56 protein-coding genes (1 of these 56 cut by a window edge) are annotated in these 54,475 nt (G+C 70.1%); 31 read left to right on the forward strand and 25 right to left on the reverse strand.

The features are described 5' to 3' along the window. Nucleotides 1-257 precede the first annotated feature (257 nt). Together ACQ3HE_RS18615 and ACQ3HE_RS18620 are read right to left on the reverse strand one after the other, a co-directional pair. Nucleotides 258-1,436: a Gfo/Idh/MocA family protein gene (locus tag ACQ3HE_RS18615; RefSeq protein WP_430893812.1), complete on the reverse strand. Its 1,179-nt coding sequence runs from the start codon at nt 1,434-1,436 to the stop codon at nt 258-260. After that, nucleotides 1,433-2,275 carry a class I fructose-bisphosphate aldolase gene (locus tag ACQ3HE_RS18620; RefSeq protein ID WP_430893814.1) on the reverse strand — a complete coding sequence of 281 codons (843 nt, stop codon included), beginning with the start codon at nt 2,273-2,275 and terminating at the stop codon, nt 1,433-1,435. The genes ACQ3HE_RS18615 and ACQ3HE_RS18620 overlap by 4 nt, the downstream gene beginning before the upstream one ends. 125 nt (nt 2,276-2,400) lie before the next feature. Here ACQ3HE_RS18620 and ACQ3HE_RS18625 point away from each other — a divergent pair, with 125 nt between their 5' ends. Together ACQ3HE_RS18625 and ACQ3HE_RS18630 are read left to right on the forward strand one after the other, a co-directional pair. Next, a complete protein-coding gene (locus tag ACQ3HE_RS18625; protein WP_430893816.1) occupies nt 2,401-3,477 on the forward strand; it encodes a carbohydrate kinase family protein in 1,077 nt (358 codons plus the stop codon). Nucleotides 3,478-3,502: 25 nt separating this feature from the next. Beyond that, nucleotides 3,503-4,525 carry a LacI family DNA-binding transcriptional regulator gene (locus ACQ3HE_RS18630; protein ID WP_430893818.1) on the forward strand — a complete coding sequence of 341 codons (1,023 nt, stop codon included), beginning with the start codon at nt 3,503-3,505 and terminating at the stop codon, nt 4,523-4,525. A gap of 288 nt (nt 4,526-4,813) precedes the next feature. Here the strand turns inward: ACQ3HE_RS18630 and ACQ3HE_RS18635 are convergent, their stop codons facing one another. The 3 genes from ACQ3HE_RS18635 to ACQ3HE_RS18645 form a co-directional block, all read right to left on the reverse strand. Beyond that, nucleotides 4,814-6,586 carry a glycoside hydrolase family 3 protein gene (locus tag ACQ3HE_RS18635; RefSeq protein WP_430893820.1) on the reverse strand — a complete coding sequence of 591 codons (1,773 nt, stop codon included), beginning with the start codon at nt 6,584-6,586 and terminating at the stop codon, nt 4,814-4,816. A gap of 136 nt (nt 6,587-6,722) precedes the next feature. After that, nucleotides 6,723-7,676 carry an alpha/beta hydrolase fold domain-containing protein gene (locus ACQ3HE_RS18640; protein WP_159879515.1) on the reverse strand — a complete coding sequence of 318 codons (954 nt, stop codon included), beginning with the start codon at nt 7,674-7,676 and terminating at the stop codon, nt 6,723-6,725. Between the two features lie 40 nt (nt 7,677-7,716). Next, nucleotides 7,717-8,082 (reverse strand): MerR family transcriptional regulator, encoded by a 366-nt coding sequence (locus tag ACQ3HE_RS18645; protein ID WP_430893822.1) that lies wholly within the window; start codon nt 8,080-8,082, stop codon nt 7,717-7,719. 121 nt (nt 8,083-8,203) lie between these two features. On the opposite strand from ACQ3HE_RS18645, the gene ACQ3HE_RS18650 reads away from it, so the two are divergent. Genes ACQ3HE_RS18650 through ACQ3HE_RS18670 form a run of 5 tightly spaced genes read left to right on the forward strand, consistent with a single transcriptional unit; the run spans nt 8,204 to nt 13,371 of the window. Continuing rightward, nucleotides 8,204-9,400 carry an MFS transporter gene (locus tag ACQ3HE_RS18650; protein ID WP_430893824.1) on the forward strand — a complete coding sequence of 399 codons (1,197 nt, stop codon included), beginning with the start codon at nt 8,204-8,206 and terminating at the stop codon, nt 9,398-9,400. A 50-nt stretch (nt 9,401-9,450) separates the two neighbouring features. Next, nucleotides 9,451-10,302 (forward strand): siderophore-interacting protein, encoded by an 852-nt coding sequence (locus ACQ3HE_RS18655; protein WP_159879518.1) that lies wholly within the window; start codon nt 9,451-9,453, stop codon nt 10,300-10,302. A 56-nt stretch (nt 10,303-10,358) separates the two neighbouring features. Next, complete coding sequence (locus tag ACQ3HE_RS18660) at nt 10,359-11,294, forward strand: ABC transporter substrate-binding protein (RefSeq protein ID WP_430893826.1); 936 nt, start codon at nt 10,359-10,361, stop codon at nt 11,292-11,294. Further along, entirely contained in the window at nt 11,291-12,346 is a 1,056-nt protein-coding gene (locus ACQ3HE_RS18665) for a FecCD family ABC transporter permease (protein ID WP_430893828.1), read from the forward strand. Before ACQ3HE_RS18660 ends, ACQ3HE_RS18665 begins: the two co-directional genes overlap by 4 nt. After that, complete coding sequence (locus ACQ3HE_RS18670) at nt 12,343-13,371, forward strand: FecCD family ABC transporter permease (protein WP_430893830.1); 1,029 nt, start codon at nt 12,343-12,345, stop codon at nt 13,369-13,371. Before ACQ3HE_RS18665 ends, ACQ3HE_RS18670 begins: the two co-directional genes overlap by 4 nt. Before the next feature lie 18 nt (nt 13,372-13,389). On the opposite strand, the gene ACQ3HE_RS18675 is transcribed toward ACQ3HE_RS18670, so the two are convergent. From ACQ3HE_RS18675 to ACQ3HE_RS18690, 4 genes are all read right to left on the reverse strand, one after another. Then, entirely contained in the window at nt 13,390-13,629 is a 240-nt protein-coding gene (locus ACQ3HE_RS18675; protein ID WP_079706965.1) for a helix-turn-helix domain-containing protein, read from the reverse strand. Further along, complete coding sequence (locus ACQ3HE_RS18680; protein ID WP_430893832.1) at nt 13,629-14,279, reverse strand: DUF2975 domain-containing protein; 651 nt, start codon at nt 14,277-14,279, stop codon at nt 13,629-13,631. Before ACQ3HE_RS18680 ends, ACQ3HE_RS18675 begins: the two co-directional genes overlap by 1 nt. A gap of 100 nt (nt 14,280-14,379) precedes the next feature. After that, nucleotides 14,380-14,712: a biopolymer transporter Tol gene (locus ACQ3HE_RS18685; RefSeq protein WP_430893834.1), complete on the reverse strand. Its 333-nt coding sequence runs from the start codon at nt 14,710-14,712 to the stop codon at nt 14,380-14,382. A gap of 81 nt (nt 14,713-14,793) precedes the next feature. Next, a complete protein-coding gene (locus tag ACQ3HE_RS18690; RefSeq protein WP_079706962.1) occupies nt 14,794-15,102 on the reverse strand; it encodes a hypothetical protein in 309 nt (102 codons plus the stop codon). A 283-nt stretch (nt 15,103-15,385) separates the two neighbouring features. Here ACQ3HE_RS18690 and ACQ3HE_RS18695 point away from each other — a divergent pair, with 283 nt between their 5' ends. Then, on the forward strand, nt 15,386-15,871 hold the full coding sequence (locus ACQ3HE_RS18695; protein WP_064294726.1) for a pyridoxamine 5'-phosphate oxidase family protein: 486 nt from the start codon (nt 15,386-15,388) through the stop codon (nt 15,869-15,871). Between the two features lie 21 nt (nt 15,872-15,892). Here the strand turns inward: ACQ3HE_RS18695 and ACQ3HE_RS18700 are convergent, their stop codons facing one another. Continuing rightward, nucleotides 15,893-17,305 (reverse strand): aminotransferase-like domain-containing protein, encoded by a 1,413-nt coding sequence (locus tag ACQ3HE_RS18700; RefSeq protein ID WP_430893836.1) that lies wholly within the window; start codon nt 17,303-17,305, stop codon nt 15,893-15,895. Between ACQ3HE_RS18700 and ACQ3HE_RS18705 the strand changes: the two genes are divergently transcribed. Both ACQ3HE_RS18705 and ACQ3HE_RS18710 read left to right on the forward strand, forming a co-directional pair. After that, complete coding sequence (locus tag ACQ3HE_RS18705; protein ID WP_430893838.1) at nt 17,304-18,218, forward strand: DMT family transporter; 915 nt, start codon at nt 17,304-17,306, stop codon at nt 18,216-18,218. The genes ACQ3HE_RS18700 and ACQ3HE_RS18705 overlap by 2 nt on opposite strands. Before the next feature lie 7 nt (nt 18,219-18,225). After that, a complete protein-coding gene (locus tag ACQ3HE_RS18710) occupies nt 18,226-18,843 on the forward strand; it encodes an FMN-binding negative transcriptional regulator (protein ID WP_430893840.1) in 618 nt (205 codons plus the stop codon). On the opposite strand, the gene ACQ3HE_RS18715 is transcribed toward ACQ3HE_RS18710, so the two are convergent. Then, nucleotides 18,761-19,786: a DMT family transporter gene (locus ACQ3HE_RS18715; RefSeq protein WP_430893842.1), complete on the reverse strand. Its 1,026-nt coding sequence runs from the start codon at nt 19,784-19,786 to the stop codon at nt 18,761-18,763. The two genes, ACQ3HE_RS18710 and ACQ3HE_RS18715, sit on opposite strands and share 83 nt — an antisense overlap. 32 nt (nt 19,787-19,818) lie before the next feature. Here ACQ3HE_RS18715 and ACQ3HE_RS18720 point away from each other — a divergent pair, with 32 nt between their 5' ends. Both ACQ3HE_RS18720 and ACQ3HE_RS18725 read left to right on the forward strand, forming a co-directional pair. Continuing rightward, the gene (locus tag ACQ3HE_RS18720) at nt 19,819-20,406 is read left to right on the forward strand and encodes a TetR/AcrR family transcriptional regulator (RefSeq protein ID WP_430893844.1); all 588 of its coding nucleotides are present in this window, start codon (nt 19,819-19,821) and stop codon (nt 20,404-20,406) included. A 54-nt stretch (nt 20,407-20,460) separates the two neighbouring features. After that, nucleotides 20,461-21,270 carry an SDR family oxidoreductase gene (locus tag ACQ3HE_RS18725; protein ID WP_430893846.1) on the forward strand — a complete coding sequence of 270 codons (810 nt, stop codon included), beginning with the start codon at nt 20,461-20,463 and terminating at the stop codon, nt 21,268-21,270. Here the strand turns inward: ACQ3HE_RS18725 and mmuM are convergent. Beyond that, complete coding sequence (gene mmuM, locus ACQ3HE_RS18730) at nt 21,267-22,166, reverse strand: homocysteine S-methyltransferase (RefSeq protein WP_430893848.1); 900 nt, start codon at nt 22,164-22,166, stop codon at nt 21,267-21,269. The genes ACQ3HE_RS18725 and mmuM overlap by 4 nt on opposite strands. A 237-nt stretch (nt 22,167-22,403) precedes the next feature. Here mmuM and ACQ3HE_RS18735 point away from each other — a divergent pair, with 237 nt between their 5' ends. Continuing rightward, nucleotides 22,404-23,990: an MFS transporter gene (locus tag ACQ3HE_RS18735; protein WP_430893850.1), complete on the forward strand. Its 1,587-nt coding sequence runs from the start codon at nt 22,404-22,406 to the stop codon at nt 23,988-23,990. On the opposite strand, the gene ACQ3HE_RS18740 is transcribed toward ACQ3HE_RS18735, so the two are convergent. The 4 genes from ACQ3HE_RS18740 to ACQ3HE_RS18755 all read right to left on the reverse strand — a co-directional run bounded on the left by ACQ3HE_RS18740 (nt 23,971) and on the right by ACQ3HE_RS18755 (nt 26,114). Beyond that, nucleotides 23,971-24,456, reverse strand: coding sequence for a twin-arginine translocase TatA/TatE family subunit (locus ACQ3HE_RS18740; RefSeq protein WP_430893852.1), 486 nt, complete (start codon nt 24,454-24,456; stop codon nt 23,971-23,973). The genes ACQ3HE_RS18735 and ACQ3HE_RS18740 overlap by 20 nt on opposite strands. Nucleotides 24,457-24,471: 15 nt before the next feature. Further along, nucleotides 24,472-24,663: a twin-arginine translocase TatA/TatE family subunit gene (locus tag ACQ3HE_RS18745; protein ID WP_430893854.1), complete on the reverse strand. Its 192-nt coding sequence runs from the start codon at nt 24,661-24,663 to the stop codon at nt 24,472-24,474. Nucleotides 24,664-24,719: 56 nt separating this feature from the next. Next, nucleotides 24,720-25,703, reverse strand: coding sequence for an intradiol ring-cleavage dioxygenase (locus ACQ3HE_RS18750; RefSeq protein ID WP_430893856.1), 984 nt, complete (start codon nt 25,701-25,703; stop codon nt 24,720-24,722). Nucleotides 25,704-25,838: 135 nt separating this feature from the next. Then, nucleotides 25,839-26,114: a hypothetical protein gene (locus ACQ3HE_RS18755; RefSeq protein WP_079706952.1), complete on the reverse strand. Its 276-nt coding sequence runs from the start codon at nt 26,112-26,114 to the stop codon at nt 25,839-25,841. A 139-nt stretch (nt 26,115-26,253) separates the two neighbouring features. On the opposite strand from ACQ3HE_RS18755, the gene ACQ3HE_RS18760 reads away from it, so the two are divergent. From ACQ3HE_RS18760 to ACQ3HE_RS18795, 8 genes are all read left to right on the forward strand, one after another. Beyond that, nucleotides 26,254-27,744: a glycoside hydrolase gene (locus ACQ3HE_RS18760; protein WP_430893858.1), complete on the forward strand. Its 1,491-nt coding sequence runs from the start codon at nt 26,254-26,256 to the stop codon at nt 27,742-27,744. A gap of 81 nt (nt 27,745-27,825) precedes the next feature. Further along, on the forward strand, nt 27,826-29,187 hold the full coding sequence (locus ACQ3HE_RS18765; RefSeq protein ID WP_430893860.1) for an ABC transporter substrate-binding protein: 1,362 nt from the start codon (nt 27,826-27,828) through the stop codon (nt 29,185-29,187). A 70-nt stretch (nt 29,188-29,257) separates the two neighbouring features. Next, nucleotides 29,258-30,139: a carbohydrate ABC transporter permease gene (locus ACQ3HE_RS18770; RefSeq protein ID WP_056013507.1), complete on the forward strand. Its 882-nt coding sequence runs from the start codon at nt 29,258-29,260 to the stop codon at nt 30,137-30,139. Continuing rightward, complete coding sequence (locus tag ACQ3HE_RS18775) at nt 30,136-31,050, forward strand: carbohydrate ABC transporter permease (protein ID WP_430893862.1); 915 nt, start codon at nt 30,136-30,138, stop codon at nt 31,048-31,050. Before ACQ3HE_RS18770 ends, ACQ3HE_RS18775 begins: the two co-directional genes overlap by 4 nt. Beyond that, complete coding sequence (locus ACQ3HE_RS18780; RefSeq protein WP_430893864.1) at nt 31,047-32,087, forward strand: LacI family DNA-binding transcriptional regulator; 1,041 nt, start codon at nt 31,047-31,049, stop codon at nt 32,085-32,087. The genes ACQ3HE_RS18775 and ACQ3HE_RS18780 overlap by 4 nt, the downstream gene beginning before the upstream one ends. Before the next feature lie 10 nt (nt 32,088-32,097). Next, nucleotides 32,098-33,540 carry a glycoside hydrolase family 32 protein gene (locus ACQ3HE_RS18785; RefSeq protein ID WP_430893866.1) on the forward strand — a complete coding sequence of 481 codons (1,443 nt, stop codon included), beginning with the start codon at nt 32,098-32,100 and terminating at the stop codon, nt 33,538-33,540. 81 nt (nt 33,541-33,621) lie between these two features. Next, nucleotides 33,622-35,199 carry a glycoside hydrolase family 32 protein gene (locus ACQ3HE_RS18790; RefSeq protein WP_430893868.1) on the forward strand — a complete coding sequence of 526 codons (1,578 nt, stop codon included), beginning with the start codon at nt 33,622-33,624 and terminating at the stop codon, nt 35,197-35,199. A gap of 35 nt (nt 35,200-35,234) precedes the next feature. Next, nucleotides 35,235-35,822 carry a DUF1349 domain-containing protein gene (locus tag ACQ3HE_RS18795; RefSeq protein ID WP_430893870.1) on the forward strand — a complete coding sequence of 196 codons (588 nt, stop codon included), beginning with the start codon at nt 35,235-35,237 and terminating at the stop codon, nt 35,820-35,822. On the opposite strand, the gene ACQ3HE_RS18800 is transcribed toward ACQ3HE_RS18795, so the two are convergent. Next, nucleotides 35,776-36,783, reverse strand: coding sequence for a helix-turn-helix transcriptional regulator (locus ACQ3HE_RS18800; protein ID WP_430893872.1), 1,008 nt, complete (start codon nt 36,781-36,783; stop codon nt 35,776-35,778). The two genes, ACQ3HE_RS18795 and ACQ3HE_RS18800, sit on opposite strands and share 47 nt — an antisense overlap. A gap of 98 nt (nt 36,784-36,881) precedes the next feature. On the opposite strand from ACQ3HE_RS18800, the gene ACQ3HE_RS18805 reads away from it, so the two are divergent. Continuing rightward, the gene (locus ACQ3HE_RS18805; RefSeq protein WP_430893874.1) at nt 36,882-37,340 is read left to right on the forward strand and encodes a VOC family protein; all 459 of its coding nucleotides are present in this window, start codon (nt 36,882-36,884) and stop codon (nt 37,338-37,340) included. Nucleotides 37,341-37,429: 89 nt separating this feature from the next. Here the strand turns inward: ACQ3HE_RS18805 and ACQ3HE_RS18810 are convergent, their stop codons facing one another. Then, nucleotides 37,430-38,020: a DUF805 domain-containing protein gene (locus ACQ3HE_RS18810; protein WP_137243498.1), complete on the reverse strand. Its 591-nt coding sequence runs from the start codon at nt 38,018-38,020 to the stop codon at nt 37,430-37,432. A 398-nt stretch (nt 38,021-38,418) separates the two neighbouring features. Between ACQ3HE_RS18810 and ACQ3HE_RS18815 the strand changes: the two genes are divergently transcribed. Then, a complete protein-coding gene (locus ACQ3HE_RS18815) occupies nt 38,419-39,690 on the forward strand; it encodes an HNH endonuclease signature motif containing protein (RefSeq protein ID WP_430893876.1) in 1,272 nt (423 codons plus the stop codon). Between the two features lie 574 nt (nt 39,691-40,264). Then, nucleotides 40,265-41,608, forward strand: a complete 1,344-nt coding sequence (locus tag ACQ3HE_RS18820; RefSeq protein ID WP_430893878.1) for a BNR-4 repeat-containing protein — start codon at nt 40,265-40,267, stop codon at nt 41,606-41,608. Between the two features lie 98 nt (nt 41,609-41,706). Here ACQ3HE_RS18820 and ACQ3HE_RS18825 read toward each other — a convergent pair whose 3' ends face one another. Continuing rightward, complete coding sequence (locus ACQ3HE_RS18825; RefSeq protein ID WP_430893880.1) at nt 41,707-42,018, reverse strand: GNAT family N-acetyltransferase; 312 nt, start codon at nt 42,016-42,018, stop codon at nt 41,707-41,709. A gap of 178 nt (nt 42,019-42,196) precedes the next feature. On the opposite strand from ACQ3HE_RS18825, the gene ACQ3HE_RS18830 reads away from it, so the two are divergent. Further along, nucleotides 42,197-43,465, forward strand: coding sequence for an ammonium transporter (locus tag ACQ3HE_RS18830; RefSeq protein WP_137243501.1), 1,269 nt, complete (start codon nt 42,197-42,199; stop codon nt 43,463-43,465). Nucleotides 43,466-43,511: 46 nt separating this feature from the next. Then, nucleotides 43,512-44,135 (forward strand): hypothetical protein, encoded by a 624-nt coding sequence (locus ACQ3HE_RS18835; RefSeq protein WP_430893882.1) that lies wholly within the window; start codon nt 43,512-43,514, stop codon nt 44,133-44,135. Here the strand turns inward: ACQ3HE_RS18835 and ACQ3HE_RS18840 are convergent. Both ACQ3HE_RS18840 and ACQ3HE_RS18845 read right to left on the reverse strand, forming a co-directional pair. Beyond that, complete coding sequence (locus tag ACQ3HE_RS18840; RefSeq protein ID WP_430893884.1) at nt 44,126-44,644, reverse strand: DUF3592 domain-containing protein; 519 nt, start codon at nt 44,642-44,644, stop codon at nt 44,126-44,128. The genes ACQ3HE_RS18835 and ACQ3HE_RS18840 overlap by 10 nt on opposite strands. Before the next feature lie 24 nt (nt 44,645-44,668). After that, nucleotides 44,669-45,169 (reverse strand): DUF4188 domain-containing protein, encoded by a 501-nt coding sequence (locus tag ACQ3HE_RS18845; protein WP_079002952.1) that lies wholly within the window; start codon nt 45,167-45,169, stop codon nt 44,669-44,671. A 68-nt stretch (nt 45,170-45,237) separates the two neighbouring features. On the opposite strand from ACQ3HE_RS18845, the gene ACQ3HE_RS18850 reads away from it, so the two are divergent. After that, complete coding sequence (locus ACQ3HE_RS18850; protein WP_430893886.1) at nt 45,238-45,870, forward strand: MerR family transcriptional regulator; 633 nt, start codon at nt 45,238-45,240, stop codon at nt 45,868-45,870. 19 nt (nt 45,871-45,889) lie between these two features. On the opposite strand, the gene ACQ3HE_RS18855 is transcribed toward ACQ3HE_RS18850, so the two are convergent. Both ACQ3HE_RS18855 and ACQ3HE_RS18860 read right to left on the reverse strand, forming a co-directional pair. Continuing rightward, nucleotides 45,890-46,807 carry a carbohydrate kinase family protein gene (locus ACQ3HE_RS18855; protein WP_430893888.1) on the reverse strand — a complete coding sequence of 306 codons (918 nt, stop codon included), beginning with the start codon at nt 46,805-46,807 and terminating at the stop codon, nt 45,890-45,892. Nucleotides 46,808-46,844: 37 nt separating this feature from the next. Then, a complete protein-coding gene (locus tag ACQ3HE_RS18860; protein WP_430893890.1) occupies nt 46,845-47,885 on the reverse strand; it encodes a LacI family DNA-binding transcriptional regulator in 1,041 nt (346 codons plus the stop codon). A 150-nt stretch (nt 47,886-48,035) separates the two neighbouring features. On the opposite strand from ACQ3HE_RS18860, the gene ACQ3HE_RS18865 reads away from it, so the two are divergent. Genes ACQ3HE_RS18865 through ACQ3HE_RS18880 form a run of 4 tightly spaced genes read left to right on the forward strand, consistent with a single transcriptional unit; the run spans nt 48,036 to nt 52,601 of the window. After that, nucleotides 48,036-49,418: an extracellular solute-binding protein gene (locus ACQ3HE_RS18865; protein ID WP_085512355.1), complete on the forward strand. Its 1,383-nt coding sequence runs from the start codon at nt 48,036-48,038 to the stop codon at nt 49,416-49,418. Continuing rightward, complete coding sequence (locus ACQ3HE_RS18870; protein ID WP_430893892.1) at nt 49,418-50,368, forward strand: carbohydrate ABC transporter permease; 951 nt, start codon at nt 49,418-49,420, stop codon at nt 50,366-50,368. Before ACQ3HE_RS18865 ends, ACQ3HE_RS18870 begins: the two co-directional genes overlap by 1 nt. 8 nt (nt 50,369-50,376) lie before the next feature. Then, complete coding sequence (locus ACQ3HE_RS18875; protein WP_064294695.1) at nt 50,377-51,210, forward strand: carbohydrate ABC transporter permease; 834 nt, start codon at nt 50,377-50,379, stop codon at nt 51,208-51,210. Between the two features lie 53 nt (nt 51,211-51,263). Next, entirely contained in the window at nt 51,264-52,601 is a 1,338-nt protein-coding gene (locus tag ACQ3HE_RS18880) for a glycoside hydrolase family 32 protein (RefSeq protein WP_430893894.1), read from the forward strand. A 63-nt stretch (nt 52,602-52,664) separates the two neighbouring features. On the opposite strand, the gene ACQ3HE_RS18885 is transcribed toward ACQ3HE_RS18880, so the two are convergent. Together ACQ3HE_RS18885 and ACQ3HE_RS18890 are read right to left on the reverse strand one after the other, a co-directional pair. Next, the gene (locus ACQ3HE_RS18885) at nt 52,665-53,501 is read right to left on the reverse strand and encodes an alpha/beta fold hydrolase (RefSeq protein ID WP_191941568.1); all 837 of its coding nucleotides are present in this window, start codon (nt 53,499-53,501) and stop codon (nt 52,665-52,667) included. Between the two features lie 138 nt (nt 53,502-53,639). Then, nucleotides 53,640-54,475, reverse strand: the 3' portion of a protein-coding gene (locus ACQ3HE_RS18890; protein ID WP_124769800.1) for a helix-turn-helix transcriptional regulator. The gene runs 796 nt beyond the window's last position; 836 of the gene's 1,632 nt are visible here — the last part of the coding sequence; its start codon lies off the right edge, out of view; the stop codon is at nt 53,640-53,642.

A 54,475-nucleotide genomic window follows, 5' to 3' on the forward strand; every position in this document is an offset into this window, starting at 1 on the left:
AGTGAGCGGACAGGGACCGACCGTTCAGACACGACCGACTCCGACCCCGGTCCCTGAGCCTGTCGAAGGGCACACGGACAGAGCCCACCCTTCGACAAGCTCAGGGACCGATCGGTTGGGCTGGCAGGGACCGATTCGTTGCGCTGGCAGGGACAGGACAGGTGAGCGGACAGGGAGCGCCCTTCGACAAGCTCAGGGGCCGGCCAGGGCGCTCCCGGCTGGGAGACGGTCGGGTGGCCTCCCAGCCGATGCGCACGTCACAGCGCGATCGCGCGACCCTCCTCGTGGGAGCGGATCGCCGCACGGTAGATGTCGTGGGTGAGCGCCGCCTCCTCGGGGCGCGCCGCCCCGAACCGGTCGCCGAGGGAGCCGTGCCGCTCGGCGAGGAACACGGCCCACATCTGGAGGATCGTGTCGGAGAACCCGGACTCGAAGTTCGGGCCGGTCACCGTCGGCCAGACCGACTGGCTGCCTGCGTCGAGCTGCTGCCACACCTGCTCCCGACCGCCACCCGGGATGTCCCGCACCGCGAACACCTCGACGAGCTTCGGGTTCTTCGTGCTGAACCGGACCCCGCCGTCGAGACCGATCGCCTCGAACTCCCACGTGTTCTTCTGCCCGGGATCGATGCGCTTCGTCTCGGTCGTGAGCGGGAAGCGGACACCGTCATGGGTCGCCCAGCTGTGCAGCACCGCGTTGTCCCAGGTGTCGCACGGCACGAGCGAACCGTCGGGACCGGGACGCTCGGTGACGATGTTCTGCAGCACCCCGTACACGCTCTCGGGTTCCCAGCCGAGCCGCAGCGGCACGTGCCAGGTGTGCATCCCGAGGTCGTTCATCACGCCGGCCTCACCGCAGAACTGCGTCTGGCGCTTCCAGTTGATCTGCTTGCCCCGATCGATGTCGCTCGAGTGCAGGAAACTGTTGCGCGCCTCGACGATCGTGCCGAGCGCCCCGGACCGCACGTAGTCGATCGCCAGCTGCGCACCCGGGAAGAACGGCATCTCACTCGAACACCGGACGAAGCTCTCCGGGTGCTCGGCCATCGCCGCGAGGACCGACTGCGCGGCCGCCGCGTCGATCCCGAAGGGCTTCTCCGCCAGCAGGCCCTTCCCGGCTCGGATGACGTCGGTGTAGATCTGCTCGTGGAGGTCGTGACGCACGGCCACGTAGACGACGTCCACCGACGGGTCGGCGAGCAGCTCGTGGTAGTCCGTGGCCTTCGTGACGACCGTGTCGATCTCGTCGAACCAGTCGAGCGCCGCCGGGTTGATGTCGCAGACGGCCGTCAGTCGCGGTCGCACCGGGTGGTCGATGAGTGCCGGCCAGCGCTGGATGGCCGCGGCGATCTCGCGCCCCATGAGTCCACCGCCGATGATCGCGACGTTGACGCGCTCCGCCGTCGCCCGGTCGGCCGTCACCTGGTCGGCGCTCATGCGCGAGCCGCCTCGAGGATCGCGAGGCCGGCATCGGCGTCGGCCCCGTCGTGCAGCACCGCCATGAGTGCCGCGGTGATGGCGGCCGGGTGCTCGTGCTGGATGATGTTGCGGCCGTAGACGATGCCGCTGACCCCGGCATCGAGGACGGCGACCGTGCGCTCCAACAGCGTCCGGTCGTCGACGCGACCGCCGCCACGGACGAGGACGGGGATGTCTCCGGCGACCTGCACGACCCGCGCGTACTCGGTGATGTCGCTACTCGGGTCGGCCTTGATGAGGTCGGCGCCGAGTTCGACCGCCTGGCGCACGAGGGTGACGATCTTCTCGATGTCGCCGTCGACCTGGTACCCGCCGGCCGTCGTGTTGTCCTGCATGACGAGCGGCTCGATCATGAGCGGCATCCCGTACCGGGTCGCTTCGCGACGCAGGGCCATGATCGAGCGGATGTTCGCCTCGCGGACCTCGGGGTGGTCGGGGATCAGCATGAGGTTGACGCACACGGCTACGGCGTCGAGCCGGACGGCCTCCTCGATCGCGTGCGGCACGTGGTGGCTGTAGAGGATCGAGTCGAGCGGGTTGCCGTAGACGTTCGCGACGTCGGTCCGCAAGACGAGCGCCGGCTTGTCCTTGCCGGGGACCTGCTGCAGGAGACGGGCCTGACCGAGGGTCAGCTGGACGGCATCCGGGCCCGCGGCGACGAGCGTGCGGACGACCTCGCCCATGTCCTCGATGCCGGTGATGAACGAACGCTCGCCGAAGAACCCGTGGTCGACGGCGACGTCGAGCGCGCGACCGGATCGGGCGTTGAAGAGACGATTGAGGCGGTACAGCGACATTGCGGCGGCTCCTGATCGTGACGGGGAGGGTTTCCGAATCGTCCCTCGGTGTGTCACAGTAGTGGCCTGAGACAACGTTGTCTAGCTTGCACCGGGTCACTCCCGGCGCGAAGAACGGAGGGTCCATGGGCGAGATCGTCGTCGCCGGTCACATCTGCGTCGACCTGTCGCCAGGGCTGAGCGCGAGCGCACGCATCGATCCGGGCGCCCTCATCGACACCGGCCCGCTCCGCATCTCCCTCGGCGGCTGCGTCGCGAACACCGGCCTCGCCCTCGCCGATCTCGGGAGCACGGTCCGCCTGCACGCGACCGTCGGCGACGACGAGCTCGGCGCGATCGTCGCCTCACGCATCGCCGCGCACGACCGACTGGACCCGGCGCTCGAGGTCACCGACCTGGCCGCGACCTCCTACAGCGTCGTCGTCGAGCCCGCAGGCCTCGACCGGACCTTCTGGCACCACACGGGCGCGAACGAGGTGTTCACCGGCGAGCACCTGGCCGTCGGCGACGCGGACCTCGTCCACCTCGGCTATCCCCCGCTGCTCCCCGGGATCGTCGCCGACGATGCGGCGCCCCTCGCGAAGCTGCTCGAACGGATCCACCGACACGGCGCGACCACCTCGATGGACCTCGCCGTCGTCGACCCCACGAGCGCCGTCGGCCATCTGGACTGGGAGGCGATCCTCCGGCGCACCCTGCCGCTGACCGACATCGTGAGTCCGAGCGTCGACGACCTGCGTTCGGCCCTCGGCACGCTCCGCCTCCCGGCCGGGACCAGCGCATCGCCCCTGGCCCAAGCGGCGGCGTTCGCGGACCTCCTGCTCGCCTGGGGTGCCGGCGTCGTGGCGATCTCGGCCGGCGAGGACGGGCTACTCCTCCGGGCCGCCGGTGTCGACCGCCTGCGCCTGGGCGGACGGATGCTCGCACCGCTCGCCGAGGCCTGGGCCGACGTCGACCTCGTCGCGCCGCCCGTCCCCGCACCCGCGTTCGTGTCGACCAACGGCGCCGGGGACGCGTCGACCGCCGGCCTGCTCGTCGCGATGTCACGCGGTGCCGCACCGGCGGAAGCCGCCGAAGTCGGGGGCGCGAGTGCCGCTGCGACGATCGCGGGACGCCGTCCGACGGCGGCCGAGATCACCCGACTGCGACCCGGGCTCAGCAGGCTCTTCGCGGTCGCGGGGGCGGACGAGCCGATCGCGTGATCTCGCATACGCCAGGATGGTGAGCATGCGCAGCTCCCGACCCCCGACCATGAACGACGTCGCCGCGGCGGCCGGGGTGGGGCTGAAGACGGTGTCGCGGTACGTGAACGGCGCGACGAACATCAACCAGGAACTGTCGGAACGGATCGGCGCGGCGATCGAGGCCCTTGGCTACCGGCACAACCTGGCGGCCGCGAGCATCCGCCCCGGGCGGTCCAGCAAGGTCATCGGGCTGATCATCAGCGACCTGGCGAACCCCTACTACTCCGTGTTGGCACGCTCGGTGGAGCGCGTGTGCACGGAACACGGCTACCTGCTGATGTCCGCGAGCTCCGAGGAGGACGCCGACCGGCACCGACTCCTCGTCGACCGGCTCGTCGCGCAGCGCGTGGACGGCCTCGTCGTCGTGCCACCACGGCAGGCGACCGCGGCCTGGGCGACGAGCACGGTCGTGCACGTCCCGATGGTGCTCGTCGACCGCCCGACCGGGCCGCTCGAGTCGGTCGAGGTGCACACGGTGCTCGCCGACAACGAGGGCGGGGCGACCCGCGCGACCGCGGCCATGCTCGCCGCGGGCGCACGACGGGTCGCGTTCCTCGGCGACTCACTCGAGCTGTACACGATGCGCGAGCGACTGGCCGGCTACCACCGGGCGCTGGCTGAGGCCGATCTCGGCGGCGCGACGGGGACGGGGCCGATCGAGCCGATCGTCTCCGACGGCGCACACTCCGTCGAGGACGCTGCGGCGGTCGTGGCGGGGTTCCTGGTGTCGGGCGAGGTCGACGCCGTGTTCGCCGCGAACAACCGGGCCGCGATCGGGGCCATGCAGGCGTTCGCGACGGCCGGACGACGGCTGCCACTTGTGGGGTTCGACGACTTCGAGGCGGCACCGCTCGTGTCGCCGGCGGTGTCGGTGGTGGCGCAGGACGTGGCGCTCATGGGCCGGGTCGCGGCGGAGACCCTCCTGGCACTCATCGCCGGCGAGGCGGGCCCGCCCATGACCCACACCTTGGACGTGCGTCTGGAGCTGCGCGGCTCCGAGCGCTGACGCCCTTCGACAAGCTCAGGGACCGGAAGAAGCGCACCTGGACCGGAGGGGCATTCACGGACCGGGGGAAGCGACCCCCGAGTACGAAGCAACCGCGCACGGAGAACCGCTCCCTGAGCCTGTCGAAGGGCACACGAGAAGACGCCGCCCTTCGACAAGCTCAGGGACCGGAAGAAGCGCACCCGGACCGCCCTTCGACAAGCTCAGGGACCGGAAGAGGCGCTCAGGGGACCGGGGACGGGTGCTCCGGGACCGCCCTTCGACAAGCTCAGGGACCGGAAGAGGTGCTCAGGGACCGGCAGGGTACGTGAGGCCGTGGCCGAAACGGAAGAGCGGGTCCTCGGTGTCGTAGGGGACGTCGGACCGACTCGCCTCGACGGCCGCCATCGAGCGCGGCAGGTCGAACGGCAGCCGGCCCTCCGGCAGCGCCCGACCGAAGACGACGTCGAGGAACGCCGCGTCACTGCCGCCGAAGCTCGCGACGAGCGCCGCGACCGCATCCGCCACCCCGGTGAGGATCGCCGGTCGGTCGAGGTGCATGTCGAGCACGGTCGGCACCGTCAGCGCGAGCGCCCGCAGCCGCTCGACCTCGTCGGCCGGGATGTCGAGCGATCCGGCGTGGAACATGGCCTCGAAGCCGCCGGGCCGCGGTTCGTACGGCGTCTGCATGCGCACGAGAGCGACGTCCGCCGAAGCCGGATCCGCGACGACCTCGCCGTACGCGCCCGCGAGCTCGGGATCGACGCCCTCGAGGTACAACCGCGGACGCGGCGAGCGCACCGGCAGCGTCTCCGCCACGTTCGTCAGGACGGTGAACGCGCGGCGCTGTGCGGCCTCGCCGGCGGCGACGAAGTCCGCGCGGCCGACGATCCCACTCGCGGCGCCCGCGTCGACGTACGGCTGCTCGAAGAGCCCGAGGACGAACTTCTCCCGCAGCAGTCGGCGCACCGAGGCGTCGATGCGGTCCTCGATGATGCGCCCCTGCTCGACGAGCTCGACGACGAGCTCGGGTCGGGCCTCGCCACCGAACTGGTCGCAACCGGCCTGCAGGATGCGTTCGACCCGCGACAGCTCGTCGAGGTGCTCCAGGCCCCAGGCGCGCGCGGGCATGTCCTGCCCCATGATCGACGTGTCGGTGACGAGTCCCCAGTCGGTGCAGACGACGCCTGCGAAGCCGAGTTCCTCGCGGAGGAGCCCGGTGATGATCCCGTGGTTGAAGGCGAACGCGACCTCCTCGTGTTCGGTCCCGACGGGCATGCCGTAGTACGGCATCATCTGCGCGGCTCCGGCGGCGATCGCGGCGCGGAACGGGATGAGGTGGTAGTCGAAGTTGTCGCCGGGGTACACCTGTTCGCGTCCGTAGGCGAAGTGCGGGTCCTCCCCGTCGAGCTGGGGCCCACCGCCAGGGAAGTGCTTCGTCATCGTGGAGACCGACTGCGGCCCGAGTTCGGCACCCTGGAACCCTCGGATGTAGCCGGCGACGAGTTCGGCACTGAGCTCGGCGTCCTCACCGAACGTGCCACCGATGCGCGACCAGCGCGGTTCAGTCGCGAGGTCGACCTGCGGGTGGAGCGCCAGCCGGATCCCGACGGCGAGGTACTCCTGCCGCGCGGTGTCGGCGAACGCCTCGACGAGGTCGGCCGATCCGATCGCCGCGAGGCCGAGCGTCTCGGGCCACTGCGAGAAGGCGCCCGCGCGGGCCGCCGTCCCCACGTTGTCGGTGAAGTGGTTGCGCGGGTCGGTCGACAGCGTGACCGGGATGCCGAGTCGCGTGCGCGACGCGCGCTCCTGCAGGGCGTTGGTCCACTCGGCGAGCGCCGTCGTGTCGGGCGCGGTGCCGAGGACGTTGAAGTGGGACATGAGCTGCTCGCCGATCATGTGCTCGCCACTCGCGAGTCCCATGTGCGGGTTCGCCTCGTCGATGGGCCCCGGGGCGATCATCGTCTGGAAGAGCATGCCGGCCTTCTCGGCGACGGTCATCCGTCCGAGGAGGTCCTCCACCCGGTCCTCCACCGGCAGGCTCGCGTCGCGGTAGGGCAGCGCCGGTTCATGCTCGCTCATGGGTGGTCCGTTTCTCGTCAGTGAGTGGGGCGGCGTCGGGATCACCCGGGCTCGGGCGAGCCGGAAGCGAAAACCGAACTCCATTCGGGAACGGAGCGTGACTCCAGTATGCCCGCTGACGAGGATCACGCAAGACTCAGTCGGCGTGATTCCCCATGGCGCGCAGCCCGTCGGCCAGCCAGTCCAGCGACGGGGAGACGCCTGGCGCGACCGGATGGCGATTGAGGTGGCCATGGAGGACGCCTGGCTCGAGCCGACTGCGGACGGGAGCACCGGCGGCCTCCGACGCCGCGATGAGCAGCTCCCCCGACGGCCGGAGGTCGTCGAACTCCGAGAGCAGGACCGACAGCGGCGGGCGGTCCGGGGTCACGGGGACGATTCCCGGCAGCGCGAGCTCGGGCACGTCCTCCAGCCGACCGACGTAGTTCCCGACCATCCAGTCGATCGACTCGGTCGGGAACCGCATGAAGTCCGGGAGGACCGCCATCTCGGCCAGGACGTCCGCGGGCAGGGCTGGCACGACGGCGTGCAGGAACGGGTAGGCCAGCAGCACGGCGTCCGCACGTCGATCGCTGCGGAGTGACGCGGCGAGCGCGAGGGCCGCTCCGGCACTGGCCCCACCGATGGCCGTCCGCGCACCGGGAACGGCCGACCGCTCGTCGTCGAGCTGCTCCCAGACCGCGAGCACGTCGTCGAGCGGCACCGGGTATCGCGTCGTGCCGTCCGCCAGTCGGTAGTCGACGGAGACAACCTCGGCACCCGCTCGCGCCGCCAGTTCGGCGCTCACGACGTGCGCCTCCGGCCAGTCGAGCGTCCCCGCCGCGAAGCCGCCGCCGTGCACCCAGAGGAGGGCGACACCACTGGGGTCGGCCGGGACGTAGCGTCGGATCGGGACCGTGCCGTGCGGACCGTCGACGACCTCGTCGGTGATCACCACGTCGCTCGGTGGGCTCCACGGCCCGTCGTCACCGTATGCGATGAGTCGTTCCTGGAACTCCTCGTCGAGGGTCCCACCGGCGGCAGCGCGATCGGCGTTCGAGAACCCGTCGAAGAGGCTCAGGCGGTCGCGGTAGTACGGATCGAGTGACATGCGCCGAGCCTACCCAGCCGACTCGGTCGACTCAGCCGACTCAGACCACGATGCCGCCGACGCGGTGGAGGTAGACGTCGATGGCGTCCCGGCTCTCCTGGATGCAGCCGAGCTTCGCATCCAGTCGCTCGCGATGCTCGAGCAACCGCTCCAGCACCTCCGCCGAGGGCGTCACCTGGTAGATCGTTTCGTCGTCCTCGAAGCAGGGCAGGACCTGGAGGATGAGCGCGGTCGGCATGCCGACGGCGATCAGCTCGCGGATGCGCTGCACCTTCGCGACGAGGTGGTCCCCGTACTCGCGGTACCCGTTCGGGCAGCGGGTCGGGCGCAGCAACCCCTGTTCCTCGTAGTACCGGAGCAGCCGCGGCGTGCTCCCGGTGGCCGCCGCCAGTTCGCCGATGCGCATGCAAGACCCCTTCGACCGAGTTGTGTCCTCTTGGAGCAGCCGTCGGTGCCGGGCGGATATTCCCGGCGCACCCTCGTCGACTTGACCCTGCCACCAGTGGCAGGCCGGGAGACTCACCGACATGACCACCGACAGTTTGCGCACGGCACGATCCACGCCCCCTCCTGCCACCCGAACCCGCTCTCCCCTCCCGACCGCGCTGCTCCTCGCCGCCGTCGGATTCGTGACACTCCTCACCGAGGTGCTCCCGGCCGGGGTCCTCCCCGCGATGGCCGCCGATCTGGGCGTCTCGGAGTCGATCGCGGGCCAGAGCGTCGCCGTCTTCGCACTCGGTTGCATCGTCGCGGCGATCCCGATCAGCCGTGCGCTCGCGAAGCTCGACCGCCGGACGGTCGTACTGCTCGCCCTGATCGTCTCGGCGCTCGCGAACGCCGGCACGGCCGTCGCGCCCGAGCTGCTCACGCATCTCGCGACCCGGTTCGTCGCGGGGCTCGTGGCCGGCGTCGTCTGGGCGATGCTCCCGGGGTACACGCGCGGGTTCACCACCCCTGAGCGATTCGGCTCCACGCTCGGCGTCGTGCTGTCCGGTGCCACGCTCGGCTTCGCGCTCGGCGTCCCGGCCGGCGCGGTCCTCGGTGAGGAGTTCGGTTGGCGCACGGTGTTCGGGATCGTCGCCGCCACCACCGCGCTCCTCGGCGTGCTCGCGGTCGTCGTCGCTCCTCGCGTGGCAGGCAGCGCCCCCGGGCGTTCGACGCGCATGGGTGCGGCGCTCCGCATCCCCGCGGTCGTGACGATCCTCGTCGCCCTCGCCGTCTGCATCATCGGCCAGAACATCGCGTACACCTACCTCGCACCGGTCCTGTCCTCCCGCGGGACGCCCGTGCCGCTCGGGGTGCTCCTCGCAACCTTCGGTGTGGCGTCGGTCGTCGGCACGCTCGGCGCTGGACGGCTGGCGAACCTGCGCCTCGGGATGACCATCCTCACGGCCGCTCTCCTCGGGACCGTCGGCCTCGCCGTCGTGGCCTGGGATCCGCCGGTCGTCGTCCTCCTCACCGCCGCGGCAGGCTGGGGGCTCGCTTTCGGCGCCTACTCCGTGCTCTTCCAGGTGGCGATCGCCCGGGTCGCCGGGAACGCTGCTGACGCGGCCCAGTCGGCGCTCGTCACGGTGTGGAACTGCTCGATCGCCACCGGCGGGGCGGTCGGCGGGATCATCCTCGGCACCTGGGGCCCGGCCCTGCTCCTCCCGGCCGCCGCCGCGCTGACCGTCGTCGCCATCCCCCTCTGCGCCGTGATCGCACGCGCCGTCCGCCGCGGGTGAACGACGGAGGACCCGGCACGCCAGCGCCTGGTCCTCCTAGACTCGATGCGATGCCCGTCCCGTTCCTCCACTCGCCGAACATCCTGTTCGACACGGTCGTGGACCGCACGGAACGGCTGTCCCCCGGCTTCCTCCGCCTCACCCTCACCGGTGCCTCGCTCGCCGACTTCGCCCCGTACGAGCGGGACCAGCGGATCAAGATCCTGCTGCCGGGAGACGACGGCGCGTACCCGGAAGGACTCCACGACGGCCTGCCGGAGTACGCGTGGCGGAGGGCCTGGCGCGCACTCCCACCGGCGGACCGTCCGGTGATGCGCAGCTACACGGCCCATCGCGTCAGGCCGGCGCAGCAGGAGGTCGACCTCGACGTGTTCATCCACGAGCCGGCCGGCCCGGCCAGTCGATGGGCGCTCGGCGCGCGGGTGGGCGACCGGCTGCTCGTCTCGGGTCCGGACGTCCGTCGCGGAGACCCGACACACGGCGTCCAGTGGGCGCCCGGCACTGCGACGACCGTGCTCATCGCCGCCGACGAGACGGCCTTCCCCGCCGTCCACGGGATCCTGCGCTCTCTCGACGACCACGTCCGCGCCCACGTCCTCCTCGAGCTCGGCGACCCCGCCGACACCGCCCTGCTCGGGCCGCTGCTCGAGCGCCACACGGTCGACGTCCATGAACGGGCCGGGCAGGCGGGCGGTGAGGCGCTCGTCGCCGGCGTCGAACAGTGGCTCCGGACACACGGGTCGTCGGCGGCGACTCTGGGCACCGGCTTCGCCGCCTGGCTGGTGACCGAGAGCACCCGGATCCCCCTCCTGCGCGCTGCGACGACCGACCACGGGATCGACCCGGAGCGCGTCCACGGGCAGGGCTACTGGAACGCCCGCCCCAGAGCCACACCCGAATGAAGGTTATGCTTGCCTTACTCGGTCGCATCCGCCGCGACCCGTTCGAAAGGTGATCCGTGCCCCTCCTCCTCGCCGATCGTCGACGTCTCGTCGCCGTCGCCGCCCTCTCCATCGCCGCCCTCGGCCTCTCAGCCTGCAGCAGCTCGAGCGCCTCGACCCCCTCGGACACCGCGACGAGCGCGACGCACGTCATGGAGCACGCCCACGGCGAGACCAGCATCCCCGACGCACCCAAGCGGGTCGTCGTCCTCGAACCGGTGCAGCTCGACACGACCGTCGCGCTCGGCATCACCCCGGTGGGCGCAGCGGTGCTGAACGAGACCGCCGGCGTCCCCGCCTACCTCGGTGAGCAGGCCGCCGACATCCCCACCGTCGGGACCGTGGCGGAGCCGAACGTGCAGCTGATCGCCGCCGCGAAGCCCGACCTCATCATCGGCACCGAATCACGGCACTCCGCCCTGTACGACCAGTTGTCCGAGATCGCGCCGACCGTGTTCATGGCGACGCAGACCGATCCCTGGCGCGACAACGTGCAGTTCGTCGCCGAAGCACTCGGTGACCCGGACGGCGCGGACGAACTCCTCGACGCCTACGACGCACGCTGCGCGGAGATCGCCAAGGAGCACGACACCGCCGGGAAGACGGCACAGCTGATCCGCCCCCGCGACGGTGTCCTGACCCTCTACGGCCCGACCTCCTTCGCCGGCAGCACCCTCGAGTGCGCCGGGTTCACGACGCCCGAACACGCCTGGGAGGACATCTCCCTCGACCTCTCCCCCGAGCGCGTGCTCGAGGCGAAGGCCGACCAGGTCTTCGTGACGAGCGTCGATCCCGACGACACCTCGACGCTGCCCGCCTCGCTCACCGCGAACACGGACGCCTTCCCCGAGCTGCACCTCGTCGACCAGTCCTTCTGGATCACCGGCGTCGGCCCCCTCGGCGGCATGGCCGTCCTCGACGACCTCGACCGGCTGCTCTCCGACGGGTCGTGACGAAGCCGACCGCGATCCTGAACGTCAGCGACACCTCTGTGGGACGGCGGGCGCCGCGGCGACACCGCCTGCTCATCCCACTGCTCGCGGGCGTCGCGGCGCTCGCGGTCGCCGTCCTCCTGTCGCTGTTCGTCGGCGCGAACCCGATCGCTCCGGATGACGTCCGTGCGGCGCTCCTCGGCACGGGCTCGGACGAGGCGAACTTCGTCGTGTGGGATCAGCGGGTGCCGCGCACGGTCGCGGCGCTGGCCGTCGGTGCGGCCCTGGGCGTCGCTGGCGCGCTCATGCAGGCGTTCACCCGGAATCCGCTCGCCGACCCCGGCATCCTCGGCGTCAACGCCGGGGCAGGCTTCGCGGTCGCCGTCGGCCTGGCGTTCCTCGGTGTCCGAGCGCCGGGCGACATCGCCTGGCTCGCCTGCGGTGGGGCGCTCGTCGTCACCCTCGTCGTGTACGCGATCGGTTCCGGCGGGCGTGAGCAGTCCTCCACCGCCCGCCTCACCGTCACGGGTGTCGCGTTCGGTGCCGTACTCGCCGGGCTGACGACGGGGATCGCCATCACCCACCCCGACGCGTTCGACCGGATGCGCGGCTGGAACGCCGGCAGCCTGCTCGAACGCGACCTCGGTGTCGTCGTGCCGGTCCTCCCCTTCCTCGCCGTGGGGCTCGTCCTGGCCGCGGCGAGCGCGCGGAGCCTGAACGCGATCGCCCTCGGCCCGGACGTCGCCAGAGCACAGGGCGTCAGCGTCACGCGCAGTCGCATCCTGGTGCTCGCCGCGGTGACCCTGCTCGCCGGTGGCGCCACCGCGATCGCCGGGCCGATCGCCTTCGTCGGCCTCGTCGTGCCCCACCTCGTGCGCTGGTCGGTCGGCAGTGATCAGCGCCGCATCCTCGGGGGTTCGGTCCTCGTCGGCTGCGTCCTCGTGCTGGGCTCCGACGTCGTCGGACGGATCGCGGTGCTCCCGGGCGAGATGCCCGTCGGGCTCGTGACCGCGTTCGTCGGGGCGCCCGTCCTCATCGCGCTCGCCCGACGCAGAACGGCCTCGGGACTGTGAGCACGACACGGGAACAGGAGACCGCCGGTCCGATCACCGGGCGCCGACCGGCACGACGAGCCCGTTTCGTCTGCGCCGCCGCACTCCTGGCGATCGTCGTCGCGGCGATCGCCGGTCTCGCGCTCGGCGACTACCCGCTGACCACCGACGAGGTGATCGGCGTCCTCACCGGACGCGTCGACGGCCTGGCGCGCACCGTCGTGCTGGACTGGCGACTGCCCCGCGTGCTCGCGGCGATCGGCTTCGGCGCAGCGCTCGGTGTCTCGGGAGCGATCTTCCAGACGCTCACCCGGAATCCGCTCGCGAGCCCCGACATCATCGGCCTCGCGAACGGTTCGTTCACCGGGATGCTCGTCGCGCTCCTCCTCCTCGGCGGCAGCTGGCCGGCGTTGATGGCCGGGTCGCTGCTCGGCGGTCTGGCTGCCGCGGTCGCGATCTTCATCCTGGCCCTCCGCCAGGGCTTGTCGGGCTTCCGGTTCATCGTCGTGGGCATCGGCGTCTCGGCCATGCTCGCCGCGTTCAACAGTTGGCTGTTGCTCCGGGCCGACCTCGACGTCGCGCTCTTCGCGGCGGCCTGGGGCGCGGGGACGCTCAACACCGCGACCGCGACCGTCGTCTGGCCGGCACTCGCGTGCCTCGTGGTGCTCTTCGCGGTCCTGCCGTTCGCCGCCCGTCCGCTCCGCCAGCTCGAACTCGGCGACGACGTGGCTGCCGCGACCGGAGTGCGCCTCACCCGCGAACGCGCCATCCTCATCGGCCTCGCGGTCGCGCTGGTGAGCGCGGTGACCGCGGTCGCCGGCCCGATCGCGTTCATCGCCCTGGCCGCGCCGCAGATCGCACGCCGACTGACCCGCTCGCCAGGCATCCCGCTGGTCGCGACGGGGCTCGTCGGCGGCGTCCTGCTCCTCGCATCCGACCTCGTGGCCCAGCATCTGATCCCGCTGACGGTGCCGGTCGGCGTCGTCACGGTGGTCGTCGGCGGGCTGTACCTCACGCAGTTGCTGCTCCGGGAACGCCGGCGCTGACGGTCGGTACCGGACCACTCAGCGGGCGTCGTCGAGCTCCAGCAGTTCGCCGACCGTGCAGTCGAGCACCCGGCAGATCGCCGTCAGCGTCGAGAACCGGATCGCCTTCGCGCGGTCGTTCTTCAGCACCGACAGGTTCACCACGCTCACCCCGACGAGCTCGCTGAGCCGGGCGAGGGTGAGACCACGGTCGGCGAGCAACCGGTCGAGGTTGCAGTGCACGCCGGTCGCGACGTCCTCCTCGGGCGCCGGCACCATCAGACGAGCCCCTCGGTGTCGGCGCGCAGGCGCTCACCGGCACGGAACGCGATCGCGAGGCCGCCGACCGCCATGGCGACGAAGAACGGGATCCAGGTGAGCGGGTAGGGGGTTCCTTCGACGGCGCCGTCGGTCGCGGCCGCGAGCGCGCCGTTGGACGCCATCGTGCCGAACCAGGTGTCCGCGATCCACCCGCAGAGGATGGCGATGGAGGCGATCGAGAGCAGCCGTGCGTTCCCGGGCGCGAAGGCATCGCCACGCAGCAGGCGGCGGAAGAAGCGGAACGCGCAGACGATGACCACGAGGTTCGCGATCGCCGGCAGGATCGCGGCGAGCAGCACGCACACGACGGTCACCACGGGGAGGTCGGCCACGACGACCGAACCCTGGTCGATCGTGAAGGCGCCGGCTCCTGCCGCACCCGGCAGGACTGCGTCGACGGCGTCGAAGAACACGGGCACCCGGGTCCCGTCGATGCCGAAGACGTCGAGCAGCCGGAGGACGAGCGTGACGACGACAGCCCCTGCCGCGACGACGGCGGCACCGAGCACGGACACGAGGTCGTTGCGGTTGGAGCGCTCGGTCTTCGCAGCCTGCCAGGCCGCGTGGTCGAAGGCGGACGGCGTCGGGCGATCGGTGGACTCGGTCATGATCATCACATCCATATCGATTGTCGTTGGTATCGATAAACGATATGCCGAGACCGATCAGAACGCAAGAGGGGGCGGAGAGCACGTCCACCCGACCGGATCACCCGGGCGGTGACTCGTCGAGCGCCTCGAGCTCACGCAGCGCCGCCTCGGCGCGCTCGAGTCGATCAGCCGCCGGCTCCTCCCACCACTTCGGGCCGCGTTCACCGAGCCCGTGCTTGGCGAGGCCGACGCGACGGCGGGCAGCAGCGACCGCTTTGTCGTCACCCGCCCGCTTCGCGACGCCGACGCCGGAGCGCCCGCGGCCGAGATGGGACTGCAGGGACGCGACGAGCTCCGACGGCAGACTCGGATCCGTCCGGCGCCAGCGCCGGCCGTTCACGACGAACCAGTGCTCGTCCTCCACCGGCCCGTCGTCCGATCGCGGCGTCACGGGTGCCTCCCGGAGACGACGCAGGGCCCAGCCCACCGCGAATGCGGACGAGACCGGACCCTGGAGGTCATGACGACGCGATCAGCCGTTCTTGACGGCGTCGAGCACGCCCGCCCAGCCGAAGGCGGAGATGGCGTCGGCGAAGGTCGAGTCGCCGCGCCCCTCGCCGATCTGCTTGCCCGAGGCGTCGCGGACGACGACCGTGTGGTCCTTCTCGGCCTCGGTGCCGTTGCCCTCCTCGATGAAGTCGATGTGGATCTCGCTGTCGCCGAGGGTGCCGGTGACCGTGGTCGTGGCGTCCTTCTCGGTGGTCTTCGTCGTGAGGAACGGACCGCCGCCAAGTGCCGCGAGCGCCTCGTTGATCTGGTTCGTGAGCGATGAGGTGTTCATGTGTCTCTCCCTACGGTGGTGAAGAGTCCAGGGTAGTGAGCGGACCCGGGAACGGCGGGAGCATGGCGCTCACGCACGAGATGTGCGATGGGGCGACTGGAGACGTCGACTGGAGTCGGCGACCGGACACGACGACCGGAGTCGCCGCAGGAGCAGAAGATCCGCCTCGCGTCAACGGTCGGCACCATCCAGGTGCGGTCGGAGCCGCGAGTCGTAGGCTGCGAGCCACGCAGACCGGCACCCCGACACCGACGGGCCGGTCGACGAGACGAAGGAGACCCCCATGGCCGGAGACACCGACCCCTACACGACCCTCAACAAGCTGCTCGCGGACTTCCGCTTCGCGATGCTCACCACGGTGGACCTCGACGGCAAGCTCGTCGCCCACCCGCTCACCGTCCAGGAGCGCGAGTTCGACGGCGACCTGTGGTTCATCGTCGGCAAGGACGCCTCCGCCGTCCAGCAGCTCGACGTCAACCCGAACGCCGGCGTCACGCTGAGCTCGGACAGCTCATGGGTGTCGCTCGCCGGCACCGCCGAGCTCGTCGAGGACCACGCCAAGCTGGAAGAGCTCTGGAACAGCGTCGTCGAGGCCTGGTTCCCGGACGGCCCCTCCGACCCGCGCGTCGGTCTGCTGAAGTTCTCGGCCGACAGCGCCGAGTACTGGGACAGCCCCGGCGGCAAGATCGCGACCGCCGTCGCGTTCGTGAAGTCGAAGGTCACCGGCGAGACCTACGACGGCGGCGACAACGCGAAGCTCGACCTGTAACGAACGGTCGCCTGGACACCGTCAGGCGCGTTCGTCCGCCAGGACACCGCCGAGGATGCGGGCCGCCTCATCGAAGCGACCCGCGTCCTCGCCGGAGTAGTTGACCCGGAGGTAGGACCCCGCGGGCTCCGCCGGGAACCACTCGGTGCCGTCGGAGACGATGAGCCCACGGCTCTCGCAGGTGCGGACCACGCGCGGCACATCGGTGCCTTCCGGGAGCCGCAGCCACAGGTTCAGTCCACCGAGCGGCAGCCGCTCGAGGTGCGCCGTCGGGGCGTGCTCGCGCAGGCTCGCGACGAGCAGGTCCCGCCGGGCCCGGAGGAGCGGTCGCAGACCACGGAGGTGCGACCGCCACCCGGGCTGGGTGACCACGTCGAGGGCTGCGGCCTGCAGGACCCCGCTGATGTACATCGACTCGGCGGCCAGGTCGGCCAGGATCCGGTCGTGGGCGGGCCCCCGCGCGATGACGGCGGCGACCCGCAGCGCCGGCGAGACGCTCTTGGTCAGCGACCGCAGGTAGATGACGTGTCCGTCGTCGTCGAGCGCGGCGAGCGGCCGGGCATCGACGTCGATCGCGAGGTCGTGCGCCCAGTCGTCCTCGACGAGGAACGCGCCGTGCCGCCGGACGGTCTCGAGGATCGCGACCCCCGTCTCCGGCGACCAGCGGCCGCCGGTCGGATTCGCGAAGGTCGGCTGTGCGTAGAACGCCCGCGCACCGGTGTCCTGGAACGCGCGCTCCACGACGTCCGGGTCCGGTCCGTCCGGGCCGGTCGGCACGGGGACCAGCGTCACACCCGCCTGCTCGGCCGCGAGGATCGCACCCCAGTAGCTCGGCGACTCGATGAGCATCGGCTGCCCCGGGCCGACGAGTGCCCGGAAGATCGAGCTGAGTCCGCTCTGGCTGCCGGAGATCACGATGACGTCCCGCGCGGTCGGCGGCGTGACCCCGGGCGGTGCGGCTGCCGCGAGGTCGGCTGCGAACCACGCCTGGAGTTCCGGCGACCCGGCCGCCGGCGATCGGGTCATCGCCACGTCGGTGCGGGCGGCACGCGCGAGCGCGGCGCGGACCAGCCGTTCAGGCAACAGTTCTCGGGCGGGGTATCCGGAGTGCATCGCGATCGCGGCGGGTGCGACCGACCGTTGCGCCGAGGACAGCGCGCCGGAGCGCCACGGCAGCGCGCCGAGCGCAGCGGTCTGCCAGCCGTAGTCCACCGACCGCGCCGGACGAGCCGCACGCACGAAGGTGCCGACGCCCGGCCGACTCTCGATGAGCCCTCGCCCGGCGAGCTGGCGCATCGCGTTCTGGACGGTGACGGGGCTCGCTGCGAACTCGGCGGTCAACGCCCGATTGGAGGGCACGCGTGCACCCGGAGGTGCCGCTGCGATCCAAGCGGTCATGGCGGCGACGATCCGCCCGGTGCTATCGTTGTCCATGAGCCCACAGAGTAGCGTTATCGTGACGCCGGCGCGAGTGTTATCTCGCAGCGGGCTCGGCTGGGGCTTCCTCGGCGTACTGGCGTTCTCCTTCACGGTCCCCGTCACCAAGGTCGCACTCGTCGGACTCTCGCCGCTCTTCATCGGTTCCGGGCGCGCGGTCGTCGCAGCCCTGCTCGCCGCGATCACCCTCGCCACCCTGCGAGCGCGGCGACCGACCGGCGTGCAGTGGGCTCGCGTCACGATCGTCGCCGGCGGCGTCGTCGTCGGATTCCCACTCCTGACCTCCTTCGCGCTGACCACCGCTCCCGCCGGTCACAGCGCCGTGGTGATCGGCCTCCTCCCGGCGGCGACGGCGGTCGCCGCCGTCCTCCGGGGCGGCGAGCGCCCGACGCGTCGCTTCTGGATCTTCGCGGGGTCTGGCGCGGTCGCGGCGATGCTGTTCGCCTCGGTGCAGCACGGCGGCCTCGCGCCGCTGGCCTGGTCGGACCTCCTCCTCCTCGGCGCCGTCGTCGCGGCCGCCGTCGGCTACGCGGAGGGCGGACTGCTCGCCCGGGAGCTGGGCTCCTGGCAGACGATCTCCTGGGCGCTCGTCGTGGCAGCACCGCTCATGGTCGCCCTCACAGCGCTGTCGGTCGTCCAGCAGCCGCCGACCGCAGCCATCGGCAGCTGGCTGGCGTTCGGCTACCTCGGCGTCGTGAGCATGTTCCTCGGCTTCTTCGCCTGGTATCGCGGACTCGCGATCGGCCCGATCGCCCGGGTCAGCCAGATCCAACTCCTCCAGCCGGTGCTGAGCATCGTCTGGGCGGCCCTCATCCTCCGCGAGCGACTCGACTGGGCCACCGTGCTCGGCGGGCTCGCGGTCATCCTGTGCGCCGGCCTCGCCGTCCGCACCCGTCTCGACCGGAAGTGACCCCACCATGCGCCACACCCCCACGTACCTGATGACCGACGTCGACGAGGTCAAGCGCCTCATCCGCAACCACCCGTGGGCGACGTTCGTCTCGCCCGCGAGCACCGGTCTCGTCGCCTCCCACTACCCGGCGATCCTCGAGGAGGACCGGGACGAGCTGTCGATCGTCAGCCACTTCGGCCGACCGGACGAGCACTCGCACGAGCTCGGCGAGCACGAGATCCTCGTCATCATCCAGGGACCGCACGACTACGTCTCGCCGAGCTGGTACCCGGAGGGCCAGCTGATCCCGACGTGGAACCACGTCACCGCGCACCTGTACGGCACGCCGGAGGTCCTCAGCGAGGACGAGAACTACGAGATGCTCTCGCGACTCACCGACCACTTCGAGGACCACCGACAGGACGGCCGCCACCTGTCCCAGGACGAGGCCGGCACCCGGCGCGCAGCGAAGGGGACGGTCGGCCTCCGGATGCGCGTGACCCGCTTCGACGCCCGTGCGAAGCTCAGTCAGAATAAGACGCCCGAGGTGGTCGACGACATCACCGCGCACCTTGCTGAGCGGAATCCGGCACTGGCCGAGGAGATGCGCCGTCAGCAGGATCGGCAGCCGGAGGGGCACTGACCGGACGGGCCCTGACCCGACGGGCATCGACGCGACCGCGGGCGTCGCTCACGAGCACGAGGGCGACGCCCGCCGCACTGAGCAGGAACCCGCCGGCCGTCAGGAGCGTGAACGGCTCCCGGAACAGGAGCGCACCCGCGACGGCGGTCGTCGGCGCGACGAGGAACAGGAGCGCGTTGAGGACCGTGACCCCGATGCGACGCAGCAGCCACCAGTAGAGCCCGTAGGCCGACAGCGTCGGGACGAGCGCGAGGAAGAGCGTCGTGAGCCAGAAGGTCGCGTCGCCCGGCGGTACCGCCTCACCGGTCGCGAGGGCGAGCACGGCGAGGAGCACCATGGTCGCCGTCGCGTGGACGGTGAGCGTGAGGAGGACCGGGGCTCGGTGCGGCGAGCGCCGTTCCAGGATCGTCGCGGTGATGAGGCTGACCATGGCCAGTGCGGGCAGGGCGTAGGCGATCGGCGGTGCGTCCGAGGCGCCGAACTGGGACTGCACGATGAGGAACACCCCGACTGCGCCGATCCCGAGCCCCAACCATTGAGCGCCCGGGACCCGCACTTGCAGCAGCGGTCCGGCGAGCGCCGCGATGACGAGCGGCTGAACGGCGTCGATGAGCGCGGTCGTCCCGGTCGAGATGCCCACGGCGACCGAGGCGTAGACGAACACGACGTAGCCGAACTGCGCGAACAGGCCGATGACGAGCTGCGAGCGCACCTGAGCCCGGGTGGCGTTCCGCCACTGCCCGCTGAGCAGTAGCACGATCGCGAGCCCCACGGCGAGCGGGACGAACCGCCAGAGGAGCACGGTGAGCACCGGCACGTCCTCGGTTCCGATCTTCGCGACGATGAACCCGGAGCTCCACGCGAGGACGAACCCGATCGCCGCGAGGGGGACGATGACCGCGCGGATCGCACGAACCACAGGTATACCGATCTGTTTACTCATCCCGGCAGTATACAGACTGGTATAGTTTTCGCATGACGGTCGACACTCCAGAGCTCGCACCCCTCACGCCGGGTGCCCGACGCGTGCTCGACGCCGCCTCCGTGCTCTTCTACGAGAACGGCATCCACGCGGTCGGCGTCGACACCATCGCGGAGGCGGCCGGGGTCACGAAGAAGACGCTCTACGACCGCTTCGGCAGCAAGGAGGCCCTCGTGCTCTCCTACCTGCAGCATCGCGACGCCCGCTGGCGCGTCTGGGTCGACGAGTTCCTCGCCCGGCACCCGGAACCCGGGATCGACCGGATCCTCGCGATCTTCGACGCGGCGATCGGCTGGTCGGACGACAACAGCCCCAAGGGCTGCAGTGCCGTCAACGCCCGCGCGGAGATCCCCGACCACGCGACGAGCGGCCTCGTCCTCCCCGAGGTCACCCGACAGAAGCAGTGGCTCCTCGACCGCTTCGCCGATCTCATCACCGAAGCCGGCCTGTCGGACCCCGGGGCGCGCGCCCGCGAACTCATGCTGCTGTACGAGGGCGCTATCGTGACGGTCGGGATGCGCACCTTCCGCGAACCGTTCGAGACCGCGCGTGCGATCGCGCGTCGACTCCTGGCCGCCTGACCGGAGCCGGCGCCGGTCTGTCGCCGACAACCCGACATCGCGTAGGGTCTCGGGATGGACTTCACCGACGACGCCATCGCCGCCGACCACGAGAACAGCACCGACCGCATCGCCATCGTCACCGGGGTCGGGCGCCGCCGCTCGATCGGCGCGGGACTCGCCACCGGTCTCGCCGCGGACGGTTGGAACCTCGTCCTCAACGCCTGGCGACCCTACGACGACCGCGTCGGCTACGAGCGGACCCCCGACGACCCCGAGTCGATCGCCGACGAGTGCCGTGCGCTCGGCGTGACCGTCGAGCTCGTGCTCGGCGACCTCGCCGACCCGGCGTTACCGGCCGAGCTCGTCGGGCGGGCGGCGCAGCTGGGTCCCGTGTCGGGGCTCGTCATGTCGCACTGCGAGTCGGTGGACAGCTCGATCCTCACGACGGACCTCGACAGCTGGGACCGTCACTTCGCCGTGAACGCGCGCGCGACGTGGCTGCTCATCAAGGCCTTCGCCGAACAGCTCCCCGTGCAGGAGGCACCGCCCCGGGTGGCCGGTCGCATCGTCGCCCTCACGAGCGATCACACCGTGCACAACCTCCCCTACGGGGCGAGTAAGGGCGCGCTCGACCGCATCGTCACCGCAGCGGCAGTGGAGCTGGGCGACCGCGGGGTGCGGGCGAACGTCATCAACCCGGGTCCGATCGACACGGGTTGGATGACCGACGACATCCGCCACTGGGGAGCCGAGGCGACGCCCGCCGGCAGGCTCGGAACGCCGTCCGACACCGCCGACCTCGTCCGCTTCCTGTTCTCAGCCCCGGGCTCCTGGATCAACGGCCAGGTCCTCTCGAGCAACGGCGGGTTCAACGTCGGCTAGGGGCGTCGCTCCCGGCCGACCCGCGCACGGATGTCGGCGATGTCGGCCGGCATGATCCGGCAGCAGCCGCCGACGATCGTCGCCCCGGCCTCCAGCCAGGCCTCCACCTCGCCGACCCCGGCGGCGCCGCGCCAGCAGCGGGCTTCGGCGTCCCAGCGCTCGCCCGAGTTCGGGTAGACCACCACCGCCTTGTCCGTCACGGACCGCGCAGCGGCGATGGCCGGGAGGACCTCCTCCGGGTGCGAGCAGTTGACGCCGACAGCCTGGAACTCGTCGATCCCCTCGACCAGTCGGAAGCCCTCCGCCATCGGCTCGCCCGAGCGGAGACGACCGCCCTCCACCGTGAACGACAACCATGCCGGCACGCCCGAACCACGCACCAGATCGGCGAGCGCCGTCGCCTCGTCGAGCGTCGGGATGGTCTCCAGGGCGAGGAGGTCGGGGGCCGCGTCGACCAGCACTGCCAGACGCCGCTCGTGCCACTGCCGCAGCTCGGTCCGGCTGAGACCGGAGGCACCCTCGTACTCCGAGCCGTCGCCGAGCGTCGCACCGTACGGACCGACCGACGCGGCGACGAGGAGCGGGCCGTCGGGGTCCGATTCCGACCGCGTGTCGCGCGCCGCACGCGCCACGTCGACGCTCGATCGCAGGAGCCGTTCGGTCTCGGGAGGCGCGATGCCGATGCGCTCGAACGCGTCGAACCCGACCTGGTACGACGAGGTGATCGCGATCTGCGCACCGGCGGCGAAGAACTCCCGATGAGCGTCCAGAATTGCCTGTGGCTCCTCGAGGAGCAGACGAGCGCTCCACAGCGCGTCGGAGAGGTCGTGCCCGCGTGCCTCGAGCAGCGTTCCGAGACCGCCGTCGAGGGTCCAGACTCCGCTCCGAACATCCATGCCGTCCATTGTGCCCGCACCGCCGCGGGGAGGGGCGCCACTGGACACCTGGTATTGTCTATACCCGTCCAGAGCCGAGAGGACGCGTTCTCCCCGAGAACGACCCGCCACCCGACGTGCAGCTCCCCCGAGCTCCGTGCCAGTGCAGCATGGCGATCCTCCGGCATTTCTCGGGCACTGAGCGATTACGCGAGTGCCGAATGATTCAACACGACTGTCAGGAAACGAGTACTGCTTGTGAACTCCAGCGACAACGCGGCATCATCGTCCCCCGCATCCCCCTCCCCCAAGACCGGCCGGAAGCCGGCCCGTAAGACCAGACGCCTCCGCGTCGACGACGTCCTCGTCGTGAAGCGGTCGCGCATCCGCACCGCCATCTCGGGCACCGTCGTCGGCAACTTCATGGAGTGGTTCGACTTCGGCATCTACGGCTACCTCGCGGTCACGATGACCGTCGTCTTCACCGAGGGACTCCCTCCTGAGGCCGGCATCCTGGTCACCCTGTTCGGCTTCGCCGTGTCGTTCCTCGTGCGTCCGCTCGGCGGGCTCGTGCTCGGACCACTCGGCGACAAGATCGGCCGGAAGAAGATCCTCTTCCTCACGATGTCGATGATGGCCGCGGCCACCGCGCTCATCGGCGTGCTGCCGACCGCCGCCCAGATCGGGCTGTGGGCCATCGCCCCGCTGTACCTCCTCAAGATGATCCAGGGATTCTCGACCGGTGGTGAGTACGCCGGCGCTTCCACCTACGTCGCCGAGTTCTCACCGGACCGTCGCCGCGGGTTCTGGGCCTCCTGGCTCGACGTCGGGTCCTACGTCGGCTTCGCGGCCGGTGCCGGGACTGTCGCCCTCACCACGCTGATCGCGGAGGGCCTCGCCGGCCCCGACGCGATGACCGAGTTCGGTTGGCGCATCCCGTTCCTCATCGCCCTACCGCTCGGTGCGGTGGCGGTGTGGTTCCGCCTCAAGATCCCCGAGACCCCGGCCTACGAGGTCGCCGAGACCGCTGGCGGCATCGAGGCGGAGCACGAGGACCCCATGGCCCGCCAGGGCGTCTTCGGGATCTTCCGTCACTTCTGGCGCCAGATCCTCATCGCGATGGCGATCGTCGCCGCGACGAACACCGCCGGCTACGCGCTCACGAGCTACATGCCGACCTACCTCGAGAAGGACGTCGGCGTCTCCAACCTGACGGCGGCGGTCGCGACCATCCCGGTCCTGCTCATCATGTCCGCCTGCCTGCCGCTCGTCGGCCGGATGTCCGACAAGCTCGGCCGCAAGCCCGTCTACCTCATGGCCGTCGGTGCGACCCTCGCCCTCATGGTGCCGGCGTTCGCGGTCATGCAGATCGGTGAGATCTGGGCCATCTTCATCGCCCTCTTCATGGTGGCCGCCCCGGTCGCGCTGTGGGCGGGACCGTCCGCGGCCTCGCTGCCGGCGTTCTTCCCGACGGCGTCCCGCTTCGGCGCGATGGCGATCGCCTACAACCTGTCGGTCTCGCTCTTCGGCGGCACGACGCCGCTGTTCAGCGAGTTCCTCATCCAGCTCACCGGCAACACCTTCATGCCCGCGTTCTACATCATGTTCTTCGCGGCGGTGGCGGGCGTCGGCGTGCTCACGATGCGGGAGACGGCTCGTCGCCCGCTCATCGGCTCGGTGCCGACGGTCGAGACGAAGGCCGAGGCGGTGGAACTCGTCAAGGGGCAGGACGACAACCCGCTCATCGACACCCACACGATGCCGCTCGACATCCTGCCGCTCGCGTCGACCACCGGTGCCGCGGCGGACGGCCAGGACGGACGCGTCACGACGCCCGCCGGCTAGCGGGTTCGTCGACGCGTCCGTCGAGGACGACGCGTTCGGTGATCACGATCGGGGCGGGTGCGCGGTGCGCATCCGCCCCGTCGCGTCCGACCCGCTCGAGGAGCGCGGCCTGCCAGCCGCCGCTCGCGACCGGCTTCGCCGGGGCAGACGGCACGGTCGGCTCCACCTGCACCTCCGACGTCGTCGACGGCTCGAGCTGCGCGACCGGCCCACGCTCCTCGACGAGCGCCTCCTGGATGATCCGTCGGGGATCGAACTGTCGAGGGTCGAGACGTTTCCACTCGGTCGGGTCGAATTCCGGTCCGAGTTCCTCGGCGGCTCGCGCCTTGGTCGTCGCGACGAGGTCGCGGACGGTGCGGACGAGCACCCCGAGTCGCTCGGCGTACACCGGCAACTGTTTCGGGCCGATGAGCACGGCCGCGAGGATGCCGATGACGATCAGCTTGTCCATGGTGAGTCCGAACACGATGCGCTCCGATGATCAGGCGGCAGGGGTGTCGGCGCGAGTGCCGGCGCGCGCTTCTGCGTCGGCCGACACCTCGTCCTTCAGGATGCGCGCCGACTGCCCGACGCTGCGGGCGAGGCTCGGGAGCTTCGCGGCGCCGAAGAACAGCAGGATGACGGCGAGGACGATGAGGGCGTGCCAGCCGGTGAGGTTCTGGAGGAATCCCATGACGGGTCCTTTCGGGTCGATGCGGGTCGGGACGGGAGTGCGTGGAGGTGCCGCGGTCAGCGTCCGCTCGGCGGCGTTCCTCCGCCGCCGCCAGCCCCGCCACCACCGGACGGAGCGGCACCGGCGGTCGGCGTCGTCGTGGTGTCCACCCGGACGGTGAGCGCCACCTGGTACCCGGAGGTCGCGTCGCCCGTCACCGTCGCGAGCTGCAGGGCACCGCCGTCGTCACCGAAGACGTTGTCGTCGTCAAGACTCACCTGGGCGAGGTTCCCGCTCGAACCGTCGTAGCCGGACAGCGCGTAGACGGTGTCGCACGCCGACTGCGGCAGGGCGACCTGCGAGGTCGCGATGGCGTTCGCGGAGTCGGAGATGTCCGCGACCGTGGGGTACACCTCGAAGTGGATGTGCGGCCACCGGCCCGAGTAGCAGGCCGGGAAGATCGAGGTGTACGAGACGGTCCCCGAGCTGTCGGCGACCTGGACGCCGCGGAGGTAGGTCTCGTCCTCGATCCCGTCGGAGTACATCGAGTAGCCGCCCGAGGCGTCGCAGTGCCAGACATACACGGCGACGTCGGCGAACGGGGCGTCACCGTTCGCCATGTCGAGGATGGTGAGCGAGAGGGCCATGGGGACCCCGCTCGCGGTGGTCCCGGACCCGATGCTCGACCGGATGTCGCTGCGGACGATGCCGGACTCCTCGAGCACGTCGGCTCCGTTCGAGCCGTCGCCCGGGTAGGGGCCAGCGGTCTCGTCGGGGATCTCGCCCGATGGGAGGTCGCCGGTCGCCGTCGCGGTGCTCGTGCCGGAACTCGCGGCACCCGTGCTCGTGCTGCTGCTGCCGGACGCCCCGGTGGAGCAGGCGGCGAGCGCGACGGCCCCGACCCCGGCGCCCACGAGGCTCAGCACCGTGCGTCGGCTGACGAGGGTTCCGAGGTCGAACGCGACGCCCTGGTCGACGACCTCCTCGTCGGCCCGATCGAGCAGGCGGCCCTCGTAGGCCGGGCCGTCCGGGGTGGTCTCGGGTGTCGGGATCCTGCTCATGGTGCGCCTCGCCTTCGTCTGCGATCGGTGGTCTCGATCGGTGGTGAGACGAGCATCGGCGTGCCGGCTATGGGCTCCCTATGAGCCGTCCATACGTCGTCGATGGGTCTGCTGGGCGGTTGCCGAGCCCGCGGATCAGCGCGGGGTGGCCTTGAGCCCGTTGGGTGGTCCGTCGCGGTCGGAGGTAGTGCGCGGTACGTCGTACCGCACGAGGGCGTCGGCGCGTTCCAGGCTCGGTTGCACACTCATCAACACCCGCTTGAGCGGATCGATGTCCCAGGCGATGACGAAGTACGCGTCGGCACCACCCCGATCGCGGCGCCGTTCGATGACCGCCTTCGGGATCACCGGGTCGTTCCGCATCACGAGCCACGTGTCGTGGTCGAGGCGGATCGGACGCGGGCGGGTCATGTGTCGAACATACGTTCGAATTTCACATGAGGCAAGTTGACGATCGAGCTGCTTAACTTTGCTTAACCGCTTGACCACCTTCTCGGCGTCCCGCTACGGTAACTGCGTAACCGATTAACCACTCACTGCAGAGGACGTCATGAACCAACGAGGGTTCCACCAGCCGAACGGCGCATGGGTCGGAGACATCATCCCCTGGCAGGAGGACGGCGTCTTCCACCTGCTCTACCTGCATGAGTCACGCCGCATGCCGAAGATCGGTATGCCATGGCATCGCGTGACCACCCGGAACCTCGTCGACGTCGACGACCTCGGTGAGGCGCTGGCGTCGGGCGGACCGTCCGCACCGGACTTCAACGTCTACACCGGCAGCATCGTCCGGGGCCCCGAGGGCGCCCACCACGTCTTCTACACGGGTCAGAACCCCGACCGCCGCGGTGCCGACGGTCTGGCGTTGCAAGTGGTGATGCACGCCATCAGCACCGACGGCATGCGCACCTGGGAGCGCCGGGAGGCCGACACCTTCGGCGCCACCGCAGGATATGAGACCGCCGACTGGCGGGATCCCTTCGTCTTCTGGGACGAGGACGCGGCCGTCTGGCGGATGCTCATCACCGCCCGACACGCACACGGCCCGGAACGGCGTCGCGGCGTCATCGCCCAGTGCACCTCCACGGACCTCTCGACCTGGGAACCCGTCGAGCCGTTCTGGAACCCGCGCCGCTACATCGCCCACGAGTGCCCCGAGGTCTTCCAATGGGGCGACTGGTGGTACCTCGTGTACTCCGAGTTCAGTGAGTCGTTCACGACGCGCTACCGGATGTCGCGCACCCTGCACGGCCCCTGGCTCGTCCCCGAGCACGACACGCTCGACGGACGCGCCTACTACGCGGCGAAGTCCGCCGCCCGCGACGGACGCCGGTTCTTCTTCGGCTGGATCGCCTCGCGTGAGGGAGCCCACGACGCGGGTGCCTGGCAGTGGGCCGGCACCATGTCGGTCCTCGAAGCGGAGCAGCGTGCCGACGGCACCCTCGCCTTCCATCCGCCGGTCGAACTCCGCGAGACGTTCGGACCCGCCGAGGAGCGGACGGACGCCGTCATCACCTCGGGCACGGTTCTGAGCGCCCCCGACGGGTACGCCGATGCCCTCTCGGACGTGGACGCACCGAGTTCCTTCCGACTGGTCGCCCGGTTCGACATCGCCCCCGGCACGACCGAGTGCGGCGTCCTCCTCCGGGCGAGCGACGACGGCGACGAGGGCTACGTCCTGCGCCTGGAGCCGAAGCGCGACCGCCTCGTGTTCGACCGCTGGCCGCGCTCCAGCACCGGCACGGAGCAGTGGCAGATCTCGGGCGACGTCCCGTTCGTCGTCGAACTCGAACGCCCCTGCCACCTCGCCCCCGGCTTGCACGAGCTCGAAGTGATCGTCGACGGTGACCTCTGCGTCGCGACCGTCGACGATGCGGTCGTCCTCAGCGCCCGCCTCTACGACCGACCGACCGGTCGCGTCGGCGTCTTCGTCGGTGAAGGGACCGTCACCGTCGAGGCGTGCACGCTCCTGGAACGCGACGGCGGCGACTCCGACGACGACTCCCCGTCACACCGACTCCTCACCAGCACCACGTCCTGATCCCGACACCACGCTCCACCCTGCTGCACCACCACCCGCACACCCGTACCCACCTGTGATCGATCAACGGAGATTCCGACCATGCCAACCACCGCACGCCCCCGCACCATGCGCCCCACCCGCAACACCGCCTTCGTGGCGCTCGTCGCCGCTGCAGCACTCGCCCTCTCCGGCTGTGCCGGCGGATCGAGTGCCACGGATCCGACCGACGTCGACCCGAAGGGCGACATCGTCCCCCGCGAGATCTCGTGGCTGCTCTCCCGCCCGGCCGACGGCGGGGTGATCACCGCCATGGAGCAGATCGCCGACGAGTACGCGAAGGACCACCCCGGCTTCTCGCTGAACCTCATCACGACGCCCGACCGCCCGTCCTACATCCAGAAGTACGAGACCCTCGCGGCCGCGAACAAGCTCCCCGAGCTCTTCGACACCGACGCGACCCCGTTCGCGCAGAAGCTCGCGAAGCAGGGCCGGATGGTCGACGTCGACCTGCTCCTCGAGGACCTCGGGCTCGCCGACTCCTACCGCGAGGCGGCGCTCAACTACCAGCGGTTCGACGACGGCTCGCTGTACATGGTGCCGTTCGAGTTCCAGCTGGAGTTCTTCTGGTACAACCGCTCCCTGCTCGAGGACGCCGGCGTCACCGTCCCGGCCACGCTCGACGACTTCCCCGCCATGTGCAAGGCGCTCCGCGCCAAGGGCGTCACCCCGATCGCACTCGACGGTCAGGACCAGTGGCCGCTCGAGCGCTACATGGCCTACTACCCGTTCCGGATGGCGGGTCCCGAGTACATCCAGGACCTGAAGGCCGGGAAGGCCTCCTTCTCAGACCCGGCAGGACAGGCCGCGGCCGAGTGGCTGTACGACCTCGGGCAGGCCGGCTGCTTCCAGGAGGGCTTCTCCTCGACCGGTTACGCGGACGCGCAGGCGCTCTTCACCTCGGGGAAGGCCGCGGTCTACAACATCGGCACCTGGGAGCTCTCGAACCTCGCGACGGATGCGCTCGACCCCGGCGTCCGTGACGCGGTCGGCACCTTCACGCTGCCGACCATCGACGGTGCCGTCACGGCCGACAACGAGTACGTCACCCCCTCCGGCATCGGCATGGCGGTGAACGCGAAGACGTACGACCCGCTCGTGCGCGACTTCCTCGCATTCGCCCTCGAGCGCTACCCGGAGCTCTACGCGGCGACTGGCGCGCTGTCGCCGACGACCTCCGCGCAGACCACCGTCCCCGCGAACGCGACCGAGCTGTACGCGAGCTCCGTGGCGCAGGCCGACGGCGTCGGACCGGCGATCGCGATGCCCTGGGACACCCAGCTCGACCCGGCCACGAACACCCGACTCCAGCAGGAGCTGACCCTGCTCGTGCAGGGCGACATCACGCCGGACGAGTTCATCACGACGATGGATGCGGCCCTCACGGAGAACGTCGATGACTGAGCTCACCCAGAGCGCGGTGGGCGCGGCACCGGCCCGCCCACCGCGGCGGCGGAAGCCGATGTCCACCTCGATGCTGCCCCGCCGGTCGACCCTGTCGGTGCTCGTGTTCCTCGTGCCGCCGCTCGTCCTCTACGGTGTCGCGGTGCTCCTGCCGATCGTGCAGTCGCTGTTCCTCAGCCTCTTCTCGTGGGACGGCATCACGGACATGGCGTTCGTCGGACTCGACAACTACGTCAAGATGCTCACCCGGGACGACGTGTTCTGGACCTCCTTCGGCAACGCCCTCGGCTACCTCGCGATCTGTCTGGTGCTCCAGCTCGGCGGCGCGCTCCTCGTCGCCGGGCTGCTCACGGCCCTCCCCCGGGCCCGCGAGCTCGTCAAGACGCTCTACCTCCTGCCGGCCGTCATCTCCACGGTCGCGATCGCCATCCTGTTCCAGCGGCTGTACGCGCTCGAACCGGTCGGGCTGATCAACCAGCTGCTCGCGTGGGTCGGCCTCGGCGACCTCCAGACGGCCTGGCTGTCGAACGTGCAGACCGTCCTCGCGGCCGTGTCGATCCCGGAGGGCTGGCGGTTCACCGGCCTGTACATGCTCATCATCTATGCCGCCCTCATGGCCGTACCCCGCGACCTCGAGGAGGCCGCCAGGCTGGACGGCGCCTCCTGGTGGCAGATCTTCTGGCGGATCCGCTTCCCGTACATCCGGCCGGTGTGGATCACGACGACGGTCATGGCGACGACCTTCGCCCTCCGTGGCTTCGACATCCCGTACCTGCTGACGAACGGCGGTCCCGGTCAGTCGTCCGAGCTGCTGACCACGTACATGTACAAGACGGCGTTCGTCCACACGGACTACGGCTACGCCAGCGCGATCTCCATGTTCATCGTCGTCGAGTGTCTCGTCGCCGTCGGCCTCATCTTCCTGCTGCTCCGACGGAAGGACAAGTCATGACCGCCACCCTCCCCGCCCGGCCGACCGAACACGTCGCGCCCCCGGTAGCGCCGACACCGAAGCGGAAACCCCGGCACACCCCGCGCGTGCGGGTGCAGCGGACGATCCTCACCGTGACCGTCGTCGCGATCGTGCTCGTCCAGGTCTACCCGCTCGTCTGGCTGCTGCTCACGAGCTTCCGGACGGCGGCGGACTTCGCCGGTGGCAACCCCTTCGCGCTACCGTCCGAGTGGACGCTCGACAACTACGCGCGGGCGTTCTCCACCGGCAACCTCGGGCTGAACATCGTCAACAGCCTGATCGTCACCCTCGGGTCGAGCGCCCTGATCGTCATCGCCGGCATGATGGCGGCGTACGCGCTCCAGGTCCTCGGATTCCGGTTCAGCGGACTCGTCCGCGGTCTGTTCCTCCTCGGGATCATCGTGCCCGTGCAGATCGCGCTCGTCCCGCTGTTCATCGACTACTCGCAGGTCGGCCTGCTCGACACCCACCTGTCGATGATCATCCCGCTGGCGGCGTTCGCCCTGCCGATGGCGGTGTACCTGTTCTCGTCGTTCTACGAGTACATCCCGAGGGAGATGTACGAGGCCGCGTCGCTCGACGGGGCGGGCCCGTACCGGATCTTCGGCCAGATCACGTTCCCGCTCTCGGTCAACACGATCATCACCGTCGTGCTCGTCAACAGCATCTTCATCTGGAACGACTTCATCTTCGCGAACACCTTCGTGCTCTCGGACGGATTGAAGACCATCCCGCTCGGCCTGCAGAACTACATCGGGGCGATGGGGAACACTGATTGGACGGCGACGTTCGCCGCCGTCTGCGTCACGGTCACACCGCTGCTGCTGGTGTTCCTCGTGTTGAACAAAGCGATGATCAGCGGCCTCGAGAGCGGAGCGACCAAGGGATGAGCACCACGGACCAGCCGAAGCCCGGCGCGGACCATCCGAAGAACACCTCGGGCATCACGATGCGCGACGTCGCGAAGGCCGCCGGCGTCTCCGTGGCGACCGTCTCGCACGTCGTCAACGACAAGCCGGGGTCGCGGATCGGCGAGGACGCGAAACGTCGGGTGCACGAGGCGGTGGCGGAGCTCGGCTACCGGCCGAACGCCCTCGCGAAGACGCTGTCCCAGGGGCACTCCCGGTTCATCGGCCTCGTCGCCGACGCGATCGCGACGACCCCGTTCGCCGGCCAGATCATCCACGGCGCCCAAGACGAGGCGTGGCGCCACGGCTACGTCCTGCTCGTCGCCAACACCGACGGCAACACGGCCGCCGAGGAGGAGGCCATCGCGATGATGCTCGAGCACCAGGTCCGCGGGATCCTCTACTCGACCTGGTTCCACCACGAGATCACCGTGCCGGAGGCGCTCCTCCAGACCGACACCGTGCTCGTCGACTGCTACGCCGCCGGCAGCGGGCTCCCGGCCGTCGTCCCCGACGAGGAGCAGGGCGGGCGGACCGCGACCGAGGCGCTGCTCGCGGCCGGTCACCGACGGATCGCGTTCGTCAACACGACGACCCCCTCACCGGCACAGACCGGCCGGCTCGCCGGGTACCGCTCGGCGTTGCAGGCGGCGGGGGTGGCCTTCGACGACGCCCTCGTGTTCCCGGCCTCACCGGAGCAGGAGGGCGGGTACGCGGCGACCGCCGAGGTCGTCGACTCGGGCGCCACCGCGGTGTTCTGCCACAACGACCGTGTCGCGATGGGACTCTACGACGGACTGCGGGAGCACGGACTGCGGATCCCCGACGACATGGCCGTCATGGGGTTCGACAACCAGGACGTCATCGCCGCCCACCTCCGGCCACCGCTGTCGACGGTCGCCCTCCCCCACTACGAGCTCGGGGCGGCCGGTGTCCGTCGGCTGCTCGGTCTCGACGCCGCGCTGCCCGCCGGGCCGCAGCTCATCGCCTGCCCGGCCGTCCCGCGGCACTCCGTCTGAGGGCGCGACCGTGCACGACGAACAGCACGCCCTTCCACGGCCCGGCTTCCACCTGACGCCCGAGCGGAACTGGATGAACGACCCGAACGGCTTGGTCTTCCACCGCGGGCGGTGGCACGCGTTCTTCCAGTACAACCCGGAGGGCAGCGACTGGGGCAACATGAGCTGGGGTCACGCCTCGAGCGTCGACCTGCAGCACTGGGACGAGCATCCGGTAGCCCTGCGGTACACCGCCGAGGAGCAGGTGTACTCGGGATCGGTGGTCGCCGCGGGTCCCGACGGGCGCCTCACGGCGTACTACACGAGCGTGTCCACCGACGGTCGGCAGGCGCAGTCCCGGGCGACCAGTGACGACGACGGGCTCTCCTGGCAGCGCGACCCGGAGAACCCGATCCTCGACCGCGGCTCGCACGCCTTCCGCGACCCGAAGATCATCCGGTACGAGGACGCCGCGGGCTTCCGTTGGATCATGCTGACGGTGGAAGCCGTGGAGCGTCAGGTCCTCGTGTACTCCTCCACCGACCTCCGAACCTGGGAGCACGTCAACACCGTCGGTCCGTTCGGTCCCACCGGCGTCGTGTGGGAGTGCCCCGACCTCATCCCGCTCGCGGTCGACGGCCGCCCGGACGAGCTCCGGTGGGTCCTGCTCCTCAGCACCAACCCGATCGGCGACGCGCAGGACCCGGACGGGTCGTCGATGAGCTATCTCGTCGGCGACTTCGACGGCTCGGTGTTCACGCCTGAGCGGGCCGAGCTGCAGCGGCTCGACCACGGTCGGGACTTCTACGCGGCGGTCGGGTTCGACGGCGCTCCGGACGGCGAAGCGGTGATCCTCGGCTGGATGGGCAATTGGCGCTACGCGGCCGACCTCCCCGCCTCGCCGTGGCGGGGCGCGATGTCGCTCCCCAGACGCCTGTCCTTGACCACGGTCGACGGCCAGCCGCGACTCGTGCAGGAGCCGCCGGCCTTCGTCCGGGAACGACTGGCCGCGATCGAACCGACGACCGTCGCCCTGTCCTCGGACGCCGTCGACCTGGCGCTCGATGGCGACGGCGTGGTCGAGTTGCGCTGGGATCCGTCGATCACGGGTGAGCTGCGGCTCCGACTGACGGCCGACACCGGCGGAGCGGTCCTCATCGTCCACGACCCGGCGGCGGCGTCACTCTCCGTCGCCCGGTCGGGCGGTGCCATGGACACGGTGCACCCCGACTTCGCCTCGACGAGCATCGTCCCGCTCGCCGGCGACCGTCCGGCGCGGCTCATCCTCAGCCTCGACGGCCCGCTGCTCGAGCTGTTCGTCGACGGCGGTCTCGCCACCGTCTCCGACCTCGTCCTCCTCGGGAGCGGACGACCGACGCTGACCGTCGCGAGCGAACGCGCCAGTCCCGTCTCGGTGGCCGTCGCCGTCCTCGACCGGGTGCCAGCCACCGACCAGGCGCACGCGCCCGCCTGAGCAGTCCTCCACCGCACGATCCAGCACCATCCCGCCACGGGTGCCTTCGGCGCGCCCGCGGCACCGACGAAAGGAACCGCAATGACGCACGACCTCTCCCGCCGGACCGTCCTCCAGGGCGCCGGCCTCGGGGCGCTCGCCCTGTTCGCGAGTGCCGGCACACCTCTCACCGCACAGGCGCAGACCACCGCACAGGCGCAGGCCTCCCTCAGATCGGTGTTCCACATGACGCCGCCGTCGGGGTGGCTCTGCGACCCGCAACGACCGGTGTTCACGAACGGCGCGTACCAGCTCTACTACCTGCACTCCGGCCAGAACAACGGCCCGGGCGGTTGGGATCACGCGACGACGACCGACGGCGTCGCCTTCACCCACCACGGAACCGTCATGCCGCTGCAACCGGACTTCCCGGTGTGGTCGGGATCCGCCGTCGTCGATACCGCGAACACCGCCGGTTTCGGGGCGGGCGCGGTCATCGCCCTCGCGACGCAGCCTACGGACGGCGTCCGGAAGTACCAGGAGCAGTACCTCTACTGGTCGACGGACGGGGGCTTCACGTTCACGATGCTCCCCGACCCGGTGATCGTGAACACCGACGGACGTGCCGCCCAGACCACGGCGGAGATCGAGAACGCCGAATGGTTCCGGGACCCGAAGGTCCACTGGGACGCGGCCAGGAACGAGTGGGTCTGCGTCATCGGCCGGGCGCGCTACGCGGCCTTCTACACCTCGCCCGACCTCACGACGTGGCAGCTGCAGCACAACTTCGACTTCCCGAACCACGACCTCGGCGGCATCGAGTGCCCGGACCTGTTCCAGATGCGAGCGGGTGACGGCAGCTGGCACTGGGTGCTGGGCGCCAGCATGGACGCCTACTCGATCGGCCTGCCGATGACCTACGCCTACTGGACGGGCACCTGGGACGGGACGCGGTTCACGGCCGACGACCTCACCCCGCAGTGGTTGGACTGGGGCTGGGACTGGTACGCCGCCGTCACCTGGCCGAAGGCGGAGTCGCCCGACGACCGCCGGCTCGCGATCGCCTGGATGAACAACTGGAAGTACGCGGCCCGCGACGTCCCCACCGACGCCTCGGACGGCTACAACGGCCAGAACTCCGTCGTCCGGGAGCTACGACTCGAGGCGCAGTCCGGTGGTCGGTACAGCCTGCTCAGCTCACCCGTGGACGCCCTGGCCGGGTATCCTACCTCGACCGTCTCCCTCCCGGACCAGACGGTCACCGGGAGCGCCGTCCTGCCCTGGAGCGGCCGGGCGTACGAGATCGAGCTCGACCTCACTTGGGACACCGCGACCAACGTCGGTCTCTCCGTCGGGCGCTCGGCGGACGGCTCCCGACACACCAACATCGGGAAGGCCGGGGCCGAGCTCTACGTCGACCGCGCACCGTCCGACCTGGCCGGCTTCTCGCTGCAGCCGTACACGCGTGCCGCAGCACCGATCGACGCGGCTGCACGCTCGGTCCACCTGCGGGTCTTCGTCGACACGCAGAGCGTCGAGGTCTTCGTCAACGCCGGTCACACCGTCGTCTCGCAGCAGGTGCACTTCGCCGAGGGCGACACGGGGATCTCGCTCTACACCGATGGCGGCCCACTGACCGCCTCGGGGATCACGATCCGCGAGTTCGGCACGGCGATCTGAGGCGAGCGCCCGCATCCATACGTCAGGATGGACGGATGGATCTCCAGAGCCTTGCCGAGCACGGACGTTGGACGACGGCCCCTGCGGCGGTGACGACGGAACCGGACGGTTCCCTGCTCGTCACCGCCGTCGAGGGCAGCGACGCTTGGCGGCACACCTCCTATGGTTTCGTCCACGACACGGAGCACGCGCTGATCGCGCCGATGCAGCGACGGGCGGCGATCGAGGTGTCGTTCGTCCTCGACGGCTCCGAGCAGTTCGATCAAGCCGGCGTGTTCCTCCGCGCCTCCGAGTCGACGTGGATCAAGGCCGGGGTCGAGGTGTCCGACGGGGTCGCCCAGCTCGGCGCGGTCGTCACGCACGGCACCTCCGACTGGTCGGTGGCACCGGTCCCCGACTGGCTCGGACGAACGGTGACCGTGCGCGCGAGCCGCGACGGCGACGCCGTCACCGTGCGCGCACGGGTGGACGACGAGGACTGGCGACTGGTCCGCGTCGCCCACCTCGACCCGGAGGCCGACGTCGAGGCGGGACTCTTCTGCGCGGCCCCGACGCGCGCCGGTCTCACGGTCCGGTTCACCGCGGCGCGTCTCGGTCCGCCTGACGACGCGCTCCACGGCTGACGGTCTGCGCGGTCGCGGCATTGCGCTCCGCGAGCTGTGCGAACGCGGTGACGAGCTCGGGCGGCTCGACGACGTCGATGGCGGTGTCGAAGCGGTTGAGGGAGGCGGCGAGCGCCACCCACGACCATGCGCCGGCGGTGTAGCGCGTGCGGTCCGGGCCGAGGTGCTCGGCGGTGCCGTCGCCCACGAACGGTCGGACCGCCTCGAACGGCAGGTGGAGCACGACGGTGCCGACACAGGGCCAGGCGTCGGTCTGCTCGGATCCCTTGAACCTCGCCGCCACGAACGTCTGCACGTCTCCACCTGGCACCTCGCGCGCACGGAACCGCGGCCCGGTCGGCGTCCTCGGCACGATGCGGTCGGCGCGGAAGATCCGCCAGTCGTCGCGGTCGAGATCCCAGGCCACGAGGTACCAGCGCCCCTGGGAGGTGACCAGGTGGTGTGGCTCGACGCGCCGAGGGGGTTCCGGGTCGTCGTCGGATCGCCCGAACCGGAGCACCTCCCGCGCCTGGATGGCTGCGGAGAGCACGAGGAGGACCGGCACGGCCACCTGCGGCGTTGCTCCGTCGCCGGCTCGGGGCACCGAGGTGACGTCAAGGGCGTCGAGTCGATGGCGCAGCCGCGACGGCAGGACCTGTCTCACGGTCGTCAGTGCTCGGAGCGCGGGTTCCTCGAACCCGGATCCCGCGACGGCCGTGGTCTGGAGGGCCATGGTGAGCGCGACGATCTGCTCGTCATCGAAGAGCAGCGGCGGGAGCTCGCTCCCGGCGTCGAGGTGGTATCCGCCGTCCGGCCCCATCGTGGCCTCGATGCGATACCCCATCTCGCGGAGCCGGTCGACGTCGCGTCGGATCGTGCGGTGACTGACGTCCAGCCGGTCGGCGAGCAGGGCACCCGGCCAGTCGCGCCGTGCCTGCAGGAGCGAGAGCAACTGCAGGAGTCTGGAGGTCGGTGAGGCCATGGTGCGAGCGTAGTCCGAGTGCAGGACACGATCTGTCCTAGACGCTTGGGACAGTGGTGCTCGACCGGGAGGAGCCCGGCACGACTCGAGGAGCACACATGAGCATCACGACCACGACCCACCTCAACTTCCAGGGAGACGCCCGCGCTGCGCTGGAGTTCTACCAGTCCGTCTTCGGTGGGCGGACGACGATCGCGAGCTACAGCGACTTCGGGATGCCGAAGGACGCCCCGGGCGCCGACATGGTCGTCTTCGGTCAGGTCGAATCCGAGGACGGCTTCCGGGTGATGGCGTATGACAGCCCCGGAGCTCCGGCGGCGTCGCTGATCGGCACCGGGACGACCCGCCGCGAGCACGGGACGACGGTCACCGAACAGTCCTGCTTCGTCGCGGTGCGTGGCGAGACGCTCGCGGAGGTCGAGGTGTTCTGGAACCGAGTCGTCGTCGGAGGTTCGATCGTCGAGGAGCTCGCAGCGTCCGCCTGGAGCCCCGGCTTCGGCATGGTGACGGACCGGTTCGGCGTCACGTGGGTGCTCGACGTCGCGGCGGCAGGCTGAGGCGTCCGCGCACGTCCAGCGCGATGGAGAACGGGCCGGTGCGGACGAATTGCGTCCGCACCGGCCCGTTCCGGTCGCCAGGTTGCGACTCAGCGCACCGTGTCGAACCGCTGACCCTCGGGCTTCGAGGGCAGGAGGAAGAGGACGAACAGGATCAGGCCACCGATCGAGGGGATGAGCGAGAGGAAGTAGAACGGGCCGGGGAAGTTGGCGTCGTGCAGGCGGCGCCAGGCGAGGGCCAGGTTCGGGACGATGGTCGCCAGTCCGATGAGGCAGAGGAGCACGAAGCCCGTCAGGATCAGCGGAGCAGCCTCGGGGATCTCGAGGATGCCGGGCTGGGTGTAGTACGTCCGTGCGCCCGGGCTGCTGTCGAACACGACGGCTTCGCGCTGCGCGGCAGCCGACGTCGCGCCGATCAGGAAGCCCGTGAAGAAGAGGATGTTCGGGATGAGCGCGACGAGGAAGACGAACAGCGTGGCCCACCAGTACTCGCTCCGCGAGGCGCGGCCGGTGAAGGTCGCGTACTTGCGGAGGTAGCGCTTGATGGCCTGCGGGAAGGTCGCCCCGTAGAGCGGGAGCGTCAGGTCCTCCGGGGAGGCGGCGCCGCGGATGGGTGCGGGTGCGTACGGCTGCCCGTACGTCGGCGTCGCGGGGTATTCAGGGGTGGTGTTGGAACTCATGGTGTCTTTCGATCGAGGTACACGGTACTGAGATCCTGGCATAACACATGACCACCCAAGAACAACTTGCGCGACCGACCGACTTCGGGCATGCTCCGCGGCATTTCGATGATCCCTCTGCCGGCCCCTGAGCAACCCCTCCGATCACTGAGCACTCCCCTCTGGCGCCCGAGCAACCCCCGCCGGTCCCTGAGCCTGTCGAAGGGCAAACGAGGAACCTCCCGCTCCGGCGACCCTCTCCCGGTCCCTGAGCAACCCCTCTCGGTCCCTGAGCAACCCCCTCCGGTCCCTGAGCAACCTCTTCCGGTCCCTGAGCCTGTCGAAGGGCACACGAGGAACTTCCACAGTCGCTTCTACTCGGCATCTGGAATGTCAGTGGTCCATGATGGACTTGTTCCATGACCGAGACCACGCCAGCCGCGACCCGCGCAGGCGACGAGTACGCCGCGCAGCTCGCGGAGTTCTCGGACGAGTGGACTGAGATCCACCGGCAACAGGCCGTCCTGGACGCACGCAAGGCGCGCCTCCTGGCCCGCTCCGCCGCCTACGCGGACGCCTTCGCGGACGCCACGGTCCCGGCCATCTTCCCGCCGGCCGAGCGTCGGGCCCTCTCCCGACGATCCACCTGTGCAGCTCTCGCGATGGCGACCCGGACGCCGGAGCGGACGATCCAACGGGCGACGAACGACGCCGAGCACCTCGTGAACGACGCACCAACCGTACTCGCGTCACTGGAGGCCGGCCGCATCTCGGCGCGGCATGCGCAGGTGATCACCGACCAGCTCTGCGACGTCCCTGCTGCTGGGCGGGCGGTGTTCCTCGAGCAGGTGCTGCCGGTCGCCGAGAGTGCGACCGTCTCGTACCTCCGGCAACGCGCCCGTGTCCTGCGCGAGCGCCTCCACCCCGAATCGATCACCGCCCGAGCGGTCCGCTCCGAGGCCGACCGCCGGGTCGAGTTCGAACCGGCCGCCGATGGCATGGCCTGGGTGCACCTGTTCACCACCGCGCCCATCGCGCAGGGCATCGCCGAGCGGATCGAGGCGGCCGCGGCGGAGTCACGTAACGCCGGTGACACCCGCACGTGCGCCCAGCTGCAGGCAGATGCCCTGGCGGCGCTCGCACTCACTGGCGTGACTCCGGAAGATGTGATGTCGAGCCCGGTGCTCCCACACCCGATCGAGGTCCAGGAGCATATCAAGCCCACGGTGCAGATCACGATCCCGGCGCTCAGCATGGCCGGCGTCTCCGACGCACCCGGCATGCTCGACGGCTACGGTCCGATCGATCCCGAGACCGCCGCCCGGCTCGCGGTCAATGCACCGAGCTTCACCAGGATCCTCGTCCAGCCGGAAACCGGCGCGGTCTTGTCGGTCGGGCGGAATCAGTACCGGGTTCCCGCTGACCTCCAACGGGCGGTGCGACTTCGGGACGGCACCTGTCGGGCGCCAGGCTGCGGAAGGCGCGCCAGAGCCTGCGACCTTGATCATTCGGTCGCCTGGGAGGACGGCGGGACGACAGATGTCGGGAACCTCGCCTGTCTCTGCCGACATCACCACCGGATGAAGCATCTCCCCGGATGGAACCTCGAACACCAGCCCGGCGGGGTACTCGACTGGACAACGCCCGACGGGAAACACCATCGGACGGAACCGGATCCCGCGCCGTTCTGACCCCCGCCGGCCCCTGAGCTGCGCCGCGCTGAGCCTGTCGACGTGTCGAAGGGTTCCTCATGGGCACTTCGACAAGCTCAGTGACCGGGAAAGGTGTGCCCGAACCGTTTCGGTCCCTGAGCCTGTCGAAGGGTTCCTCGTGAGCACTTCGACAGGCTCAGTGACCGGGGAAGGTGCGCCCGGAACGATGAGGCGTCCTCGTGGGCACTTCGACAAGCTCAGTGACCGGGAGAAGTGTGCCCGGAACGATGAGGCGTCCTCGTGGGCACTTCGACAGGCTCAGTGACCGGAGAAGGTCCACCGGGAACGCCTGGGTCCCTGAGCCTGTCGAAGGGCACCTGGGTCGTGACACCTCGGCGAGCGGGAGACGCTCACCGGGAACGATTCGGTCCCTGAGCCTGTCGAAGGGCAGCTGGGTCGTGACACCTTGGTGAGCGGAGGAGACCCACCCGAGATGCTCCCGGCCCCTCTGCCGGCCAGAGCGCGCTCCGAACCGCTTCACGTCCGGGAAAGCGCTTGCCGAGCGGACGCTCGCACCGGTAACCTCGTCCGGAACCCCACCCGGAAGGTCGCGATGCTGCGCCGACACGACACCTCCACCACGCCGATCGTCGTCAACGACAACGCCGCCTGGTGCTGGTTCCAGGACGAGCGCGCACTCGTCGATCCGGTCTCGAACCTCCTCGTCGTCGGCTCGATCGCGTCAACGGGCGGCGTCGACGGCGAGCAGCGCGGCGGCAACGTCGAGGTCACCGTCGTCGACCTCCGCACCGGCACGGCCGACATCGTCGTCCTGCACGAACGCCTCGAGTCCGACGACCACGACGTCCCGGCCCTCTGGCGGCGGCGCGACGGGCGCTGGCTCGCGATGTACACCCGCCACAAGACCGACGACCTCACCCGCTGGCGCATCAGCGAACCACACGACCCACGCCGCTGGGGGCCCGAGCACACGTTCGATTGGAGCACCCACACCGGCGGACTCGGCGTGACCTACTCGAACCTCCACGAACTCGACGGCCGCCTGTACTGCTTCGCCCGCGCCGTCAACGACGACCAGTGCGCGCTCGTGTCGGACGACGACGGCGACACCTGGAACTACGCCGGCAAGCTGTTCACCCGGCCGAAGGTCGGCTACGTCAACGGCTACACGCGCTACGTCTCCTCCCCCGGTCGCATCGACCTCATCACCACCGACCACCACCCGCGCGACTACGACAACAGCGTCTACCACGGCTTCCTCGACGCCGACGGGCTCCACCGAACCGACGGCGCCGTCGTCGACCCGCATCCGTTGCGTGGCGACGCGCCCTCGCAGGTCGAGCTCACCACCCTCGTCGCCGCCGGCTCACGAATGCCCGACGGCGCCAGCTGGGCCGGCGACCGACTCTCCCACTGCTGGACCGTCGACGTGCGACGAGCCCCCGACGGCACCGTGGCCGCCGTCGTCTCCGCCCGCGCCGACGACGGACCAGCGCATCCGGACGAGGCGACCGAACGACTCCGGCCCGTCCTGGACCACCGGTTCCTGTTCGCCCGCCTGACGCCCGGCGGCTCCTGGGAGGTACATCCGCTCGCCCTCGCCGGCCCCGGCCTCCTCCCGCACGAGCAGGACTACACCGGACTCGTGGCGATCGACCCGGACGACCTCGACTCGCTCTACGTCTCGACGCCGGTCGATCCGCGGAACGACGAACCGCTCGCCCACCACGAGATCTTCCACGGTCGCACCGGCGACGATGGGGTGACCTGGGCCTGGACGCCGGTCACGGAAGGCTCGGACGTCGACAACCTGCGGCCGATCGTCCCGCCCGGCGACCCCTCGACCGTCTCGCTCCTCTGGTTCCGCGGGGACATGGCGAGCTCGCAGGACTACCGGTGCGAGGCCGTCCTGCTCCGGCTGCCGCGCACCGAGTGACGAGCCGTCACTCGGGCCAGGACACCTCGCCGCTGAAGTTCGGATGCTTGCGGAGATAGGCCCGGATGAACGGCTGCCTCACACCGGATGACGAGCGGTCACTCGGGCCAGGACACCTCGCCGCTGAAGTCCGGGTGCTTGCGGAGGTAGGCCTGGATGAAGGGGCAGTACGGCACGATCGTCAGTCCTCGCTCGACCGCATCGTCGAGCGCCGCGGCGGCGAGGACGCTGCCGAGCCCCTGCCCACCGAAGTCCGGATCGATCTCGGTGTGGGTGAAGAGGATGCGACCCGGATCCTCCCGGTACCCGGCGATCCCTCCGACGCGCTCCCCCACGAGGATCTCGTACTCGTGACGCTCGTCGTTGCGGACGACCTGCGGGCCGTCCTCGGGTGTGCTCGATGTCGACATCGGGGCTCCCTTCCGTTCGTCCCCCACTGTACGTCGAGCGATCCGTCATGTGCTGTTTACGCAGCGGCCGATTCCGCAACGTGCCGGAAACACGCGCACAGGCCATCGGAAACACGCCGGTGTCACGCTGGGCGCACCCGACGCGCTCCAGCCGCGTCCCTGCGGAGAGGCACCTCGAATGGATCAAGGAAACACAGCGTTCATCCTGATATCAGCGGCACTCGTGCTGCTCATGACACCAGGGCTCGCGTTCTTCTACGGCGGCCTGGTCAAGGCGAAGAGCGTCATCAGCATGATGATGATGAGCTTCGGCGCACTCGGCCTCATCGGCGTCCTCTGGGTGCTCTACGGGTACGCGATCGCGTTCCCCGGCTCCGAAGGCACCGTCGCCCCCTGGGCGATCGACACCGGGAACATCGGTCTGACCGCCGCCCTCGAGACGCCTGAGGGAGCGGCCTACCCGCCACTCGCCTTCGTCGCCTTCCAGGCCACCTTCGCGATCATCACCGTCGCCCTCGTCTCCGGCGCCATCGCCGACCGCGCGAAGTTCGGCTCCTGGATGATCTTCGCCGGCATCTGGGCGACCGTCGTCTACTTCCCGGTCGCGAGCTGGGTGTTCAACTTCGGCCTCGCCGACGACGGCAGCTTCGCCTACGGCGGTTGGATCACGCACGGCCTGCAGGACGTCTTCGGCGTCGGCGTCATCGACTTCGCCGGTGGTACCGCGGTCCACATCAACGCCGGTGCGGCAGCGCTCGCCCTCGCGCTCGTCCTCGGTCGTCGTGTCGGATTCAAGAAGGGCGCCTACGTCCCCCACAACCCGCCGTTCGTCCTCCTCGGCGCCGGTCTCCTCTGGTTCGGCTGGTTCGGGTTCAACGCCGGTTCGGAACTGGCGGCCGACGGCACCGCGGCACTCGTGTTCGTCAACACCATCGCGGCCCCGGCAGCAGCCCTGCTCGCCTGGCTCGTCGTCGAGAAGATCAAGGACGGCAAGCCGACCTCCGTCGGTGCCGCGTCGGGTGCCGTCGCCGGTCTCGTCGCCATCACCCCGGCGTGCGGTTCGCTGCACCCGATCTGGGCCATCGTCCTCGGTGTCGTCGCCGGCGCGGTCTGTGCGCTCGCGATCGACCTGAAGTTCAAGCTCGGCTTCGACGACTCGCTCGACGTCGTGGGCATCCACCTCGTCGGTGGTCTCATCGGCACCCTGTACCTCGGCTTCTTCGCCAACGGCACCGGCCTCTTCATGGGTGGTGACGCTTCGCAGCTGCTCGTCCAGGCGATCGCCGCGTTCGCCGTCCTCATCTACTCCTTCGTGCTCGCCTTCATCATCGGCTTCGCGATCGAGAAGACGATCGGGTTCCGCGTGAAGAACGAGGACGAGATCGCCGGCATCGACACCGTGGTCCACGGCGAAGAGGGCTACATCCTCGTCGACGACAAGGCCTGATCCACCGATCTGAACGACCTGCCCGACCCGACCCGACGAGGACGAGATGCGCGGAGCAGCTGGACCCGAACCGGCTGCCACCCCTGCTCATCTCGTCCTCGTCGACGTCGCGTCACGACCACCGGCCGACCCGGGCCCGCCCCGGCTCGTCCGGTTCGCCGACCTCGTGCGGCAACCACTCGACCGCGGCCGAGGTAGCGTGCGAGACGTCTGGACGAGCACCGACGTCGACCGCCGCATCCGCTGGCGACTGCAGGTCGTCGAGCTCCGTGACGCCGCCGGACTCATCGCCGCTCCCGACGACATGAACCACGCGATCGTCGGCTTCGCTGGCCCACAGGTCGCGGTCCGCGCGGGTGGGAACGAGCTGAACGGCCCCGGACGCATCCTGCACCGCGACGAGGTCCTGACCGTCCGCGAATCCTCGGTGCGTCTCTCGAGACCTCGGCTGCGGGCCTCGGGGTCGAGCTCGATGATCCTGTTGAGCTACAGCACCTCGGAGGACCCTCCGACGCTGAACTTCGAGCAGCCGGAGACCGCGCACGATCCCGCCGACGGCCTGCGGATCACCCTCGCCCTGCGCGGTCCGATCCGGCGCGGCGAGGGCGAGGTGCCGCAGGGTGCCGCCCTCGTCTCCGCTCCCCTCGCGGTTCCGCCGCGCTACCGCTGACCGGCGGAAGCCTGGATCGCCGCACGGCGCGCCTGTGCACGCTCCGACCTGCCACGGGCGGCCATCACCAGCATCATGACGCCTGACCCCCCGAGGATGACGGTGAGGACCGCTCCGAGGCCCGTCATCCACTCGCCCTCGCCCCCATAGCCCTCGACGACCGCCGCCCCCGGGTCTGTCGCCCGGTACACGATCACGACCTCGTCGCCGACGGACGGCCGGTCGCTGATGTCCCAGGACTCCCACACCGAGTGCACGACGTCGTCGGCGGACCGGTAGTCGACCCGGAAGTCCAGGTCGGAGGCCTCGACACCGTCCTGCACCTCGGTGATCGTGCCGGTGGTGCGCGTCCCCGTCTCCAGCAACTGGTCGTCCGCCAGCCGGAGGCCGACGCCGATCGCGATCATCACCGGACCGACGAGCAGCATGCCCAGGATAAGCGCGACGACGCCGAGACGGTTGCGGGTGGGATGCGACGCCGCGGCGGCAGGTTGCTTCTGGAGGTCCACCCGCCCATCTCAACACACGAGCGGTCAGGCCGACGCCTCCGACGCACCGGTCCGGCCGTCGGCGAACCGCTGTCGCGCGTGCTGCTGCCGCGACCCGACGGGCACCGCCTCGGTCGCCGCGGGGAGCCCCATGGACGGCGTCGACACGTAGATGCTCTCGGCGCGGTCGACGAGGAACGTCTCGTGCCAGACGCCGACGGCCTTCGGCGCGGACCGGGCGCGCTTGTTGAACCGCGACCAGGCAGGCCGATGGGCGGAGGCCGGTGCCGACGCGTAGGCGTAGAGCTTGTCGATCGACGACCAGTACTGGACGAGGTACGGGCCACTGGAACCGAGCAGGATGTGCGAACCGAGGAGCCCGGACTCCGGGTCGGACATGAGCTCCTGCAGCATGCGCGGCATGTCACCGAAGATCGGGAGCCATTTGTCCACCCGCCACCACTGGTTGATGGTCATCCCGATGTGGAACACGACGAGCTCCCCCTCGTGACGATGGGTGATTCGGCCGACGACGACGCGTGACATAGACTGCTCCTGTTCGATAGTGACGCTATCCAAGTTGGATAGTAGCACTATCCAGACGAGGGGAACAGATGAGGATCTCGGAATTGGCGGCGGTGTCCGAGGTGCCGGTGGCGACCATCAAGTACTACCTGCGCGAGCAACTCCTTCCGGAGGGCGAGCGCACCTCGGCGACCCAGGCGAGCTACGGCGACGCACACGTGTCCCGGCTCCGCGTGATCCGCGCGCTACTCACCGCCGGCGTGAGCATCGCCGAGACCCGCAACGTCGTCGCCGCACTGGACTCGCCGCCGGCGGGTCCGTACGACCTCCTCGGCGTCGCCCACACCGCCGTCACCCCGCGCCCGAGCGGTCCGGTCGACACGACCCGCGCCCTGGAGCTCTACGAACGACTCGGCGGCATCGAGGCGCAGTGCGATCCCGGACTCCTCGCCGGCCTGGCCGGGGCCCTGGACACCCTGGAACGAGCCGACTTCACCATGCCACCCGCGGTCCTCGACCGATACGTCGACGCAGCGCGCCGCATCGCCGAAGCCGAGATCGACGGCATCCCGGCGGACTCCCCCGAGCTCGCGGTGCAGTACATCGTGCTCGGCACCGTGCTCACCGAACCGCTGATCCTCGCCCTCCGTCGGGCGGCCCAGCAGGTGGTGTCGTCGGAGCGCTTCGCCGGGACGGAAGCCCCGGCGTCCCAGCCGTCCTGACGCTCAGGCCCCCAGCGCCTCAGGCATCGAGTTCCGCCGAGGTGGGCGGGTTCGCTCCCGGCCGCGACACCGTGATGCTCGCGGCCCGCGCGGCGCGGTCCAGCAGCTGCTGCAGCACCTCGTCGGACACCCCACGAAGCCGTTCCTCGGCCCCGGGCCCCGCGATACCGGCGGTCAGCAGTCCGTCGATCAGCGCACCCATAAACGTGTCGCCGGCACCGACAGTGTCGGCCACCTGCACCCGCGGCGTCTCGATCTCGAGCACGGAACCGTCTCTGACCGCGACCGCCCCGTCACCACCCATCGTCACGACCACGAGTCCCGGCCCGGCCGCGACCCACTCCCGAGCGGCGTCGACCGGCGCCACACCGGGCAGCAGGAACGCGACGTCCTCGTCACTCGCCTTCACGACGTGGGCGCGCGCTATGCAGTCGAGCGCCGCCTGACGGACGCGGGCCGCGTCGTCGATGAGCGACGGCCGGATGTTCGGGTCGTAGGTGATGAGCGCCGAGGGACGACGAGCCTCGACCAGCTCGCGGAGGCGGTCGGCGCTCGGCTCGAGGACCGAGGCGATCGAGCCGGTGTGGACGACGGCGGCGTCCGGCGCACCCGAGGCCTCCAGATCGAGCGAGAGGTCGAACTCGTAGGTGGCCGCGCCCTCGGCGTCGAGGGTCGCCTGCGCCGTGGACGTCCGACCGGTCGGAGCCGACACGAGGGTCACCGCGGACGCGTCGAGCCAGGAGCGGATCGCCGCGCCTCGCTCGTCGTCGCCCACATGGGTCACCAGGGCCGGGGCGCGGCCCAGCCGACCGAGGGTGATCCCGACGTTCGCCGGGCTGCCGCCGGGGCTCTCCGCCTGCGTCCCGTCGAGCCGCCGGACGATGTCGATGAGGGTCTCGCCGGCGATGAGGACGTCGGTCGTGGGGGCTGCGTGCATGGCATCTCTCTCTGCTGGATCCGAGGGTCGGGTGGCGTCAACCGGCGTCGGTCGACACCGCGGCGATGAGCGAGTCCCGCTCGATGATCGGCATGGTGACCAGCTCGTGCCCGAGGGCGTGCTGGCCGAGGAGCATCGAGGCTCCGAGCGCGCCGATCTCCTGGTAGGGCAGCCGCGCGGTGGTGAGGCCCGGGCGCAGGTAGCCGGCGAGGATCTCGTCGTCGAAGGAGACGACGGAGACGTCCTGCGGGATCCGACGCCCCTGTTCGAGCAGCACCTGGTAAGCACCGAAGGCGACGCCGTCGTTCGCGGCGAGGATCGCCGTGACGTCCGGATGGCGCTCGAGCAGCGTGGCCGTCGCCTCGTAACCGGGTTCCGGTTGCCACTCGACGATGTCGACCCGAGCAGGTTCGATCCCGGCCTCCGCGAAGGCCGCGGCGATGCCCGCGAAGCGGAGTGCCACCGTCGCCGTCTGTCGCGGATCGTTGATGACGTCCTGCGGCAGGTCGCCGACCACGCCGATCTTTCGGTGACCCGCGTCGACGAGCCGCTTCGCGACCGCGTACCCGGCAGCTCGTTCGTCGGGCAGGACGTTCGCGTGTCCCGAGGAGGACGCTCCGTTGAGCACCACGACGGGGACACCGGTCGAGGTGGCGGGGAGGTCGATGAGGCGGGCGCCGAGGAGGCCGATGAGGATGCCGTCGACGCGGTGGTCGATCATCGTCTCGAAGGCGCGGGCGAGGCCGCCCTCGATCCCCTCGGTCTCCGCGATGAGCATCGTGTGGTCATGGGCCTTCGACACCTCGAGCGCGCCGCCGATGAGCCCCGAGGCGTGCCGGGTGAGCGTGACCTCGTCGGAGATGAACCCGATCGTCCTGGTCTTCCCGCGGCGCAGCACCTGGGCCGCGGGGTTCGGGCGGTAGTCGAGCTCCGCCGCGGCGGCGCGTACCCGCTCGACGGCGTCCGCGGACAGCCGGGAACCGGGGCGGTCGTTCATGATCATGCTCACCGCGGCCTTGGACATGCCCGCGCGCTCCGCGACGTCCGCGAGGGTCGTGCGGCGGCGTTGCGTGGACATGACACTCCCTCGTGCGGTTTGCTGAATCAGTTCAGCATATCGCGCGGAGCTGTGTTATGTTTCGTTTGCTGAATCCGTTCAGCACCTCTATTCACGGCTCATCGTCCGCGCCCTGCGAACGGTCGGCCCCGATTTCGCAGGAGCAACAACGTGGTTGATCTGAGTCGCAGGGCGGCACTCGCCTTGCTCGGTCTCGGTCTGGCGGGCACGGCCATCTCCTGGCCGCGCCTCACCGGCGGAGACATCCCCGGCCGAGGTGACGACGCCCTCACCGTCGCCCTCTTCGGCACCGCCCAGGACGCCGCCGCCCGGCAGTCGCTCGTGGACGGCTTCCAGAAGCTGCACCCCGACATCCCCGTCCGGATCATCGCGATCCAGGGCCAGGACTGGGGCAACTTCTTCGCCAAGATCCTCACGATGGTCGCGGCCGGCACCCCGCCGGACATCGTGTCGGTCGCCACGGAGGGCACCCAGCTGTTCGCCGAGCGCCTCGCCCACCCGATCGACGAGTACGTGCAGCGCGACGCCGCCGAGCTGCAGGAGTACTTCGACGACGTGAACCCCTCGCTCATCGAGTCGTTCATGTACAAGGGCAATCTGTTCCAACTGCCCGACAACTTCAACGCGGCGAACATGTACTACAACACCTCCGCGTTCGAGCGGGCCGGCCTCGAGCGTCCGCGCGACGACTGGTCGGTCGACGACTTCTTCACCGTCGGCCGCACCATGCAGGCCAGCGCCCCCGGATCGTTCCTGCCGTACTTCTGGAACAACCGACTCTGGGGCGGCGTCGTGCCCTGGTTGTACATCAACGACACGAGCTTCCTCACCGAGGAGAAAGCACCCGGCGGCGACTGGATGTGGTCGAAGTTCTACCCGAACGAGACCCCTCGTGGTGGTGGGTACCTGTGGGAGAACGCCGACGCGCTCAGCGACCGCACCGTCGAGAGCTTCGAGGTCCTGCAGCGCATGGTCTCCGAGGGCATCGCCGCGAACCCCGCCCAGGGCGGCGGCAACGAGCTCGTCTCGCTCTTCTCCCGCGGCTCGGTCGGCATGACGCCGGCTGGCGGGTTCTGGGTCAAGGGACTCAACGACGCCGGCCTCGGCGACGACGAGTACGACGTCACCTACTTCCCGAAGATGCGCGGACAGCGCCACCAGTTCGGAGCCGGCGGCTACGCGATGATGCAGACCTCCGAACGCAAGGACGAGGCGTGGGAGTGGATGAAGTACTGCATCTCCGTCGAGGGCATGTCGATCGCGCACAGCCAGCCCGACTCGTCGCTGCCCCGGCGCTCGCTCAACGCCGAGCTGTACGGCGGTGACATCGGCCCGAAGCACTGGGAGGTCTTCTACGACACCCTCGACCGGTTCCCGACGACCGGCCCGATGCCCGCACCGCCTCAGCAGGCGGCCGTGGAGTCGGCCCTCATCAAGAACGTGGTCGGCACGATCACGAACGGCCCGAACGGCGTCCGCCGCGGCCTCGAGACGATGCAGCGAGACCTCGAACTCGCGCTGAAGGGACGATGATGGCACTGCAGTCACCGACGGCGACCCGGGCACTGGTCGTCCCGCCCGAGGCCAAGACCGGACGGCGCAAGCAGGCCCCTCGCGGCAGCCGGCTGCTCGTCTGGGTGTTCCTCGCCCCGACGCTCATCGGCCTCGGACTCTTCAGCTTCGTCCCGATCATCGGGTCGTTCGTCCTCGCCTTCTTCCGGTGGGACATCATCTCGGCACCCGAGTTCGTCGGCGTCGGCAACTTCGTCGACCTCGCGGCCAACCCGACGGTGCGCGTGTCCTTCCTGAACACGGTCGGCTTCGTCGTGGTTGCGGTGACGCTGCAGCTCGCCGTCGCGCTCCTCCTCGCGATCCTCGTGCAGTCGCGCATGCCGGAATGGCTGCGTACCTTCTTCCGCTCCGCGCTGTTCTTCCCGTTGGTGCTGTCGGCCGCGTCCGTGTCGCTCGTGATGTCGTACCTGTTCAACCAGGAGTTCGGCCTCGTCAACGAGTTCCTCGGGCTCTTCGGCGTCGAGAACATCGGCTGGCTGACGACCGGGTTCGGAGCGAAGATCGTCGTCCTCCTCGTGTACGTGTGGCAGAACTTCGGCTTCACCTTCCTGCTGTTCATCGGCGGACTCGCCGCGATCCCGCGCGAGGTCTACGAGGCGTCGTCGCTCGACGGCGCGTACGGCTGGAGCCAGTTCCGGAACGTCACCCTGCCCCTCGTGAGCCCCACCATGCTCGTCGCGTCCGTCATGGCCATCATCAGCGCCCTGCAGATCTTCGACCAGCCGTACGTCCTCACGCGAGGTGGGCCGGGAGACGACACCCGTACCGCGGTGATGGTGATCTACGAGTCCGCGTTCCAGCAGCTCGACTTCGGTCTCGCCGCAGCGATCGGCATCGTGCTGACGCTCCTGATCATGCTCGTCACCGCCGCGCAGTTCCGACTGAGCAAGCGTTTCGTCTTCTACGGATGAGGTCCCAGATGTCCATCGCAGCAGTCACCCCCGACTCATCACGCCGCCGACTCGCCACGGCCGGGAAGTTCCTCGTCCTCGTCATCGCCGCGTTCCTCACGCTCGCGCCCGTCGTGTGGACGCTCATCACCGCGCTCACCCCGGCGAACGTCGCCACCGGGCAGACCGAGTTCGGCCCGGGCGCGTTCATCGACGTCTTCCAGAAGATCCCGATCCTGCTCTACACCTGGAACAGCGCGCTCGTGACGCTCCTCATCGCGGCCGGACAGATGCTCAGTGCGGCCATGGCCGGCTACGTGTTCGCGCGCTTCGACTTTGGCGGCAAGCGCATCCTGTTCGGACTCATCCTCGCCACGATGATGGTGCCGATGCAGGTGACGATCGTCCCCGTGTTCATGCTCATCCGCGGCATGGGACTCTCCGACACGCTCCTCGCGCTCATCATCCCGATGATCCCGACGGCGTTCGGCACGTTCCTCATGCGGCAGTACTTCATGGGGCTGCCGCCGGAGCTCGCCGAGGCGGCGCAGATCGACGGGGCGGGACCGTGGAAGATCTTCTTCCGCATCTACCTGCCGCTCGCCGCCCCGGGCCTCGCGATCGTCGGCATCCTCGCGTTCAACTACCACTGGAACGAGTTCTTCCGACCGTTGATCCTCACGATCAGCGAGCAGAACTTCACCCTCCCGCTCGGGCTCGTGACCCTGCAGGGCAACCTCGGCACCGGGTCGGTCGCGACCGTCCTCGCCGGTGTCGTCCTGTCCATGATCCCGGCTGCGCTGGTCTTCGTCTTCGGCCAGAAGCCGCTGCGCGAAGGGCTCACCGCCGGCGTCAGCAAGTGACCAGCACCACCGCCCTCCCCTCGATCCGACTGATCTCGAACCGAAAGGAAGCCATGACCGGCCTCCACGCAACGCACGTCCTCGACCGCGGCTTCCCACTGCTGCACCCACGACCCGAGGCCGGGTGGTTGAACGACCCCAACGGCATCATGTTCGTCGACGGTCGCTGGCACGTCTTCTTCCAGTACAACCCGGGGTCGGCCCGGCACGAGGACATCCACTGGGGTCACGTGAGCTCGCCGGACCTGCTCGCCTGGGAGGAGCACCCGGTGGCCCTGGCGCCCCGGCCGGGCACCACCGACGGCTTCGGCTGTTGGAGTGGCGTCGGGGTCGTCGACCAGGGCCGGCCGGCCGTCGTCTACTCGGGCGCGCGTGATCGACACGGGTTCTCGGAGGTCGTCGTCGTCCACGGTTCGGCGGATGCGCAGGACTGGAGCGGCGAACGTGTCGTCGCGGCCTCGCTCCCCGCCGATGAGCGCGTGACGATGGTGCGCGACCCGTTCGTCTTCGAGCTGGGTGGGCGCCGCTGGGCGATCCAGGGTGCCGGCCGCTCCGACGTCGGTGGCGCACTACTCCTCTACGGTGTCGACGACCTCGACGCCTGGACCGAGGAGGGGTACCTGCTGACGGCCGAGGCACCGGTCGTCTCGGAGCTCGCTCCGTGTGAAGGGTGGGAGTGCCCGCAGCTCGTGCGGGTCGGCGACGACTGGGTGCTGCTGGTGTCGCTGTGGCTCGACGGCCAGCCGCACCGCGGGGTGGCCTGGGTCCTCGGCTCGATGGAGCTCGACGAGGCCACGGGGCGACCCGTGTTCAGCGCCCGGCGGACCGGCATCATCGACGAGGGATCGAGCTTCTACGCACCGCAGGCCGTGCAGTCCGACGGTTCGGACGGCCAGCCTGAGCGGGTGCTCCTCTGGGGATGGGCACAGGAGATCGCACCCGACGGCGTGCGCGGCCGGACGCAGGCGGACACCGACGAGCAGGGCTGGTCGGGCATGCTGACGTTCCCGCGCGAACTCGTGGTCCACGGTGACGAGGTCGAGCTGATCCCCGCGCGGGAACTGACGGGACTCCGGGCCGAGGTCGTCGACGCGGCGGAACTCCCTGATCAGGCGGAGGTGCGACTCACGGGCGCAGGCACGGCCTCCCTCGAGCTGGAGGGCTCGGAGATGCAGGTGATCTGGCGGGGCGAGCTGGCCGAGGGTGACGAGGTCCGGATCCTCATCGACGCGTCCATCGTCGAGATCCACCACACCGGGCACCCCGCCCGGACGTTCCGGGCGTACCCGACTGACGGCGAGCGGTACGCCGTGCGGCACGACGCGGCCGTGCGGAGCGAAACGTGGTCGCTGGCCCTCCCCACGGCAGGCGGCGTGTCGGCATCCCACTGACCCGGAAACGCGGTGACGCGCGGCACGGAATGCGCCGCGCGTCACCGCGTGCAGTCGCCGGACCTACTTCGCGAGGAACTCCAGGACGGCCTCGTTCCATTCCTCCGCGTGGCTGACGTTGACGCCGTGCGGCGCACCCTTGACGACATACAGCGTCGACGTCGGGATCGCCGCGTGCGTCCGTGCACCGGAGCCCTCGAAGGGGACGGTCGCATCGCTGTCGCCGTGGATGACGAGCGTCGGGACCGTGACGTTCGGCAAGTCGTCGCGGAAGTCGGTGTTCGCGAACGACGCCATCGCCTCGAGCGCGGCGGGCTTGAACGCCTGGTGCGCGAGCGCGAGGGCTTCCTGACGCTGCTCCTCCGTGACCTTCAGCTCGCCGTCGACCGAGAAGAAGTCGGTCGTGAACTGGTCGTAGAACGCGTCCTGGTCCGCCGTGAGACCTGCGGTCATCTTCGCGGCCTCGGAGACGGGGAGCGGACCGTCCGGGTTGCCGGGGGTCTGCAGCAGGTAGGGCGGCACTGCGGAGGCGAACACCGCACTGTGGATGCGCTCCGAACCGTGGCGGGTGAAGTACCGGGCGACCTCGCCGCCACCCATCGAGAACCCGACGAGCGTCACGTCGCGCAGGTCGAGGGCTTCGATGACGGCCTGCAGGTCGTCGGTGAGCCGGTCGTAGCCGTAACCGGTCAGCGGCTTGTCGCTGCGACCGAAGCCGCGGCGATCGTAGGTGATGACACGGTAGCCGGCGGCCTCGAAGGCCGGGACCTGTTCCTTCCACGACTCGCCCGACAGCGGCCACCCGTGGATGAGGACGACCGGGCGTCCGGTGCCGCCGGTGTCGTCGACGTGCAGCTTCGTCTCCTTCAGCAGGCCGTGGTGTGCGGTGATCTCCGACATGGCGTTCCTCTCCCGGGCCGCAGGTCGCGGCCACTCAGACCAGCTTCGGAGGGAGTGCCGCGAGCGGATGGGGGCTTGCGAACCGCGAGGCGATGTCCTATCCGATGAAGACTCCGGCGACGTGGCGACCCGGCACGTTCACCGCTCGGTCGGGAGCAGCCCCAACCGCCGTGCGGTGGCCAGCGCGTCCTCGCGGGAGTCGACACCGAGCTTCCGGTAGACGTTCCGGAAGTGGAACTTCACCGTGTTCGCGGACACGTACAGCGCCTGCGCGATGTCCTGCCGGGTCCGGCCCTCCGCGGAGAGCTGGAGGATCCGACGCTCGGTGGCGGTGAGCTCCACGAGCTGCACGGTCTCCGGCGTCGGCTCGGGACTCGAGGCGAGCGTCCGCTCGATCCGCGCATGGGTCTCGCTGGGCGACATCGTGCCGAGGAGGTGTCGAAGCGGCCTGCGCGGCGCGACCACGAACGGTGTGAGCATCCCGGTCCGCGCCGTCGTCGCGATCGCCTGCAGGAGATGCCGCCGACCGTCCTCGTCCGAGTCGTCGGCGAGCGCCGAGGTGATGAGCAGCTCCGTCTGCGCACCGGCGTCGATGTGCTCCTCTGCGAGCCCGGCGGTTGCGAGCTCCCGCGCGAGGGGTTTGCGGTCGGTCAGGAGCGCGAGCCGCGAGGCGACCGCCGCGGTGTGGGCGTTCCGGTCACGGCCGTCGAGGAGGACGCTGGCCTCCGTCGGACGGTCGAGGGCGAGGAGGAGTGACGCTTCCACGGCGTCGAGCAGTCGCTCCGACCCGGCATGACGCAGGCTGCGACCGGCGAACACGCGGGTGCGTTCGATGAGCTGCAGCGCCGCCCGTCGATCGCCCCAGAGGAGTGCGTGCTGCGCTTGCGCGTAGGTGATGAACGGCGCCCAGGACCGCTCGCGGTTGACCTGGAGCTCGAGCGTCGCGAGCGCCGCCTCCGCCGCCGCCCGGTCGA

The organism is Plantibacter auratus (assembly GCF_050587365.1).
In the GTDB taxonomy this organism is placed as follows: domain Bacteria; phylum Actinomycetota; class Actinomycetes; order Actinomycetales; family Microbacteriaceae; genus Plantibacter; species Plantibacter auratus.

Excerpts from the sequence above, each read along its gene's own strand:
- ACQ3HE_RS18615 (WP_430893812.1), bottom strand. The coding sequence starts at position 1,436 with ATGAGCGCCGACCAGGTGACGGCCGACCGGGCGACGGCGGAGCGCGTC.
- ACQ3HE_RS18620 (WP_430893814.1), bottom strand. The coding sequence starts at position 2,275 with ATGTCGCTGTACCGCCTCAATCGTCTCTTCAACGCCCGATCCGGTCGC.
- ACQ3HE_RS18625 (WP_430893816.1), top strand. The coding sequence starts at position 2,401 with ATGGGCGAGATCGTCGTCGCCGGTCACATCTGCGTCGACCTGTCGCCA.
- ACQ3HE_RS18630 (WP_430893818.1), top strand. The coding sequence starts at position 3,503 with ATGCGCAGCTCCCGACCCCCGACCATGAACGACGTCGCCGCGGCGGCC.
- ACQ3HE_RS18635 (WP_430893820.1), bottom strand. The coding sequence starts at position 6,586 with ATGAGCGAGCATGAACCGGCGCTGCCCTACCGCGACGCGAGCCTGCCG.
- ACQ3HE_RS18640 (WP_159879515.1), bottom strand. The coding sequence starts at position 7,676 with ATGTCACTCGATCCGTACTACCGCGACCGCCTGAGCCTCTTCGACGGG.
- ACQ3HE_RS18645 (WP_430893822.1), bottom strand. The coding sequence starts at position 8,082 with ATGCGCATCGGCGAACTGGCGGCGGCCACCGGGAGCACGCCGCGGCTG.
- ACQ3HE_RS18650 (WP_430893824.1), top strand. The coding sequence starts at position 8,204 with ATGACCACCGACAGTTTGCGCACGGCACGATCCACGCCCCCTCCTGCC.
- ACQ3HE_RS18655 (WP_159879518.1), top strand. The coding sequence starts at position 9,451 with ATGCCCGTCCCGTTCCTCCACTCGCCGAACATCCTGTTCGACACGGTC.
- ACQ3HE_RS18675 (WP_079706965.1), bottom strand. The coding sequence starts at position 13,629 with ATGGTGCCGGCGCCCGAGGAGGACGTCGCGACCGGCGTGCACTGCAAC.
- ACQ3HE_RS18680 (WP_430893832.1), bottom strand. The coding sequence starts at position 14,279 with ATGACCGAGTCCACCGATCGCCCGACGCCGTCCGCCTTCGACCACGCG.
- ACQ3HE_RS18690 (WP_079706962.1), bottom strand. The coding sequence starts at position 15,102 with ATGAACACCTCATCGCTCACGAACCAGATCAACGAGGCGCTCGCGGCA.
- ACQ3HE_RS18695 (WP_064294726.1), top strand. The coding sequence starts at position 15,386 with ATGGCCGGAGACACCGACCCCTACACGACCCTCAACAAGCTGCTCGCG.
- ACQ3HE_RS18705 (WP_430893838.1), top strand. The coding sequence starts at position 17,304 with ATGAGCCCACAGAGTAGCGTTATCGTGACGCCGGCGCGAGTGTTATCT.
- ACQ3HE_RS18700 (WP_430893836.1), bottom strand. The coding sequence starts at position 17,305 with ATGGACAACGATAGCACCGGGCGGATCGTCGCCGCCATGACCGCTTGG.
- ACQ3HE_RS18710 (WP_430893840.1), top strand. The coding sequence starts at position 18,226 with ATGCGCCACACCCCCACGTACCTGATGACCGACGTCGACGAGGTCAAG.
- ACQ3HE_RS18715 (WP_430893842.1), bottom strand. The coding sequence starts at position 19,786 with ATGAGTAAACAGATCGGTATACCTGTGGTTCGTGCGATCCGCGCGGTC.
- ACQ3HE_RS18720 (WP_430893844.1), top strand. The coding sequence starts at position 19,819 with ATGACGGTCGACACTCCAGAGCTCGCACCCCTCACGCCGGGTGCCCGA.
- ACQ3HE_RS18725 (WP_430893846.1), top strand. The coding sequence starts at position 20,461 with ATGGACTTCACCGACGACGCCATCGCCGCCGACCACGAGAACAGCACC.
- mmuM (WP_430893848.1), bottom strand. The coding sequence starts at position 22,166 with ATGGATGTTCGGAGCGGAGTCTGGACCCTCGACGGCGGTCTCGGAACG.
- ACQ3HE_RS18745 (WP_430893854.1), bottom strand. The coding sequence starts at position 24,663 with ATGGGATTCCTCCAGAACCTCACCGGCTGGCACGCCCTCATCGTCCTC.
- ACQ3HE_RS18750 (WP_430893856.1), bottom strand. The coding sequence starts at position 25,703 with ATGAGCAGGATCCCGACACCCGAGACCACCCCGGACGGCCCGGCCTAC.
- ACQ3HE_RS18755 (WP_079706952.1), bottom strand. The coding sequence starts at position 26,114 with ATGACCCGCCCGCGTCCGATCCGCCTCGACCACGACACGTGGCTCGTG.
- ACQ3HE_RS18760 (WP_430893858.1), top strand. The coding sequence starts at position 26,254 with ATGAACCAACGAGGGTTCCACCAGCCGAACGGCGCATGGGTCGGAGAC.
- ACQ3HE_RS18765 (WP_430893860.1), top strand. The coding sequence starts at position 27,826 with ATGCCAACCACCGCACGCCCCCGCACCATGCGCCCCACCCGCAACACC.
- ACQ3HE_RS18770 (WP_056013507.1), top strand. The coding sequence starts at position 29,258 with ATGCTGCCCCGCCGGTCGACCCTGTCGGTGCTCGTGTTCCTCGTGCCG.
- ACQ3HE_RS18775 (WP_430893862.1), top strand. The coding sequence starts at position 30,136 with ATGACCGCCACCCTCCCCGCCCGGCCGACCGAACACGTCGCGCCCCCG.
- ACQ3HE_RS18780 (WP_430893864.1), top strand. The coding sequence starts at position 31,047 with ATGAGCACCACGGACCAGCCGAAGCCCGGCGCGGACCATCCGAAGAAC.
- ACQ3HE_RS18790 (WP_430893868.1), top strand. The coding sequence starts at position 33,622 with ATGACGCACGACCTCTCCCGCCGGACCGTCCTCCAGGGCGCCGGCCTC.
- ACQ3HE_RS18795 (WP_430893870.1), top strand. The coding sequence starts at position 35,235 with ATGGATCTCCAGAGCCTTGCCGAGCACGGACGTTGGACGACGGCCCCT.
- ACQ3HE_RS18800 (WP_430893872.1), bottom strand. The coding sequence starts at position 36,783 with ATGGCCTCACCGACCTCCAGACTCCTGCAGTTGCTCTCGCTCCTGCAG.
- ACQ3HE_RS18805 (WP_430893874.1), top strand. The coding sequence starts at position 36,882 with ATGAGCATCACGACCACGACCCACCTCAACTTCCAGGGAGACGCCCGC.
- ACQ3HE_RS18810 (WP_137243498.1), bottom strand. The coding sequence starts at position 38,020 with ATGAGTTCCAACACCACCCCTGAATACCCCGCGACGCCGACGTACGGG.
- ACQ3HE_RS18815 (WP_430893876.1), top strand. The coding sequence starts at position 38,419 with ATGACCGAGACCACGCCAGCCGCGACCCGCGCAGGCGACGAGTACGCC.
- ACQ3HE_RS18820 (WP_430893878.1), top strand. The coding sequence starts at position 40,265 with ATGCTGCGCCGACACGACACCTCCACCACGCCGATCGTCGTCAACGAC.
- ACQ3HE_RS18825 (WP_430893880.1), bottom strand. The coding sequence starts at position 42,018 with ATGTCGACATCGAGCACACCCGAGGACGGCCCGCAGGTCGTCCGCAAC.
- ACQ3HE_RS18830 (WP_137243501.1), top strand. The coding sequence starts at position 42,197 with ATGGATCAAGGAAACACAGCGTTCATCCTGATATCAGCGGCACTCGTG.
- ACQ3HE_RS18835 (WP_430893882.1), top strand. The coding sequence starts at position 43,512 with ATGCGCGGAGCAGCTGGACCCGAACCGGCTGCCACCCCTGCTCATCTC.
- ACQ3HE_RS18845 (WP_079002952.1), bottom strand. The coding sequence starts at position 45,169 with ATGTCACGCGTCGTCGTCGGCCGAATCACCCATCGTCACGAGGGGGAG.
- ACQ3HE_RS18850 (WP_430893886.1), top strand. The coding sequence starts at position 45,238 with ATGAGGATCTCGGAATTGGCGGCGGTGTCCGAGGTGCCGGTGGCGACC.
- ACQ3HE_RS18855 (WP_430893888.1), bottom strand. The coding sequence starts at position 46,807 with ATGCACGCAGCCCCCACGACCGACGTCCTCATCGCCGGCGAGACCCTC.
- ACQ3HE_RS18860 (WP_430893890.1), bottom strand. The coding sequence starts at position 47,885 with ATGTCCACGCAACGCCGCCGCACGACCCTCGCGGACGTCGCGGAGCGC.
- ACQ3HE_RS18870 (WP_430893892.1), top strand. The coding sequence starts at position 49,418 with ATGGCACTGCAGTCACCGACGGCGACCCGGGCACTGGTCGTCCCGCCC.
- ACQ3HE_RS18875 (WP_064294695.1), top strand. The coding sequence starts at position 50,377 with ATGTCCATCGCAGCAGTCACCCCCGACTCATCACGCCGCCGACTCGCC.
- ACQ3HE_RS18880 (WP_430893894.1), top strand. The coding sequence starts at position 51,264 with ATGACCGGCCTCCACGCAACGCACGTCCTCGACCGCGGCTTCCCACTG.
- ACQ3HE_RS18885 (WP_191941568.1), bottom strand. The coding sequence starts at position 53,501 with ATGTCGGAGATCACCGCACACCACGGCCTGCTGAAGGAGACGAAGCTG.